This window comes from Paraburkholderia sp. J8-2 (assembly GCF_905220195.1).
Taxonomy (GTDB): domain Bacteria; phylum Pseudomonadota; class Gammaproteobacteria; order Burkholderiales; family Burkholderiaceae; genus Paraburkholderia.
The window spans coordinates 57,672-114,812 of sequence record NZ_CAJMZA010000006.1 but is presented as its reverse complement, the minus strand read 5'-3'; the positions used below and the strand labels follow the sequence as shown (position 1 = coordinate 114,812).

Annotated in this window: 56 protein-coding genes (2 of these 56 running past the window's edge); 24 read left to right on the top strand and 32 right to left on the bottom strand. The window is 59.2% G+C overall.

Going from position 1 to position 57,141, the window contains the following annotated elements; all coding sequences use genetic code 11:
• The 3 genes from U5A52_RS15805 to U5A52_RS15795 all read left to right on the top strand — a co-directional run.
• On the top strand, positions 1–150 hold the end of the coding sequence (locus U5A52_RS15805; RefSeq protein ID WP_321935275.1) for a FlhC family transcriptional regulator. The gene continues 435 nt to the left of window position 1, outside the view; the window shows 150 of its 585 coding nt (coding positions 436–585); its start codon lies beyond the left edge, outside the window; its stop codon occupies positions 148–150.
• A gap of 110 nt (positions 151–260) precedes the next feature.
• A complete protein-coding gene (locus U5A52_RS15800; protein WP_321935274.1) occupies positions 261–917 on the top strand; it encodes a hypothetical protein in 657 nt (218 codons plus the stop codon).
• A 433-nt stretch (positions 918–1,350) separates the two neighbouring features.
• Positions 1,351–1,749 carry a hypothetical protein gene (locus U5A52_RS15795; protein ID WP_321935273.1) on the top strand — a complete coding sequence of 133 codons (399 nt, stop codon included), beginning with the start codon at positions 1,351–1,353 and terminating at the stop codon, positions 1,747–1,749.
• A 41-nt stretch (positions 1,750–1,790) separates the two neighbouring features.
• On the opposite strand, the gene U5A52_RS15790 is transcribed toward U5A52_RS15795, so the two are convergent.
• Positions 1,791–2,249 (bottom strand): lytic transglycosylase domain-containing protein, encoded by a 459-nt coding sequence (locus tag U5A52_RS15790; RefSeq protein ID WP_321935631.1) that lies wholly within the window; start codon positions 2,247–2,249, stop codon positions 1,791–1,793.
• A 474-nt stretch (positions 2,250–2,723) separates the two neighbouring features.
• Between U5A52_RS15790 and U5A52_RS15785 the strand changes: the two genes are divergently transcribed.
• Entirely contained in the window at positions 2,724–3,725 is a 1,002-nt protein-coding gene (locus U5A52_RS15785) for a CAP domain-containing protein (RefSeq protein ID WP_321935272.1), read from the top strand.
• A gap of 1,995 nt (positions 3,726–5,720) precedes the next feature.
• On the opposite strand, the gene U5A52_RS15780 is transcribed toward U5A52_RS15785, so the two are convergent.
• The 15 genes from U5A52_RS15780 to U5A52_RS15710 form a co-directional block, all read right to left on the bottom strand.
• Positions 5,721–6,473, bottom strand: coding sequence for a hypothetical protein (locus U5A52_RS15780; protein ID WP_321935271.1), 753 nt, complete (start codon positions 6,471–6,473; stop codon positions 5,721–5,723).
• 122 nt (positions 6,474–6,595) lie between these two features.
• Positions 6,596–8,074, bottom strand: a complete 1,479-nt coding sequence (gene pilV / locus U5A52_RS15775; protein ID WP_321935270.1) for a shufflon system plasmid conjugative transfer pilus tip adhesin PilV — start codon at positions 8,072–8,074, stop codon at positions 6,596–6,598.
• Between the two features lie 24 nt (positions 8,075–8,098).
• Positions 8,099–8,578 (bottom strand): hypothetical protein, encoded by a 480-nt coding sequence (locus U5A52_RS15770; protein WP_321935269.1) that lies wholly within the window; start codon positions 8,576–8,578, stop codon positions 8,099–8,101.
• A 1-nt stretch (position 8,579) separates the two neighbouring features.
• Entirely contained in the window at positions 8,580–9,593 is a 1,014-nt protein-coding gene (locus U5A52_RS15765) for an ATPase, T2SS/T4P/T4SS family (RefSeq protein WP_321935268.1), read from the bottom strand.
• A 35-nt stretch (positions 9,594–9,628) separates the two neighbouring features.
• On the bottom strand, positions 9,629–10,135 hold the full coding sequence (locus tag U5A52_RS15760; RefSeq protein WP_321935267.1) for a prepilin type IV pili: 507 nt from the start codon (positions 10,133–10,135) through the stop codon (positions 9,629–9,631).
• Between the two features lie 37 nt (positions 10,136–10,172).
• On the bottom strand, positions 10,173–11,225 hold the full coding sequence (locus tag U5A52_RS15755) for a type II secretion system F family protein (RefSeq protein WP_321935266.1): 1,053 nt from the start codon (positions 11,223–11,225) through the stop codon (positions 10,173–10,175).
• Positions 11,222–13,066: an ATPase, T2SS/T4P/T4SS family gene (locus tag U5A52_RS15750; RefSeq protein WP_321935265.1), complete on the bottom strand. Its 1,845-nt coding sequence runs from the start codon at positions 13,064–13,066 to the stop codon at positions 11,222–11,224. Before U5A52_RS15750 ends, U5A52_RS15755 begins: the two co-directional genes overlap by 4 nt.
• Positions 13,063–14,826, bottom strand: a complete 1,764-nt coding sequence (gene pilO2, locus U5A52_RS15745) for a type 4b pilus protein PilO2 (RefSeq protein WP_321935264.1) — start codon at positions 14,824–14,826, stop codon at positions 13,063–13,065. Before pilO2 ends, U5A52_RS15750 begins: the two co-directional genes overlap by 4 nt.
• A gap of 1 nt (position 14,827) precedes the next feature.
• The gene (locus U5A52_RS15740; protein ID WP_321935263.1) at positions 14,828–15,460 is read right to left on the bottom strand and encodes a hypothetical protein; all 633 of its coding nucleotides are present in this window, start codon (positions 15,458–15,460) and stop codon (positions 14,828–14,830) included.
• A gap of 16 nt (positions 15,461–15,476) precedes the next feature.
• On the bottom strand, positions 15,477–17,165 hold the full coding sequence (locus tag U5A52_RS15735; protein WP_321935262.1) for a pilus assembly protein PilN: 1,689 nt from the start codon (positions 17,163–17,165) through the stop codon (positions 15,477–15,479).
• A 5-nt stretch (positions 17,166–17,170) separates the two neighbouring features.
• A complete protein-coding gene (locus U5A52_RS15730; protein WP_321935261.1) occupies positions 17,171–17,773 on the bottom strand; it encodes a TcpQ domain-containing protein in 603 nt (200 codons plus the stop codon).
• Positions 17,773–18,930, bottom strand: coding sequence for a hypothetical protein (locus tag U5A52_RS15725; RefSeq protein ID WP_321935260.1), 1,158 nt, complete (start codon positions 18,928–18,930; stop codon positions 17,773–17,775). The genes U5A52_RS15730 and U5A52_RS15725 overlap by 1 nt, the downstream gene beginning before the upstream one ends.
• Positions 18,931–18,935: 5 nt before the next feature.
• On the bottom strand, positions 18,936–20,360 hold the full coding sequence (locus U5A52_RS15720; protein ID WP_321935259.1) for a TrbI/VirB10 family protein: 1,425 nt from the start codon (positions 20,358–20,360) through the stop codon (positions 18,936–18,938).
• A gap of 7 nt (positions 20,361–20,367) precedes the next feature.
• Positions 20,368–21,318, bottom strand: a complete 951-nt coding sequence (locus U5A52_RS15715) for a TrbG/VirB9 family P-type conjugative transfer protein (protein ID WP_321935258.1) — start codon at positions 21,316–21,318, stop codon at positions 20,368–20,370.
• Positions 21,318–22,031, bottom strand: a complete 714-nt coding sequence (locus tag U5A52_RS15710; RefSeq protein ID WP_321935257.1) for a VirB8/TrbF family protein — start codon at positions 22,029–22,031, stop codon at positions 21,318–21,320. Before U5A52_RS15710 ends, U5A52_RS15715 begins: the two co-directional genes overlap by 1 nt.
• 215 nt (positions 22,032–22,246) lie before the next feature.
• Between U5A52_RS15710 and U5A52_RS15705 the strand changes: the two genes are divergently transcribed.
• Complete coding sequence (locus U5A52_RS15705; protein WP_321935256.1) at positions 22,247–22,978, top strand: hypothetical protein; 732 nt, start codon at positions 22,247–22,249, stop codon at positions 22,976–22,978.
• 60 nt (positions 22,979–23,038) lie between these two features.
• Here the strand turns inward: U5A52_RS15705 and U5A52_RS15700 are convergent, their stop codons facing one another.
• The 10 genes from U5A52_RS15700 to U5A52_RS15655 form a co-directional block, all read right to left on the bottom strand.
• Positions 23,039–24,547: a type IV secretion system protein gene (locus tag U5A52_RS15700; protein ID WP_321935255.1), complete on the bottom strand. Its 1,509-nt coding sequence runs from the start codon at positions 24,545–24,547 to the stop codon at positions 23,039–23,041.
• A 26-nt stretch (positions 24,548–24,573) separates the two neighbouring features.
• Complete coding sequence (locus U5A52_RS15695) at positions 24,574–25,344, bottom strand: hypothetical protein (protein WP_321935254.1); 771 nt, start codon at positions 25,342–25,344, stop codon at positions 24,574–24,576.
• A complete protein-coding gene (locus tag U5A52_RS15690; protein ID WP_321935252.1) occupies positions 25,328–27,886 on the bottom strand; it encodes a conjugal transfer protein TraC in 2,559 nt (852 codons plus the stop codon). Before U5A52_RS15690 ends, U5A52_RS15695 begins: the two co-directional genes overlap by 17 nt.
• A gap of 23 nt (positions 27,887–27,909) precedes the next feature.
• Positions 27,910–28,161, bottom strand: a complete 252-nt coding sequence (locus U5A52_RS15685) for a hypothetical protein (RefSeq protein ID WP_321935251.1) — start codon at positions 28,159–28,161, stop codon at positions 27,910–27,912.
• Positions 28,162–28,250: 89 nt separating this feature from the next.
• On the bottom strand, positions 28,251–28,607 hold the full coding sequence (locus tag U5A52_RS15680; protein ID WP_321935250.1) for a hypothetical protein: 357 nt from the start codon (positions 28,605–28,607) through the stop codon (positions 28,251–28,253).
• Positions 28,576–29,568 (bottom strand): CpaF family protein, encoded by a 993-nt coding sequence (locus U5A52_RS15675; RefSeq protein ID WP_321935249.1) that lies wholly within the window; start codon positions 29,566–29,568, stop codon positions 28,576–28,578. Before U5A52_RS15675 ends, U5A52_RS15680 begins: the two co-directional genes overlap by 32 nt.
• A gap of 846 nt (positions 29,569–30,414) precedes the next feature.
• Positions 30,415–31,047: a DUF4400 domain-containing protein gene (locus U5A52_RS15670; protein ID WP_321935248.1), complete on the bottom strand. Its 633-nt coding sequence runs from the start codon at positions 31,045–31,047 to the stop codon at positions 30,415–30,417.
• 3 nt (positions 31,048–31,050) lie between these two features.
• Positions 31,051–31,578, bottom strand: coding sequence for a hypothetical protein (locus U5A52_RS15665; protein WP_321935247.1), 528 nt, complete (start codon positions 31,576–31,578; stop codon positions 31,051–31,053).
• Between the two features lie 55 nt (positions 31,579–31,633).
• Positions 31,634–33,484 (bottom strand): conjugative transfer system coupling protein TraD, encoded by a 1,851-nt coding sequence (gene traD / locus U5A52_RS15660; protein WP_321935245.1) that lies wholly within the window; start codon positions 33,482–33,484, stop codon positions 31,634–31,636.
• Positions 33,485–33,486: 2 nt separating this feature from the next.
• On the bottom strand, positions 33,487–34,794 hold the full coding sequence (locus U5A52_RS15655; RefSeq protein WP_321935244.1) for a TraI domain-containing protein: 1,308 nt from the start codon (positions 34,792–34,794) through the stop codon (positions 33,487–33,489).
• Between the two features lie 1,710 nt (positions 34,795–36,504).
• On the opposite strand from U5A52_RS15655, the gene U5A52_RS15650 reads away from it, so the two are divergent.
• The 12 genes from U5A52_RS15650 to U5A52_RS15595 all read left to right on the top strand — a co-directional run bounded on the left by U5A52_RS15650 (position 36,505) and on the right by U5A52_RS15595 (position 48,104).
• Positions 36,505–37,785 carry a replication initiation protein gene (locus U5A52_RS15650; RefSeq protein WP_321935243.1) on the top strand — a complete coding sequence of 427 codons (1,281 nt, stop codon included), beginning with the start codon at positions 36,505–36,507 and terminating at the stop codon, positions 37,783–37,785.
• A 1,498-nt stretch (positions 37,786–39,283) separates the two neighbouring features.
• Positions 39,284–40,027: a ParA family protein gene (locus U5A52_RS15645; RefSeq protein WP_321935242.1), complete on the top strand. Its 744-nt coding sequence runs from the start codon at positions 39,284–39,286 to the stop codon at positions 40,025–40,027.
• A gap of 23 nt (positions 40,028–40,050) precedes the next feature.
• The gene (locus U5A52_RS15640; RefSeq protein ID WP_321935241.1) at positions 40,051–41,223 is read left to right on the top strand and encodes a ParB/RepB/Spo0J family partition protein; all 1,173 of its coding nucleotides are present in this window, start codon (positions 40,051–40,053) and stop codon (positions 41,221–41,223) included.
• Between the two features lie 18 nt (positions 41,224–41,241).
• Positions 41,242–42,387 carry a hypothetical protein gene (locus U5A52_RS15635; protein WP_321935240.1) on the top strand — a complete coding sequence of 382 codons (1,146 nt, stop codon included), beginning with the start codon at positions 41,242–41,244 and terminating at the stop codon, positions 42,385–42,387.
• A 388-nt stretch (positions 42,388–42,775) separates the two neighbouring features.
• Positions 42,776–43,627 carry a thiol:disulfide interchange protein DsbG gene (gene dsbG, locus U5A52_RS15630; RefSeq protein ID WP_321935239.1) on the top strand — a complete coding sequence of 284 codons (852 nt, stop codon included), beginning with the start codon at positions 42,776–42,778 and terminating at the stop codon, positions 43,625–43,627.
• A gap of 55 nt (positions 43,628–43,682) precedes the next feature.
• Complete coding sequence (locus tag U5A52_RS15625; RefSeq protein WP_321935238.1) at positions 43,683–44,198, top strand: 1-acyl-sn-glycerol-3-phosphate acyltransferase; 516 nt, start codon at positions 43,683–43,685, stop codon at positions 44,196–44,198.
• A gap of 43 nt (positions 44,199–44,241) precedes the next feature.
• On the top strand, positions 44,242–44,904 hold the full coding sequence (locus tag U5A52_RS15620; protein WP_321935237.1) for a phosphoribosylanthranilate isomerase: 663 nt from the start codon (positions 44,242–44,244) through the stop codon (positions 44,902–44,904).
• Between the two features lie 11 nt (positions 44,905–44,915).
• Positions 44,916–45,170 (top strand): hypothetical protein, encoded by a 255-nt coding sequence (locus tag U5A52_RS15615; protein ID WP_321935236.1) that lies wholly within the window; start codon positions 44,916–44,918, stop codon positions 45,168–45,170.
• Positions 45,171–45,242: 72 nt separating this feature from the next.
• Positions 45,243–45,677 (top strand): hypothetical protein, encoded by a 435-nt coding sequence (locus U5A52_RS15610; RefSeq protein ID WP_321935235.1) that lies wholly within the window; start codon positions 45,243–45,245, stop codon positions 45,675–45,677.
• A 217-nt stretch (positions 45,678–45,894) separates the two neighbouring features.
• Positions 45,895–47,274 carry a sensor domain-containing diguanylate cyclase gene (locus tag U5A52_RS15605; RefSeq protein ID WP_321935234.1) on the top strand — a complete coding sequence of 460 codons (1,380 nt, stop codon included), beginning with the start codon at positions 45,895–45,897 and terminating at the stop codon, positions 47,272–47,274.
• Positions 47,275–47,414: 140 nt separating this feature from the next.
• On the top strand, positions 47,415–47,774 hold the full coding sequence (locus tag U5A52_RS15600) for a hypothetical protein (protein WP_321935233.1): 360 nt from the start codon (positions 47,415–47,417) through the stop codon (positions 47,772–47,774).
• Between the two features lie 57 nt (positions 47,775–47,831).
• On the top strand, positions 47,832–48,104 hold the full coding sequence (locus U5A52_RS15595) for a hypothetical protein (RefSeq protein WP_321935232.1): 273 nt from the start codon (positions 47,832–47,834) through the stop codon (positions 48,102–48,104).
• A gap of 161 nt (positions 48,105–48,265) precedes the next feature.
• Here the strand turns inward: U5A52_RS15595 and U5A52_RS15590 are convergent, their stop codons facing one another.
• On the bottom strand, positions 48,266–48,412 hold the full coding sequence (locus tag U5A52_RS15590) for a hypothetical protein (RefSeq protein ID WP_321935231.1): 147 nt from the start codon (positions 48,410–48,412) through the stop codon (positions 48,266–48,268).
• 70 nt (positions 48,413–48,482) lie between these two features.
• Here U5A52_RS15590 and U5A52_RS15585 point away from each other — a divergent pair, with 70 nt between their 5' ends.
• The 7 genes from U5A52_RS15585 to U5A52_RS15555 all read left to right on the top strand — a co-directional run bounded on the left by U5A52_RS15585 (position 48,483) and on the right by U5A52_RS15555 (position 51,680).
• On the top strand, positions 48,483–49,247 hold the full coding sequence (locus tag U5A52_RS15585; RefSeq protein WP_321935230.1) for a hypothetical protein: 765 nt from the start codon (positions 48,483–48,485) through the stop codon (positions 49,245–49,247).
• 14 nt (positions 49,248–49,261) lie between these two features.
• On the top strand, positions 49,262–49,603 hold the full coding sequence (locus U5A52_RS15580) for a hypothetical protein (RefSeq protein ID WP_321935229.1): 342 nt from the start codon (positions 49,262–49,264) through the stop codon (positions 49,601–49,603).
• Positions 49,604–49,637: 34 nt separating this feature from the next.
• On the top strand, positions 49,638–49,814 hold the full coding sequence (locus U5A52_RS15575; RefSeq protein WP_321935228.1) for a hypothetical protein: 177 nt from the start codon (positions 49,638–49,640) through the stop codon (positions 49,812–49,814).
• Between the two features lie 87 nt (positions 49,815–49,901).
• Positions 49,902–50,117, top strand: a complete 216-nt coding sequence (locus tag U5A52_RS15570; protein ID WP_321935227.1) for a hypothetical protein — start codon at positions 49,902–49,904, stop codon at positions 50,115–50,117.
• A gap of 14 nt (positions 50,118–50,131) precedes the next feature.
• Positions 50,132–50,389, top strand: coding sequence for a hypothetical protein (locus U5A52_RS15565; RefSeq protein ID WP_321935226.1), 258 nt, complete (start codon positions 50,132–50,134; stop codon positions 50,387–50,389).
• A 25-nt stretch (positions 50,390–50,414) separates the two neighbouring features.
• Positions 50,415–50,930 (top strand): hypothetical protein, encoded by a 516-nt coding sequence (locus tag U5A52_RS15560; protein WP_321935225.1) that lies wholly within the window; start codon positions 50,415–50,417, stop codon positions 50,928–50,930.
• A gap of 312 nt (positions 50,931–51,242) precedes the next feature.
• Positions 51,243–51,680 carry a transposase gene (locus U5A52_RS15555; RefSeq protein WP_415774015.1) on the top strand — a complete coding sequence of 146 codons (438 nt, stop codon included), beginning with the start codon at positions 51,243–51,245 and terminating at the stop codon, positions 51,678–51,680.
• 261 nt (positions 51,681–51,941) lie between these two features.
• Here U5A52_RS15555 and U5A52_RS15550 read toward each other — a convergent pair whose 3' ends face one another.
• The 5 genes from U5A52_RS15550 to U5A52_RS15530 form a co-directional block, all read right to left on the bottom strand.
• Entirely contained in the window at positions 51,942–52,238 is a 297-nt protein-coding gene (locus U5A52_RS15550; RefSeq protein WP_321935224.1) for a hypothetical protein, read from the bottom strand.
• Positions 52,239–53,523: 1,285 nt separating this feature from the next.
• On the bottom strand, positions 53,524–54,210 hold the full coding sequence (locus U5A52_RS15545; protein WP_321935223.1) for a hypothetical protein: 687 nt from the start codon (positions 54,208–54,210) through the stop codon (positions 53,524–53,526).
• Positions 54,211–54,357: 147 nt separating this feature from the next.
• Complete coding sequence (locus tag U5A52_RS15540) at positions 54,358–55,146, bottom strand: hypothetical protein (RefSeq protein WP_321935222.1); 789 nt, start codon at positions 55,144–55,146, stop codon at positions 54,358–54,360.
• Between the two features lie 254 nt (positions 55,147–55,400).
• The gene (locus U5A52_RS15535) at positions 55,401–56,276 is read right to left on the bottom strand and encodes a hypothetical protein (protein WP_321935221.1); all 876 of its coding nucleotides are present in this window, start codon (positions 56,274–56,276) and stop codon (positions 55,401–55,403) included.
• 176 nt (positions 56,277–56,452) lie between these two features.
• Positions 56,453–57,141 carry the 3' portion of a hypothetical protein gene (locus U5A52_RS15530; protein WP_321935220.1) on the bottom strand. It continues 34 nt past the right edge of the window, so only the last 689 of its 723 coding nucleotides appear in the window; its start codon lies off the right edge, out of view — the gene reads right to left on this strand; its stop codon occupies positions 56,453–56,455.

The window sequence follows — 57,141 nt, the reverse complement described above, 5'->3', positions numbered from 1 at the left end:
CTCGCGATCAAACTCTCCGGCTGTAGCCTCTGCCGGGTTCCGCTGATGATTCCCCGACACCACAGCGAATATCACTGTACTGCGTGCAAGCCGCGCCTCCGCCGTGCCAGCCGTGCCAAGCCACACGACGGGGAAAAGCTGGCCGCCTGAAAACGCGAATCTACCTCATGAATGTGAGTGCAGTTCGTACGACATACGCTCCGGTTACAGCATGCGACTCCGGTATATTCCGCAGAGACGCAATCAACCGGAGCCTTGTGTTGCATTTCCCATTCACGACGACCGCCGATCTGACCGTATCCGAAGAGTCAGCAGCTGCTTCGCCTGAATCCTTCCTAGACATCCGACAACTTCGCGAGCGCGGGTGGACGCGGCAGATGGTCATCCGGTTCCTCTGCACCCCCGATTCGATGCGAGCGCCTGCCCTTGGACGGGGCGGCCGACCCGCAGAGTTGTACGACGTTCGCCGGGTCCTACAAGCTGAGCGGCGAGTCGATTTCATCCACGCGTATCGGCGCGCACCCGCGCGCTCTGCGATGGCGCGCGAGTCGCAACGTACCCGCCGAGACGCGGTGATCCGGTTTGCAAGCACCCTGGAACTCTCGCTACCCTTCCGCCCACTCGAGGTAGTACGCGCGCACGCGATAGCAGCGGCGTGCGTCGCGGAGGAGCAGAAGCCAATCGACGTCGGGGAACAGGACAAAATGCTCAAGTACCTGCTCGGCGCGATGGACGCAGACGCAAAGCGTTTGAAGATTTTCGAACGACAACCCGGAATCGACGATGCACGCACCCTGCTTCGGGACCGCCAGATTGAGTTGATTGTCTGGCACTACCCGGAACTGACGGCAGCCGCTCGCCGTTACCGCATCAAGGAGGCAATGTGCCCACCCGAACAGCGAATCGCACACGGCTGAAAGTCGCATTCCGCGCACTGAGCGATGCCGCGCAAACTAACTTTCTCGCCTGGCTTCGCCAACCGACCGCAAGGTGGTCCTGGCGGATTGACGGGCCCGCGCTCTTCGTTGTGATCGCAACGTTACTCGCCGACAGAACGCCGCTACGCCATTCACTTGTGATCGCATGGATGAATGTGGTCGCAATCTTCGCGATCGGGTTGATTCTGCACCGCAATCTGAGAAGGGACGTCAAATGGCGCGACGTCAGAAAGCAATTCGAAGAGAGGGTATCGCGTCGACAAAGCAAGTCATGGTGAGGCGCTGCTCGTAGGCTGTGAAGTCGATTTGCCTTCCATCCAGCCAGGGTTATCGTTACTCCAGATCCCGGTGATTCAATCTGCGCGAGCAAAGAGCCGCCGGTGGATACCCAACCCGTACAAGGAGAGCATCAATGGAGAAGATGAAAGGCGAGCACAAAGCACTCAAGGATCTGAGCTACAAGGAAATCGTCGCCTGCAAGCGCCCGGAGAACATGTGGCAGGTCTTCCAACCCGACGACGTACGCCCGCTCGAGCTCTACGCAACTGCAAACGTGGCTGCCATACTCATCATGATCGCGGCTGCGGCGTCGGTTGTCGGGCTGCTGGCGTTCGCGCTGTGGAGCGAGAATGCCCTCCGGGACTTCGCACTCAACGCAAGTCCCCTCTACGAGACGTCGATCAACGTGGTCGCCTGGAGCGCGAAGGTCCTGAGTGCCGGCGCCGCTGGGACTTCGCTCTGGCGCTTCTGGAAGAGCATCCCCTTCCTGGTCTCGGAAATCCGTCGCACGGTACAGGACGAGCGTCTGTGAACCGCGCCTCGCCCACGTCAAGACAAGCCCTGCATATGGGCTTATTGAGCACCGTCGTTGTATCCGCGGGCGAGCAATCGGTCAACAACGCTCTTCACCTTGGCAGCATATCGGTCCCGATAGTACGGGGTCGCTGAGTTGTATGCGCCTATCGCCGCCCAGGTATTCCCGTACCGATCGATCTCTCGCCTCAGAATCCAGGCACCGGTGTAAACACTTTTACATCCGTCATAGAGGTCCGCAGCCCCCATGCCATACCGGGCGAGCTCCGCGAGGTGAATTGAGTTGATCTGCATCTCGCCCATGTCAACCGAACCGTTGGCATTCTGGTTGGTTGCGTTCGGGTTGCCCTGGCTCTCGACGATCGCTATCGCACGCAGGATCAGCGGATTGACGTGATGAAAGCTTGCTGCGTCATCAAAGCAATCTGCGCTTGCAGAATTCGCAAACAGCGCCGTTAACAGGGTGGTGAGCGGGAAGAGAATCCGTCGAAGGCGCATGGCAGTTGATGCGAATTGGATGATCGTAGCGATGATTGATTGTCCCGTCAGGAGGGACATAAGTGATTCGGAATAGGACGCTGTTTTTGCCTGTATTCGACCATCGCGGCACGAGTCATTTGATTTTTGCTGGGCAACTGGGTGCGTTACTTACTCTAGCGGTTCTCTTGCTACGTTCTTCTTGCAAGACATGGAAATCCTTTGTTATGATGATCTCGAATCTCCGGTCGCCTTGGCGGCATAACGTTAAGCTTTCACCTGTACTTCGGTACATCTCAAACTGTAGACACGACACCACTCCTCGATTTGGAGCGGCCGCTTGTGTATCCACAGTCGCTTTGCAATATCCCTAATCAACCAGAAGCGTCCGATTTGCATAAGGCGATTGCAAGGCACTCTTGCATCGGCTTGCTTTATCAAAACGTCATGGGATATTGGGGTTCTCATTCCTTTTCTTTAAGTCGGGGGCAAAAAATGTATATCAAACGCAATCGCTTTTCGATGGCAACGGCTTCAGCCGCAATGATGTTGGCGCTCGCTGCATGCGGCGGCGGCGGTGGCGGCGGGAGCAGCAGTGGCAGTTCGTCGGGCAGTACTTCGCCGACGACGAGCAACACTCAAACGGCAACCAGCGCGAACGTCTCGACGCCGCAGTACGCAGCCGGCAGCGTGCAACTCGCTATGTTCCAGGACGTGAACACTGCGCGCCAACAATGCGGCTTCCCTGCAGTGGTCGAAAACACCACGCTGGACACGTCGTCGGCTAACCATGTCACGTACATGCTCGACAACGGCGGCATCGCGACTGATACCGAGGCGTCAGCCAACAAGGGATTCACGGGCGTGACTTACCAGGATCGCGCAGTGTCCGCAGGGTACCCATCGGGCGTTGGTGTGGGCGGTGAAAGCGCGGGTTACTACACTACCGCAACTCTTGCCAACGCGGCCTACGGGCAGGCTCTCACGGAAGGTTGGATTTACGGCGTGTATCACAGCGCGCTCGTTGCCGAACCTTTCGCGCAGATCGGCTTTGGCGAAGGGCAGTTGACCTACAACAACTTCCCGCAGGTTCTCGCGGCGAACTCGTACTCTGGCAACACGCCGTTGACCGGCAATCTCCCGCTCACGTACCCGTGTCAGGGCACTACCGGCGTCCCGTACGCTTATGGCGGTGAAGTTCCGCAGCCGCCGGGCACGACCAACGGTACGAACTGGGGGCCGAGTATCCCGGTAGCTGGCAACGTCGGCGACACGGTCACGCTCACGTCGGGGACGTTGACCGACACCTCGGGCCATGTGATCACCATGAAGCTGCTGGACTCCACCTCTGATACGAATGGTCTCCTCCCGAAGTACCGGGCGGTGGCCTACTCGCTTACCGCACTGACGCCGAATACGACGTACTCGGTGAGTATCACGGGCACGTACAACGGCGCTTCGTTCTCGCGTAACTACACCTTCTCGACCAAGAGCTAGTCTCCTGCGTCACTAAGTTCGGAAAAACAGGCCTCACCCTTCGGGGTGAGGCTTTTTTTTTCTCTACAGAACTTGATAGTGCCTTCCGCTCGTCAGACACATTTGGCAGTCTGTTCGCCTCAGGCCGAATTGCAGGAATCGGACGCTCGATCGTGGCTCTGGGATGAATGTCGGCCAACCCATGTCAATGCAATATTTGAGCTATTGGAGCCATTGGGCTCCGATGTTTACTATCGCTTTCGTAGACGTGACGTTCTGCGACGACTGCAGCCCAGAAGCTTTTCAGTAGTTTAATTAATCCACATAGCGACCGTCCGGCGTGACCATGACCAACATCCCGAGGGTCCGTGGTCTTGGATACGCACCATGTAGAGTTAGCTGTAGTCGGTAGTGGTCTGCTCGAACTCGAGCAGTTATTCCCAAGTGGGGAGCCCGAGAATAGACTGCGGCAGGCATATACATTGAAGTCACCGGCCTGCCGCTAATCGCGAGACTCAAGCGAACTCCAAATGCGGCCAATGAAGAATTCGCGCAATAAGGTGCTCCGATTGCACTAGCACAGAAAAGGGCGTGTCATGCGAACCCGAGGCTTCGCGGTCGAAGTTGAGGAGCGAGAATCCAGCGTGGCTCCGCTTCGGTTAGTCGAAATGGAACGCGCCTTACAACAAGGCGCTCCCCATCGACGACGGTCAAATCGGTCGTGCTCCCCTCGGCAGCGGGTCCCACCGAGGGGCCTTATGTCGATTAGTGGCCACCTTGGTTACAACTGCCCAGATTTACGCTCGAGCTAGAGTAGCTCGCCGTCTGCGCAGATAGCTGAGCAACGCAGACCTGGGTGGTAACCGTGCCGCACGTTGGGTTACCGTTCGAATCGGGTTGCCCCCCACCCGAAACCAGTCGATATGTGATCGTGTTCCCGGACTGTTGCGCATACGGAAGAATTTCACCATTCCATACTAGCGACTCATTCGTGGTCAACTGCGACGCGTTGCTCACGCCGTACCACGCCTGCAGACAAGCGTCCTGGGCTTGAGTTTGGGTCCATAGCGATTGCGTGCAAACCAGCCCGACCCACCCCGCACCGTTCCACGACGGCGCTGTTTGCTGTGTTTCGCCGGGAGGACACGTAGGCGGAGCCTGGTACCCACAAGTCTGCCCAACCCAGGCGGACCCATTCCACGACCAGTTCGCGGTGTTGTAGTATCCGGCGCCATCGACTTGCGTACAATTTCCAGGCGGCGCCGCATATCCACACGATTGCCCGACCCATGCTGATCCATTCCACGACCAGTTGGCCGTATTGTAGTAGCCGGCGCCATAGGACTGGGTGCAGTTTCCAGGAATCCCTACGTCCTCGCATTGAGGCGCGCTGAAGTGTGACCCTTCCCACTGCGCAGGGGTAACGGTAATTACTCCAACAGTAGCGGTACTTGCGGGGCACGTCGGGGGCGTTTGGGGCGCTGCAGCAATCGGGTTGGCACAGGAGGTGTCCTCGTACCCTGCCGAGCAACGAGCCGGTGTGGCGTAGGCGTCCGATTGAGATAAGGCGAGAGTAAGCGTGACGATAGTCAACGCGGTGTATTCGAGTTCTTTTTTCATCGAATCAGGCTTCCAGAGGCGCGGGGCAGCTCGAGATCGACTTCCGCAAGCCCGTATTTATACCAATGGGCTCTCCCCTCGCATCCTCGAAAGCATGCAATTTAGATCGCCTATTCGGATCAAGAGCGATGATCGACGTTGGAGCACGCCCGCGATTCGGTATGCGAATCGACGGCTGAAGGAATTTTGAGTGTGCGGCGGTTTCACATCCGCGCGACCAAGTAGCAATCCAAGGAAACTCAGGGCAACTCGGAGACTAGCCTTCGTCGGGATTCCGGGAAAGGTCGGCCTCACTCCGCCGAACGCATGCAGTACAGAGCGAGTCGTGCAACAGCACCCCTTTCAACGACGCTAAATGCGCGGCACTCGAGTTACCCATGAGTATGTGCTCGCCGCTTAGCGGCTACCCGCTTGGTTGCAGGACCCGAGAAACTGGTGCGTGGTAGTTTCCGTTGCAGTCTGCGCGTCGAGTTGCGCAACGCACGTGTACCAGGTCAGGTCGCCACATGTCGGCTCCCCGTTACCATCGGGCTCCCCTCCGCCTGTATCGTATCTATATGTGATCGTATCCCCCGATTGGACGGCTTCGGGAACGATGTAGTCGTTCCACAGGATCGAGTTATAAGCAACCAATTGCGAAGGGTCATTTACGCCGAACAGTTTCTCGAGGCAAGCATTTGCTGCCTCGCTCGGGGTCCAGATCGACTGCTGGCACACCTGCCCCGTCCATTCGCCCCCGTCCCATGTGGGCGCCGTTCGTTGTGTCTGGCCTGGCGGACAAGTCGGCGGGGCAGCATATGCGCAGGTCTGGCCGGTCCACGCCGATCCGTTCCAGGTCCAGTTTGCCGTGTTGTAGTAGCCTGGACCTTCGGCCTGAGTGCAATTTGGCGGAATGGCGACATCCACGCATTGCGGCAGACTGTAATACGAGCCTTGCCACTTCGCAGGTGTTTCGGTAATCACGCCAACGGTGGCGGTGCTCGCCGGGCACGTAACGGGCGTCTGAACCGGAGATGCGATCGGAGTCTCACAACTTGAATCCTGGAATCCTTCCGAGCAGCGGGTCGGAGCCGCAAGCGCAGTCGATTCGATCAAAAGCAGCGCCAACCCCGCCGCGACAATTCGCGAGTATCCCGCCATTTTTTTCATGAGATCTGCCTTTCACGAGTACAGTTCGCAAGCCTGTACTGGTAACCGGGGGCACCCCTGCTCCCCCTTGAAAATCCACACCATCGCGGTTCTAGTCGGGACCCCGCAAATGCGTTATCGCGTCAGAAACTACAATACGTCTCTGCCTGTGCCGAGACCCCTGGCGCTGGGGCAGCAACCGCAGCGCCAGTACCATCGGTGATTGCGACGGTCCAGTACGACCCGGCGGGAGGCGTCACCGCAGGGCTAACGGTGATGTTGTATGTTGCCGTGGTGTCGATATACGTTTCCTGGGGCATCACAACAATCTGTGCAATGGACCCAGCCGGACATGTGGGAACTGGAACCGTCCAACCGAACGAATTCGAAACGTTATACAGACCTTGCCGGAGAGATGGCCCCCCAACCGGCATCCACAAATACGACCCGTTGAACTTCTGGCAGGACAGCAAAATCCCCATCGTGTCAGAGTTGCTGACCGCCGTAGCTCCCGGGTTCGAGCACGCGGTCTCGACGGCCGCGCCACCGGGCATGACCCAACTGGTGAACGTGCCGGTGCCACTCGGTCCTTGTGTGGCCCCCGGGCCGACAGCAAGAGAAGTCCCGGCCGATACGGCGCTCGCCGCGCTTACATTACCTGCGACCGCCGTGATATCGCCCGTCTTCGCCGTATAGCCGCCTTGCGACGTGACCTTGCCGTTTCCGTCGACCGCCAGGAGCGTGAGGCTCCAGGCGCTATTCATTACGTCGAATTCGCCGTTATTTCCAGCAAGGTAGACAGACTGTCCGTTATTGCCGGTGAGGCCGACCGTACCGCCTACCCCCGTCTCCTTGAACGCCGTCACCGAGCTCGCGGCCAACGCTGCCGACGGGGCCGCCTGCGTCCCGGCCGCAGTGGAAGTCAACGTGCCGGTGCTAACCCAGCTTGCGCCGGTGATGCTGTGGGCCGTTCCCCCGACGTCCGTCATGCTCATGTTCGTTTGCATGGCATTGAGCTCAGGATGTCCCGCGACTTGCACTCGATAGAGGTATTCCGAATTCCCGCTATTTGCGTTGAAGCTCAGCAGTGACGCCAGATGCCCGCTGCCCGGGTTCGTGTACGCGGCCATCGGAACCTGCCACGAGCCGTACGCCCCATATGCGTTAGTCGCCTGCATGGTCGAGCCTGCCTGGTTCGCATATGGGATGAACCCACCCTGCGCCCCCACTTGCGCTGCGATCTTCACGAGCTCATTGGCAGTCGGGATGGCGTTGCCCCCCTGCGACGTCACAACGCCCTGCAGCTGACCGGAGACAGGTTGGCTCACCTGCAATTCCCAGGTCTGCTTAAACGGATTCGTACCCGTGAACCCTTGGGGCAGGTAACCCGCATTGACCAGCGTTGTCGCACTCACCGACGACGCTGCGCCGACCGTGGTCGCCACGAGTGTCGACGAGTTATCCTGGATGTACTGAGTCGCGGCGTTGTCGAACTGGAGCATCTGACCAGAGGTCGCAGCAACTTGCACGTTCTGCATTCCCTGGTCAACCCAGTTCACGAAGCCCTTCACCGAGAGCATCGAGATAATCCCTGCGATCAGGACCGCTACGATTGATTCCATGTTCCGTCCTTGTCACTATCGCCTTCAAGGCGTTGCGAGAATCGATGCGACGATCGAGCCTTTAGCAAATGTCGCCGGCACAGCGATAGACGTGCCGTCCGCAAGATTGGTGGCGATCCCAGAAGCGGTAACCTCGTACCACGCCGCGCTGTGCCCCGTGTCGTGCTCAATCGCTGCCGCGGCGCCCGGGGCACCCGGCACGACGGAGTACACGTTCCGGCTGCCGCCCCCCGCGCTACTTGTGACGCACATTGCTCCGGTGGGCAGAACGACACCCGAGGGAACAACGACTGTCAGGTTGCTGCTGATCGTCCCCGGGGAGGTAAGCGCCGCCTCAAAGCAAGCGTTCTCGAGCATTTCCGCCTGCTGCGCTCGTGTTTGTGCAAGCTGCTGTGACATACCGACGGGCCCCGCGCCTGGCACAGCGTTGGCGAATCCCATCGCCTGCATGCCGAGGCCAAGGAAGATCGCCACCATAGCCATAGGAAGGATCAGAAAGCCCATCTCAGAACCTGCTCATCTCGGCGAGGCCACTCGAAATGTTTCGTTGACGCTCAATCTCCGAGGCGAGCGCAGTGAACTTGCCAGAGCGCACGTGATTGCGCGACGATGTCTCGTTCGTCGCACCAGCGACAATCAGAGGCGAGACGCGAAGGCTCACCTTGTCCTGACCATTCGCATCTACTGCCACGTCCATCTCCTGATGAATGATCCCGCACAGTGCGTCAGCGAGCATCCCAGTGTCGATCCCGCTGTCCGAGACCATGTTGTGTAGGCGCTCGAGCGCGGCCGCTACGCTTTTGGCGTGAATGGTGATTCCAACGAGGTGCCCGCTTGCGGCGGCAAGAATCGCCTCTGCAGCGGCGTCTCGTGTTCTGATCTCGCCAAGCATCATGATGTTCGGCGCAGCGCGCAGCATGCGCACAATAAGCGGTCCAAATTGGGCATCATTCTCGGCCGGATTCTGATAGCAGGTCCCGATCACCTTGCCGTCATCCGATGAGTACTGCCCTTGCAAGCGGATCTCGATTGGGTTTTCGATCGTGCAAGCCGTTCCTCCAAACTTTCGCATTCGCGCGACAAGCCAGGAGGCCAGGCTCATCGATTTACCTTCGCTGCTGGCCCCTGCAAAAACGAGCAGACCACCCTTGGAGAATACTGGCGAGAGCAAGGCCTCCTGCAGCCTCGGGGGGTAGCCGAGAACATTGAATGCGATCGGCCGTGGAAGTAAGCGCCGACAGACAAAGACATCGCCGTCCAGCGTCTCAAGCCTCTGGACCCGGATTTCAACGTCTTCCCAATTTGCACGAAAGTCGAAGCCAGTCGGGTGACCGGACAGATTGCTTCGCAGTTCCGTCACCGACGCCAACAGGTTGACTGGAACAACATTTCGTTGCTTGTCCCGCGCGTTGCGCTTGAACCACGCGATATCGCCCGGCTCAAGGTACAGGTCCGAAAACTTCAGCGCGGATACGTCATGGCTCACGCGCGGTGCGGTCATCTCAGCGTCAACGATCATTGCCCCAACCCCACTCACCAAACCTAAACTCCGCGTTACAGGAACGTGAGCGTGATTTGCGCGGTACCGCCCGCACAGGCTTGCGCTGCGGTCTTGCCGTCCGGCACATTCGACGAAGAAAACGTCGTGCTTCCGCCCACATCGAGCGAGACGTAGTCATGCAATGTGGTCACCAATTGCGAACATTGATCCGCGGTCTCGCCATTTCCACCGCCAAAGGTGATTTGCGCCTGCGAGCCACCGGCCGTGGAATCGAGAGTCACCGCGTTACCCCACGCATCGGTGAGTGTTCCCGCTTTCATCATGTCTGACGGTAATACGCCCGCAGTCTGAAGATCGCTCGCGTTGTCGGTCGTGAAGTTGGTGTATCCATTCGCGCTTTGCGCGAACTGGCCTCGCGCATTGTTGATGACAAACTGAATATCCGAGGTCATCGTCGTGACCTTGCTCTGGTTGAAAAGTGAGCGAGACTGATAGGCCCCGTAACCCAGTGCGACCAGCGTGACAATCGTCGCGACGATTCGCGCGATAATATTTTCCATGACTACCCTCCTTGAGAATCCGAACGACTTCGACCCGTCAATGGGCCGCAGTTGAGATAAGCGTCATCAGGGCATTCGAGCCCATCTGGACAACGAAGACTGCGAAAAACATAACCCCGGTAAAGAACGCCGACGTGAGAGCAATCTTCATCAGCATCCGGCGCTCAAGACGCTTCGCGTAGTGCCTCGCGACGCCGGTGATCCGTTCGCCGAATGAAGGCGAGCCGACATACGAACCAATCTCATCAATCAGGTCTTCAGAAGGAAAGCCAAAACCCGTCAAGCGCATAGCGTCATCGATGCGTGACCCGTTCTTCAGCGCGAGCCTCAACGGCTGCAGGCGGGAGGCCAACCAGGGCGTTGCACTTCGGATCTGGGACGCAAGCGCCGCCTCATCTGGCACGCCCGACGAGTAAAGCGCCGCGTACGCCATCAACCACGTGAAGCCCTGGAGCTCGCGGTACTCAGCGAAGAGTGGGACGTACTTATCGAAGAACGCCCTCCCTTTGATCGCACCGTTTCCGGTCCAACGAGGAAGCGCCAGAAACGAGCCCGCAAGGCAAGCAACAAACGACGTAACTACAAGGGGCACCGCCCAGCCAGTAGCGACGCTCCCGAGCAGGTAGAGCACGAAGGCCCAGCCGGTCCACCGCTCGGTCGGCACGATCGCGCTGAATGCCGGAATCACCGAATCACCCACGACAAAGAGGGTGATGTAGAGGGATACGAGATAGACAAGCGGAGCAAGGAAGCTCGCGCCTATCTTGCGCATCATGTCGGAGGAGCGGTCGCGCACCTCGACGATCAGATCCATTGCCTCCGGCAACTGGCTACCGATGTGTACGCCGGTGGATAGGAGATCGCGCTCGAGCGGGGAAAGATTTCCGCGCATTGCGTCTACGAGCGTCTCCCCATTCTTAATCCGGCGCGTAATCTGCCTGACGACCTCCGCCTTCTTCTTTCGGCCACGCCGCGCGAGCCGGTTGCGAAAGCCGTCGAGGATGTCTGTCAGGTTGTTCTCATTTCGCAGCTGCTCAGCCGTCTGCTCATAGAATTGGCGACGCAGGCCCCAGGAAAGCTTTCCGCTCACATCCCCTCCGCTTTTTCAACGATACGAGCCACGTCCATGTGGAGGTCCGCAGGGTCGACCTCCCCAGCAAAGACATGCTCAAGGCCGTTGCCTAACAGCGACCGGTCCGACCCCGCCCGCATCCGATGCGCGCGCGCCGCCTTTTGAGGGCCCATCTCGCGGATGTTGTCCATCAGCTCCTCGGTTGTGAGCACGATCTCCGCTACCGCTATTTGGCCCTTGATGCCTTGACCACCACACGTCGCGCACGGCTCCTCACCCGCACGCGCCTTGTGCTTGACCTTCACAGCTGCGATCTGTGCCGGCGTTCCCCAACTCTTGAGGCGGCGCAACATGAAATCTGGCAACGCGTCTTTCACCTCTTCGAGCGGCTTCTTACAGGTGGGGCAGAGACATCCGACGAGGCGCTGCGAGACAAACCCCGCAATCAGGGAGGAGTTGCAGATAAGGTCTGGATTGAGGCGCTCGTGGTCGAGCGCGGTCATACGTGAGATGGACTCGTACCCTGAGTTCACGTGCATCGTTGCCCATACGAACTGCCCCGTCTGGGCCGCTTGCACAGCCCCCAACGCTTCTTGTGCAAAGCGAATTTCGCCGATGAGGATGATGTCCGGGTCCATACGCAGTGTGTGCCCGACCATTAGCTCCATCGGATTCTTGTTATCTGCCGCAAGCTGGATAGCCCAGTGCTGCGGATACTCCGGTGGCTGCTCAATCGTCACTTGCCGTCTGGTCGGGAAAAGACGTGCCTGGTGCTTCATCTTCGAGTACAGGCTCGTCGTCTTCCCGCTGTTGGTGGGACCGCTGACAAGCACGATGCCGCTCGGAAGTCGGAGGAGCTCGTCAGCGAGTCCATATTGCAGCGGGAAGTACCCTGGAATTTCAAACGATCCACCGGGCGCTTCCGGTACCGACAGCTTCAGCCGCGACTTAACAGCGGTGCCATCGTCCCGCTTCTTGTCCGGGTCATACTGCAGACGTGCAGAAATGAACGTACACCCATTAAACGGGTACTTCGGTCCACGAAATATACGAATACTAGACAGGCCGGAACCCGGGAACACCTTTCCGCCATGGATCTGCGCGTGTTGAAACTCGTCTTCGTTGTAGCTATCCTTCTCCGTAGAGATGCCGGTGTAAATTGCGCGTGCGAATCTTCTGCCGTCCTCGTGCTTCATCGAGAACTCGCGCACATCCATATAGCCACCGTTCACACGGATCTGAACTATCGCTTCCTTTTCGCCAACGAGAATCGAGACATCATTTGCCCCCATCTTCGCCGCCTCGATGAAGAGATCTCGCCCCTCCATCAGGGTGCCCAAGCCCTGGATATCTTCCTGATCCTCCTCGCTTCCGCCAAATCGCGCTTCGCGCAATTTCGCGATTTCTCCCGGCGTCTTTTCGGTCTGTTTAACGCTCAGGCCCAGACGGCGGATATCCTGAATCCACGTCATCAACGCAGGACTGCCCTTCAGGCGCGCGTCGAAGTTGACTTCAACCACACGCGTGGACGCGATTTTCTCGAGCTTTTCGCGATCGAGAAACCCGAGTTCGACGCACAGTTCACCAATCGCGAGTCCGCGGCCCTTCGCTTTTCTTTCAGCCTGCTCATTCAGCGCGCGCTGCAGCAACTCCTCGGAGATGAAGCCGAGATCGATCGCCGTACTGCCGAAGCGCTTTATCCGGCTCGTACAAAAGACATCGCTCGCGATCGTTGCCGGCGCAGCGGGTAAGCGCACGACGTCGTCCTCGTCCTTACTGAGCAGCGACGCTCCACCTGCTGGTGCTGATGGCGTAAGGCGAGCCGCCTTACCGGTGAACAGTCGACCGAAGTCGCTCATGACTTTCCTCCCAACCCGAGCACGGGCAATCCGGGTACCGCGATCGGCGAGACGGGCGCTGTCGCCGCGCTGTGCGTCTGAGCACTATCTGCGGAATTAACTACGGGCGTAGTCGATCGGCCGTTGTTGTCCCATGCAGCATCCAGATCAGACGCTGGCAATCTGGGCGCGAACTGCGACTCCGGCTGAGAAGTCGATTGCGTGTTAGACATGGATGCCGCAGCGGCCGCGACACGGCGATCAACTACCGCGCGCCCATCCGCAGCGTCCCATTGATCTGCGTGGGTGACAGGCGCCGCGTGAGGCGTGACCACGCTCCGCGCTCCAGCAACCGCATCGCCCCACCCACCGCGTACGCCGCTACCCGAGAGTGGTGATGTACCCGCAACGTCCGCACCACCTTCCTTTCGCGAAGCAAGCGTTGACGCAGTCGGGTTCTTGACCCCTCTGGCGTATACGCCGCTAGCGCCACCGCGATGCGCGCGGACGCCATCCGGTTCGTCCTCCGGCAACGTGGCGAGCATCGAGTAGAGAGACGCGTTCACCGTCCACGCTTCGGATTTCGAGGACCATTCGATAGACTTCAAGCGCAAACCCGGCAGCGCGCTCATCCCGCGCGAGATGCCGTACTCCCACGGAGCTGCCGGCAGATGAAAGAGCGCGGTGCTGCTGCCCCAGATCCTGGGGACCGTAACGCCGTTCTTGACGACCGGCGGGATAGCGTTGGCGGTGAGCTTCAGATCCGCACCATATAGCTGCGCGACGGTACGCACTGCCCGCTCCGCAGCGGTCGCCTCGAGCGCAAGCGGAATCGGTTCGGAAAAACCATACGCAGTCTTGATGCGCTCCGTCGACTCCTCACCGCCGGCCAGAAGCGTCCCCGGTGCATCTATCGCAAGGCCGCCCTGACGCATCCACTGCGCCTGGACTGACACGCCTGTAGCGTCGGTTTGGCACCCCCAGTTCTTGAGCACCCAACCCTTACGTGCCATGTCTTGGGTGTGCCAGGCTTCCTGACACGCCCGAAGGGTCTCCGCCATCATCGGCTCATTGGCCCACGGCAAAATCCGCGCGTCCTTCTCCGCCGATGCCCTGTGCGATGCGCGAATCTCCGCTTTGCGCAGCTGTTGCAACTGCTGCTCCTGAACCGCATCCTGGTGCTGGAAGTAGGCCCCAACAGCCACGCCGCAAAGCGACAGAGCCGCGGCCCCACCCGCCCAGAAGACAGGAACCCATGGGTTCCTCTGAAGGTCCGAAAGCGGCGGCACTTTCGCACCGCTGCGCGCCATATCTATGAGGTCCTCGATCGACGAAGTGATCGAGTTCCAGGTCAGCGACGATGCGAACTCCTCCGCGTAGCGCGAAACCTCCTCATACCCGCCGATCACGTCGCCGCCGGGGACAACAAAACCGTGGTCGCGCACGGCTATCAGCCAGAAGCGGCCGTCCCCGAGATCGAACACGTGCATCCAAGGCTGAGGCAACTGTTCGGCTATGGCCGCCGCCAAGGAGCGCACGCTCGTGGCCTTGCCCGTCAGCCCTTCGATCATGTCGCATGTACCGATGCCGACGCCGACGTCTTTGCCCTCGGTCTTCCGCTCGTTCTTCGCCTGCGCTGTTAGATGTACGACGCCCCATCTCCCAACCTGCTCGGAGAGCTTGCGCAACTCGGACCGGGTCGGCTTCTTGGGAGCATGGCGCCAGTTCAGCCCAGCGACGAACTGAGTCTTGATGCCTGGAAGCGTGACAATTGAGGCCACGTTACGGCTCCAGGTCCACGCTGGCGTGGCCGCGCGTCAGATGAACGAACGCGTCGGAGATCGATCCGACTACCCATCCACCGTTGATGCTGTCCCCAACGCCCACTTCCTGGGTTCCACCGCCAAATGCAATCACCGCGCGGTAGCCCGACGAGCCGAATCCGTTAATGGCCTGAGCGCACATCCCCATCTTCACGGTGCACTTGCGGCTCGCGACTTCCGGAGCAGCTGCCACCGGAATAGCAGGTGCCACAACCGTTGGGGCGGCACCCGTATAAGGCACCACAGCGGTTCCTGGGGTACCAGCGGCGCCGCCAGTCTGCGGATGCATAGCCTGCCAATTGGCTTGTGCGATCTGCGCTTCAAGCTGCGCCGCTTTCGCGCGCACTTCTAGGTACGGCAGCCGTGCTTGTTCAGCCGCGTACTGATCGGAGTTCGACGGCCCGAAATCGCCCATCGCGGGCTGCATTCCTTGCACTGGTGCATGCGGGATCACATGTGCTGCCGTCGGTGAAACTTGGGGCGCGCTCGCAGCCACCGGCACGCCAGCAGCGAATGCCGATGCAGACGCGAGCGACAAGCACTGGATGGACGCGATAAGGACTGCGAACCGCAGACCAATTGACTGTTTCATTCGATATCCCCCCGGATTACATCAGCTTCGCCGTGATCGCTACGGCGATGATCGTGTCGTTCTTCTGCGCATCGACCCCACCGCCGAGGATCGGCATATACGGGCTACCCACGCCGTTATTCGTCGTGTTCGTGCTTTGCTGACGCATACCCGTGAGAATCAACGTTTCACCGGGCTTCAGACTCACGATCTGCTGAAAGCGTGTGACCTGCATCGTCGGAAGCTGAACCGAGGATTGGCCCGTGCCAGAGCCTGACGTAAAGGTCTGCAACGCCAGCAGATCCGAAAGCGTCATGTCAAAGGCCATCTGGACCTTCCCGTCAACCAGTTTCGGTATAAAGCTGCTTGTGAAGCCGGGGACGAGCGTGCCAGTCTGAAGCGTCGTGGACGACCCGACGCTTGCGGTCGCCGTGCTTTGTGAGCTCTCGACGTACCCTTCCTGGCGCGCTGCCTGGAGCGCCAGAATCTTGCCGTTTTGCGTCACACCAGCACGCGAAATGACCTCGGAGACGTTGCCGAGCGTCGCCAATGCCTGAATCGTCGCGCTTGTGCCGTCAAGACTGCCACCGAGAATCGTCGCGCCGAAAGTCATCGGTGTGGACGTACTCGTAATCGTTGGGATCGATGCACCCGACAAAGTCAACCCCGTATGCCCACTCGAAGAGGTGTAGGCAAGCTTCAGGTTCGCGCCGTAGTTATGTTCCAGCGTCTCCTGAACCTGATAAACGTGCACGTCAATCGCGATCTGCTTGCCGTACAACGCACCCAGACCACGCATGAACTGGTCCACGCGATCGCATTGCGGCGGCGTACCGGTTACCGTGAGGACGCCGAGGTTCTGATCGGCATGGACAAGCGCTCCCGGTCCGCCTACAGCCTGAGCAGTGTCCTGCAGCCCCTTCCAGGGGTTCATTGCAACCTTGAGCTTGATCACCTGCCCGCCGGCGCCGGCCCCGGAGGACCCACCCACCGACATGCCAACCGACCCACCGGCACCGACCGACCCCTGCTCCACGCCGGTACTGATGCTGCCTTCCATGCTCGCTTCATCGGGAAGCGTCGGCAGAGGGAACGTGCGGGTCTCCGACCGAAGGAATGTGAGAGTATTTCCCTCGAGATGACTCCACACCCGAAAGCGCGAGTCGACTTCATTGATGAAGGCGCCGAAGTCGCCGTTGAAGACCTCAAACGGGACAGCATCGCCCGAAGAGCTTGCGCCCCCGGTGGCTTGAGCGGTGACGGGCGCCGCTGATGCAACGCGGCGCATCGTGGCGTTTCCGCCCGGCAAAGGAATCGCGCCGTCCGTCCTCGTCCCCGGGGGCAGCGGTCCACCATTCGCGGCCGTTGTCGTAGTCGAGCCGCCCGTCGCACCGTCCACCGAGCTGTCGATGACAACGTGCAGATGCGCATAGCGTGTGAGGTGGTCTGCGACTTCAGCAAGCGTCGCCGACGAACGGTTCGAGGGCGTGAACCTGATGTGCTGGGAGAAGATGGCAGGCTGAGGCGTGCTCGCCGCGATCTTCTTGCCAAGCAGCCAGGAGCCTTCGTGAACAACAACGATGGGGCGTACGTGGTTCGCGGTGTCAACTTGCGTGCGCGCCGCGGTGCCGATTGATTTCTGGGTATCGTAGACCGCGGCCATGCCGCATCCCGACAACATCTCCGCCGCCGAAAGCGCGACAATCGCCGCCGCAATGGTTTTCATCCTGGTCATTCGCTTGCCCCCGCTTTCTGAACCACCACCGTGCGATTACCGAGCCACACATCAACCCACACGTCCGCGCCGTTTTGCCCGATCTGTGTCATGGCGTCGGTTACCGCATCGACGAAGTTGCCCCCGTACGGCTTGTCGTTCGGAACCAGCCAGTCATCTGGCGTGTTCCACTCCACCTTCCAGTTCTCGCCTGCAGCCCAAGCCTTGACTTGGTCCTCGATCGATTCACCGCCGTGGAGTGTGAAAATCGCATGAGCCGGCGCTGGGGAGTCGGGCGCTTCGCCGGTCGATGCAGCGCCAGCCAGCGTAAGCGGCTTGCCCGCGAGCGCCGGCGAGGCTGCCTGCGCCACTTGAGATTGGGGCGCGTTGGATGCAGCGGCGACGGGCGGAGCGCTGGTTTCGGTCGTGACGGCAGGCCCGGTGCTGAGTGACTGCCACCCCCCGCTATCGGACATGGCTACCTGGTCGGCAGCATGGGCAACACCTGCTCCCACGAGCAGGGCGCACGCGACGAGCGCGCGAGAGGTCAGACGGACCATCGGAAGCTCCGCAAGGACTGTGCGGCAATCACGCCGCGTCGAGAAATCGTTCGAGGACATCAGGCGGCTCCACCAGGCTGGTCGACAAAGCGCACGGTATGTGTGCGTGTAACGCTCACATCGAAGCCGTCTGCATCGGCGTCGAATGAATCGACGACAGCGTTCAGGCGATAAAAGCGGCCTCTTTGGCGACCTGCGACGGCGCTACCAGGGACCTTGATCGTGATGCGCTTGGCTGCTTCCGCGAACTCGAGGTACGTCGCGCCGTCCTGATCGAATACCTTCTTCAGGCCGGCCGGGTTATCTACAGGAAACTGATAACCAGTCGACGCGATACGCCGAACGAGCACAGAGTCATGGCCATCAGTCGCGACAAACACGCTAGCCGCAGCGACCGTCATCACACTTGCGCTGTCGTCCCACGACGATTCAAGGCGTTTGCCATCGACCGTCGAGAAATGCAGGGCGATCGAGGGACGCTTGCTAAAGTGGATCTGCACCTTGCCTCCAGCGCCGTCGCGGATGCCGTCCGCGCCGAACGTCTGTGCAAGCTGCGAAGCGGGTGTGACCACCGGTTGCGGAGAGGTTGAAGGCACAACAGCGCCAGCAGGCGGAATGGCCGCCGCCACCACCGATGAGACAGCTACCGGGCCGCCAATGATCGGCGGCAGTGCTCCGCTCGCGGACATCGAGGGCTTCGCCGGCAGATCGCCTGAGGCCACAGACACCGAGATCATCGACGGCGCTGCGACCGGTGTGTGCTGCGCCATGACCCGCGGTGCCATCGGCGCGGCGGGCTGGCCATTTCCCGCTGATGCGACCAGTCGCTCCCCGCTTCCAATCGAACCAGACGGCGCCACGGCTGCATAGTAGTCAGACGGTGAAACGCGGTGCGGTGCCGACGGCAGCGCGGTGTGCGTCACCCTGATGCTTGCACTACCCGCGTGTACCGAGAAGGAGTCCGGCATCCCAGGAAGGCGCAGGTAGGGTCCGTCCGGCACGGCTCCGGTAACTGACGTCCGGATGCCTTGCGCGGGTTGGATATAGGTGTCTTCGCCATCGTTAAAGACCAGCGTCGGGCGCACGGATCCCGGACCGTCGACGCGGTATCCAAAATCCATGCCCTCAGCGGCGTGTGACGCGCCTGCCGACAGCACGAGACCAAGGGGCACACTCGCGAGCACGGCGCGCAGAAGCAGGGTTCGTTTCTGTGTCATGGGTTTCAGCTCCCGCGATACGGCGTCAGCGCGAGGTCATGACGCAACATGAAGATGAACTGCGTGCCGCCATCACGCGTGATCGTCGGCGGAATATTCTGGTTACGCGCGAGCAGATTGCTCACCACTTGCTGCAACGTCTGGGCGAAGATCGTTCCGCCCATCTGGGTCGTACCCAAACCCTGATTGACCGTAATCGTCTGCTGGGTCTTGTCGAGCAATAGCGTGGCCGCGCCGATGACGAGTGCACTCCCAAAGATCTTGAAGAAGTGATTGTTGACGTCGCCGATCACGCCGCTCGTGCCGTCGTCTTCGGAGCCGGTCGCATTCGAGAGATCAACCCAGGACAGGTCCGGACGGATGAGTCGCGTCATCGCCATGAGAACGCGGTCCTGCCCAACCTTCACGTCGTGGTTATAGACACCGGTAAGCTTTGAGCCCTTCGGGATGAGGAGAATCGTGCCGGTCTCGCTGTCGTACACGTCCGAGGTCACCATCGCGCTGATGGTTCCCGGGTTGTCCGTGTCGAGGCCCGTAAGCAAGATCGCGCGGACTGGCGTGCCTTCGCTGATGATCGGGCCCGCGGGTGCGTCGTGCATACGCACGATTTCCCCGCCGTCAGACTTCACCGAGGACAACCAGCGATCCTGCTGCCCCGCCGATGTCGTAGTCGCACTGGAAGATGAACCCGTTCCGCCCTGACCGCCATATGCACTCGAGAGTTGGGCCACCTTGTCAAGTTGCTGAGACATGGCATCCTGATTCTTCGCAGCCTGGGCGCGAAGATCGCTCGCCAGATCATTCATGGGCGAGGCCGCAGTAGGGGCACTGTCCTGGGCTGTCTTCATGAGGGAGACGTCGGTCGCCTGAATCGGCGCCGCGTCAATCGCCGCCTGGCGCTCGGCCTCCTCCTTGGCCGCCTTCAGAGCTTCCTCTCGTTCGGCCTTCGCCTGCGCGGCGAGCTGCTGGGCATCGCTTGACTGGCCACCGCCTACCGCACCACCCGTTGTACCGATGGCCTGATTTGCGCTTGCGTTCGGGTCATACTTGCCCGGGGGCGCGCTCGCAGCGGCGGCCCGCTCGGCCTTCTGCTTCATCTCATAGCTTTTGCCTGCGTTCGCTGCGGCGTTGACTAACCCCTGGCCCGCGTCGGCCGAAGGCGCTGCATACTGGTCGTAGGTTTCCTTTGCCGGCCCTTTGTGTTTGGTCGGCATAAAGAACTGCACGTATCCAAGCCCACCCAGTGCAACAACCACAGCGAGCGCACCCAATGCCTTTCCTCGGCTTGGCTTGCCACGCGTTAGGTCCTCGACGGTCTCGTGGTCGGGAGATTGCATGGAGGGCGGCGGTTCAAACGCCGCCGAGCGCGAGCGCGCGGGATTGTCGCTGTCGAATGGGTTGGACACAGCAACTTCGTCGTGTTCTGACATGCTGGCCTCAGTTGCTGTACGGGGACGCACTGCCGCGGAACGCTCTGTTCCACCAGTGCTTCACGCGGTCGGATTCGACGGTCACCACCTGATCGTCACTCTTGATCACGAACTTGTCCGCGATCCGATCCGCGACAACGAACTCGCCTTTGGGACGCGTGACAATTAACGACAGGCGCCCCTGGCTATCTGGGATGAAGACTGCAGGCAGGTCCTGAACGTTGGGCAAGCGGAAGAAGGTCTGACGGCCGTCGTCGAAAACCGCCACCGGCTTGAATGGGGCATCACCGGAGATCGTGTAGCCGTAGTGATACGAAGTCGGGTCGAGCGGCGGAGTGAGCGTCTCAGACTCGAGGTGACGCTTCTGCGCGATGAATTGCGTCGCATCCTGCTCGGCGGCAAGCCTCACCTGCGCATCATCATCCGGATAGTCAAAACTGACCTGCTGGTAGAACTTGCCCCCGGGTGCCGATGAGACGAGCAGAAACTCGTAGGTACGCTTGTTAGTGACGAGCGTCAGGCTGGTCGAGATTCCTGCTCGGACCGGCTTGACGTAGAGGTTCCTCGGGCCGCCGCTCACGCGCCATTGCATCGTGTCTCCGAGCGCCGGCTTTTCGACGACGCCCTCGCCCTTCTCGAGCTGGATGTGGGTGTCCTGGTTGAGCTCTGCGAGCAACGGGAAAACAGCGTCTGCGCTGTAAGTGAAGCGCACAATCCGATCGTCGAGCGGCGAAGGAACAGGCACTTCGGCCGTGCTGCTTACAACGACCTGTGGGCCTAGTGCTGCCGGCACAGCCGCGAACACGTGAGGCGTCGCCGCGCAGCAGGCAACCGAGCCGAACAAAAATGACCATGCAAGAGCGCGGGCCTGAGTCTTCATTGACGAAAAACCTCTGGGGGTACACTGGGCGGCGGCGAAGTTGCGGTCTGCCGCATGCAACGGATTCACGCGCACCATCACGACTCCTGGTTGACGTTAAAGCTCGTCACGTAGATGCCAGCTGGGTTGCGTTTGACCTGATCGGGTGTGGTCGATTTGATGTGCGTGTAGGTGATCGTCATCGCCCAGGTCTGAACCTGCGGAGCCGCGCCTTCCGCCAGACGCTTGGTGAGCGTGTAGCGGACGATCACCGTGTCCTCGTTGACCCAGTTGACCGTCAGGCGATTGAAGTACTGACGCAACTGCGGATCGTCGTGCAGTTGGCCGTAGGGGTTCTCTTTGGCAATCAGGTCTTGCAATTGGTCGTGCGCATTACCAACCGCCGTTTCACCCGCCTTCGCAAGCTTGGCTTGAATCGTCGAGGCGTTGATGTCGTAGACGTTATCGAGCCACTCGCTCAGGTAATACGCAATTGCATCGTGGTCCGCCACCGAGGCCGACGGCCCAGCCTGCTCCAACGTCAGACGCCCACCCCCGTTTTCGTGCAGAAAGATTATCTCTACGGACTTGAGTGGGAACAGCATGGCGTTCGAGACGCCCTGCACCGCGTTCAAGCCCATCGAGATCATGAACGCCAGAAACCACCGATTGCCGGTGATGCGTTGCATCTCGCCGCGGGCGAAATATTTCCGCACTGCGGACTCCCGGATCGGGCCAGGCGTAAACGGAGGCACGGCCGGTCCGGCGATTGCTTTCGCGGCATTCGTGGGTTTTTTGGCGGGCTTGTTCATGCCACACATTCTGGCGAGCGAGGACCCGCTCTTTCCTTTGAATGCGAGGGCAGTTTGGGGGGGAATTCCCCATTCGCCATTCGCGCGGAGCAATCGACATCCATTGAGGGACGCCGAAATCGGACCTCGATTTGCTATCGCGCCTCCTACCGATATGATGGCTACATGGCGCTAGGCAAAGCGCAAAAGTCAACGGACTTCAGGAGATTCGCCTTATGGCCTTCCTCACGCTTGAACCGAAAGACCCGGCTCGTTTCGACATTTACGGGCAACTCATCGGCGCGATGCGCGCGCTTGCAAAGCCGGATGGACTATCGTTTGGATTTTTCGGAATTGGGTCGGAGATTGCGGCACTGGAGGACGTCAACAACGTCCTCACGGTCAAATATCCGAGTGCCGCGGCAATGGTCGAATATTCCAGCCTGTTCGTGCGCGCATGGAAGCTGATCGCAACGCCCGACGTCCACAGGTTCGTTCGCCACGAGTGCCCTGGCGCCCAGGGGTCGATCGTTGTGGTCGGCAACCCCTTTGCGAACGAGGCCGAAATCGCCTGGCGCGGCGAACAGTTTCGCTACTCCGTCTTTCCGTCCGATGACCGCGCGCGGTACCAGTCGCTTCTGATGGTCATTGGCGCGATGAAGGTTCCGGGCTACCCGGCTCCGCTCGCGGCTGGTTCGCCGCTGTTGCTCGGCCGACATATCGTCAGAATGTCGTGGGAAAGCGGCATCGTGGCGATCGAGTGGGCGTCGACCGACGCTTTCCTCGCTTGGGGGAATATCGCGATGTACGCGTGGCGGGTCTCTTCCAACAACCCGGTGGCAGGCACAATTCGCCACGTCCTGCCCGGCAGCATCAATGTTGACGTCAACCTCTGGGAATTGGATCCTTGGGAACAGAAGGTGAACGGCTACCTGAAGCGCGCCGTCGTCACCTATCAGCCCAAGTAATGCACGGGGACATGGTTCGCGGTTGCCGAACCATGTCCCCGTCTTCCATCCCATTCCTCCTCAATCAACTACGTCCCAGGTTGAGCCGTCCGAAGCTTGTACCGACGCTATAGGGGCTGCCCCGCCACCACCGCCGGCTGGCGATGGCCCTTCTGGTCCCGAGAGCATAGGCGCTCCTTGCGGCCCCCCGAAATCGCTACCGCCCCCACCTGACGACCCGAGCATTGCCTGGGGAGTCGGCGGTGGCAGTTCGTTACCAGCTGCGAACGCACCCGCGGTCTCGCTGGCAACGGATGCCCCACCTGCTGTGCCGCCGCCAGATTCGGCGCCTGCGGCGGCACCGCCGCCACCCTCCGACGCCGACATCATCTTGGCCACCTGCTCGCCAAGAACGAAGGCGGCCCCGGCCATCGCAGCCGTCGCGGCGGTCATGGCTTTCGACGCCTCTGAGCCGAAGCTCGGAGGTCTGCCGGCCGCGCCCCCGTGGCCAATCAGCGCCGACGCAATAGCCGGGACACTGCTAAAGACATTCTTCAGCACCCACATCAGCCCAACGAATCCGAGTGCCGCCCCAACATGCAAGCCTGATCCACTCGACGAAGATCCAGCAACCGTGCCGCCCTGCGATTGCATGGTCGACGCCATGCTTTCCATCGTGCTGCTCAACAGAGAAAGGATGACCGACACGATCATCGTGTATGACATCCCGCCTAGCAAAAACTTGAGCCACGTGTGCATGAAATTCTTCGACCAATCGCACACGCCGCAAGCAACAAACACGGGCCCAATTCCGGTGCCGATTCCCACGAGAATAATCCCCGTCAGCATCACCCCGACGACCTCGGCCAGCGCTATGAACGCAAGAATAACGGCCGCAACCATCAACAAAAGCGTGAAGAACGCATCCATGAAGTCCATCAGCGAGGACCCCATGAAACTGAGACATGACAGCCCAGTGGCGGCCGCGTTAAATGCCGTCCCGAGAGAAGTAAACAGATTTTGCGCAAAAGTGACCAATGCAGTGGAGAGTGTCCCTCCTCCAGTCAGGGCGCTCACTATCGCCGAAAAGAGCTGTTGAAAGCCGCTGATCAAGGTGTTGTAGGACGCAAGCACCGCCCCAACGATCCCCGCTGGAATAAACGACTCCACAACGATCACAGAAATCGGCTCGCCCCCACCAGCAGCAGACTGGATGGCCTTCCAGAACACATACGAAATGGCAAGCACGCCCCCAAGTGCGGAAGCGACGCCAGTCACCTTCCCGGCCATCGAGCTCGCGGCGGAATTGATATTGGTCTGCGCGCTCGTGATCGGTGTCATGAGCGCATTGACTACCGCATTCAAACCGGACCATTTCGACGTAACCGCACTCGAGTTCTGCGCGCAACTGGTCGAGGCGGTGACTGCGTTCGCGGAACTGGTCGCCGCGGCGGCAGAATCACTGCCCCCGTTGCTCAACGCCGAATCAAGCGGAGACGTGGTGTCTGCGGCGAACGCCAATCCACCAACCAGCATGCTCACCACGAGGACGAACATGCCGAGTTTGAAAAGGTGCCGTAGCCTAAGCATAGGCAGTTCTCCTGTGACCGTCCGTATCAGTATCCGAGGATGCTGGTTGCCTGTTGCAACTTGTTTGCGTTAGTGACCGACTGCTGTGTGGCCGCTTGATAGGCCGCCGCCGCGTCCGACGCATTGCTCACAGTGGCCGCCCTTCTCGACTCGTCGTAACCCGCTTGCCGCACGAGAGTCTGCAGCCCCTGCAGTGACGCCTGATTGATCTCAGCAAGGTTATCGAGCGATGCGTTCGTCACCTGGATCTGATCGTTTGTGCCGAGGGCCCCGCTGTTTTGAGCAGCGATGCTCGCACGCGTCTGTATCGTCTTTTGCATCTCATTCGACATGTTCGTGTAGTTCGAGATCAGAGATGTCGCGTTCTGCTGGTGTGCCGCTGCCTGATTGGCAAGCATCTGGATGTATGAGGTCGCGGAGCCATTCGATGAATCCGCAGCGTATTGATTCATGACTCCGCCGACGAAATTCGACATCCCGCCGAGTTGACTTATCAGTGACTGGTCGACATTGAACTGCGCCTTCAAGGAAGTCACATCACCGATAGAGCCAATCCCGGTCAACCCGGCGACCGAATTCACTGTGTTTTTGAGCGTGTTCTGCATCACGCTCGCAGTCTGGATTACCTGTTGCAGGTCGTAGGACTCCGACTGCAGCGTTTGCGCCGCAGTCATACAGTTTTCGATGAAATTCGTCGGGTCGAAGACGATCGACCCGCCTCCACCGCCGCCCGCATAGGCGAGGTCCGCTGTGAGCAGCGACGCTGCGACGAAAATAGCTTTATGCAGGCTGCGCATCAGTTTCCTCCTCGGGCTCGCGGGAATAATCCACGGGCTTGATTGTTGCGACCTCGGCGACGTAGTCGTCGAGCCAGTTTGGGTTTGTGCCTTCGGTGGCCTGGTGTTTCAGGAATACGTTCTGCAAGTGCTTCTCTGACCGCAGATACGGAAGCACTTCGTCCGTGAATACGGTCTGGACCACACGCGTGAAGTTGTCCTGAACGAACATGTACTCCTTCTTCGGCACTAGGCGACCGATACGATCGATCTGCGCGTCGGTCAGGGAGAAATTCTCCTTGTAGAACCGGCGATGCGCGTTGACGCGTTTGTTGTACATGAGGATCGTCGTTTTGATGTTGTCGATCAGATCCGCACGTATCGAGCCGCTGATTGCATCCGGGCTCTGAACGGTGAGCCACACGAAAGCGTTCTTTTTCCGGAAAGTTTTGAGCCAGTCCACGATCTTTTTCGCGAACCCTTCGATCTGCAAGAGAAAGGACGCCTCCTCCAGATAGATGAACGTTGGCCGACCGTCGAGCGAGAGATCAATCGTACGGAACGCGTACTCCATGAAGAGCTCGAACAGGCGCGGGATAGCCGTGAGTTCCTTCATCTCGATGCATGTCCAGCTCTCGAGCGTGAAGTTGTTCTCTTCATTGTCGAAAATCCCATACGGCCGGCCGTTGAGCCACTCACCGAGGGCCGTCGAAATCTTCGGCGAGACGAGCCCAGCGAATGTCGACAGAGTGCGAGGGTTGCGGAAGCTTTCTTCGTACATCCGGGCGAGCACCTTATCGATCTGCTCGGTGTCCTCCGGTTCCGTCTGATATCCCGACTCCTTGAGCATCCGGATAATGAATTCGCGGACCCACGTGCGCCCAAACTCGGTGCCGCCGTCCAGCTTGAACGGGTTCAAAAGCATCGTGCCCGACTTGTAGTCGAGATGCTTACCCTTATGAAGGAGGGTCGTGATCTTGACTGACTCGTCACGGTCGAAGATAAAAGTATTTACCCCCCCGCCCTCGTAGCCCACGTACTTCTGGAACTGCGACAAGCAGAAGTTCACGAACGTGGTCTTACCCGATTCGGTCGGTGCGATCAGGATTGCGTGGCCCACCTGTCCCACGTGCGGAACCCAGCGGAACTGGCAGCCATAGGCGTCGACGAACATCGCGTGCGCGGGCACGCGCCGCTTGAGCACTTCTGAGAAGTGCACATGCACGGCGGGACCCGGGTTCATCGTATAGATTGGTGCGAGGTCCGCAACGTTGTCGTTCGCAACAAGGATGTATCGCGACTGGAACGCCCACTGCCCCGGAAGCATACCGACGTAGCTCGGACCGAGGTTTTCGCGTTCGCGCAGCGCGATAAGCCGTTTGTCTGCAAGGATGCGCTCTATGCGAGCGCAACGGCGCTCGAGCACCTCCCGATTGTGGTCAAAGACCATGATCGAGAGGTTGTAATACGCAGAGTTTGGCCCGCCTTTCGTTAGGCGCTTCAAGGCACTTTCTGCGTCCTTCACCAAATCGGCCTTTCCGGGTGCTGGCTCCGGCTTCCTACCTGTCGCCTTTGCCATGAGCGTAGAGAAGACCGTGTATTGGGTCATCTTCAGGAAGTTGCGCACCTCCGTCAGTTCCTTCTCACTTCGCTCCTTACCCATGCAGCGAACAATCTGGGAAACGACCAGTTCGTTGTCGGACTTGAACAGCCCCTCGAGAATCATCGGGTGACTCGCCGTCGGCCACTGCTTTGCGCCGTAGACAGCCGCATAGCGATCGCCGCGGTTTCCGGTGAAACGAATGACATCCCGTCCGACGACTACCGAGTTCGCGGGCATCCAGCCGTCAAGCATGACGTCCTTCGGACGCTCAACTACGTCGTTCTCGCTCGCTGGGTTGAGAATCTGGAAGAGCGCATTGTCCAGGTCCCGCTCCGCGAGGGGACGCAGCGACAGCGCCGGCGTCGTCCCAACGAAGGCCCCGAGGATCTGCTCGAAGGCCTTAACGTTGAGTTCGAGCTGGTTCCGGTCCCGCAGTAAGCCCTCATTGGTCGACATCGAGCTAACCGAGGCTTTCATGTATGCCGCGGGCATTGACATGTTCTCCTCGGACGACAGGTGCCGCGCGCGGTCCATCACACCGTCAACGCCGGTGTTGCCCGTGTAGAGCACGAAAAGCCAATGGTGCATCCTGAAGTAGTACCCACCGCGGAAGCGCTTGGAGTAAGCGGCGTCTAACCGCGCCGACACCTCGTTGGTGAACGATTGCCGTAGATAGCTGTACGTACGCTTTCTCTTCGTGTTCCACCACAACGTAATGCGCTCGTCGAAATTTGCGTTTATCGCGCGCTCGAGCTCATCAACCGCGCGATCGACAGTCTCGTCGTCGATGTTGTCGGGGTCGAGGGCGGAATATTCGAAGCCGGCGAGCAGAGATCCGTCCTTGTTGAGGAGGATGTAGTCCGTGACATAGGTCATCCACGGCACAATCTCCTGGAGCGGCCGCTCTTTTTCATCCGAGTTCAAATAGAGTGGGGTGTAACCCTCCCCTGTCGTGGCCATTTCCTGACTCCCTCTCTAACGTCCTAGCACCGCAGACCGCGACCGTAGCCACGGGGACGGCGACCGCTGCCCTTCAGCGACTCCCGCTGCCACGGGTGATAGGCGTCGGCCATCTTGTTGTAGACCTTGCGGATCTCGAAGACGTACACGTCCTGCCGGTACAGGTACTTGTAGTATCGAATGGCAACCCATGCTCCGATTGCGGGGAAGATCGCCGCCCACGGATGCCAGTTGAACAGGACATATCCGAAAATGAATGCGCCTCCGTAGACCATTCCGGTTACGGAGCCGCTCAGCCCCCCCGACATCTTCGGGGTGGCGATTGAGCGATTGATCGGACTGCTTCGCATCGGACAGGCTCCGGTCAGAGACCGCTGCAGGTCGTCGAGCTGTTGGTCAGAAGCTGCGCAATGATCGTCACGGCCGCCCCACCCAGCACACAGGGCACGCCGATCTTCATCGTCAGGTCGGCAAGTTCGTTTTTGCTATTCATGTGCGCGATGGCCCAGATGAAGACCCCGGCAATTGCCGCGATGAAGAGTACCCCCTTGAGAATCGTGGGAATAATGCACAGACCGCTCAGATTCACCGAGCTCGAGCTCTGTGCCATCGCTGCCTGGCTAACGAGCAGCACTGCACAAAAGACTGCAGCCTGCACGACAGGGGCCTTACCGACACGAGCGACACTTTCAGCAAAGCGGTTCGAGGACGTATTCACCATTTTTGACTCCTTTTACACGAATGATTTCGTTAACTTTCCGGACATACACATACTCGTTGGGCGACTCCTGCCGCACTGTGCGCGTCACGTGCACACACAAATGAATGCCGCGGCCGATGAAGCCTCTGACGGCCTCGGGAGAGAGGCTCGCGTCCGCCGGCAGACTCATCTGGAACAACATCTCGGTCGCGTACAGCATGTCCTCCCCGCTACTCGCGTGAATCGTGCTAAGCGACCCATCGTGGCCCGAGTTAAAGGCCCGGATAAGGTCGAAGGTCTCGTGCCCCCGCGTCTCACCGAGAATCAAGCGATCGGGGCGCGCCCGAAGCGTGTGTTGAACGGTCAGCGCTGCCGTAACACCTTTGTTCGGGTTCGTCAGCAGACGAACGTGGTGCTTGAGGTTCGGCTCCAGCTCGAGGGAGTCTTCGACCGAGATGACCCGCTCGAACGGATGAATCTTCATGCATAGCGCGTTGGCCAGCGTCGTCTTTCCGCTACCCGTCGGCCCGCCGACCATCACGTTTCTCTTACTCTCCACAAACTCACTGACGAGCACCTTGGCCTGGTCCTCGGTAAGCATGTTTCGTTCAACCAACTGTTCGAGAGTGGGACGGGTTCCGCTCTGCTGGTGCTTTCGAATACATAGCGATGGACCACCGTGGGACGCTGGATCGAGCGCCCCGGCGATCCGAAGATTCTCGATGGTCGCGGAGATGAACGTGTCTTTCGTGTCCGGTTGAGGCCAAGAGCCAACAAATTTCCCGAGCGAAGTTATGGCGTCACGGATCTCACCGTCACTCAGGTCAGCATCCTCGATGAAGATCATCTTGCCCGCGCGTTCGATGAACACGGACCCGCCAGGATTGACCATCACCTCCGTGACCGCCACGTCTTCAAAATGCTCCTGGAGCGGGCGCAGACTCTCCTTAAGGATGCCAAGCGCAGTCTGCTTCACTGACATGCGTCATCCCCTTTGACAGCCTCGTGCAACAGCGAGGTGAACGGGCAAAAATTGACCATTGACTCGCTGAATGCGGAGACGTTGAAGTACTCCTGTAGCCCCAAAAGGGCAGTTTGAAGAGGGTGCGACATGGTCTAGCTCGTTTCGATATCTACAGCTGATGCCCACACGGCACCGCTTTCACGAGCATTCTGTCGATCGCAATCCCTCTACCGACCACGAAAGCCGCGCTGAGATTGGCGATATTTATTTTTGGTGGTGCGCCGCGACGAGGTCCAGCGCGACCACCGTACGGGGCGACACATTGCGCGTCGCTCCTTTCAAAGGATTAGGTGGCACGCGTCTCGTCCGGATGGAACGCACCCCGCTCCAAGCCATTGACGGGTGCATCGTGCGTCCGCGTGCGGACCGCGGTATCGCAAACCGAGTGTCAGCGGCTGACAGCGATGGGTCACCTATGTCCTTGATTTCAATAGACCTCGTCGCTTGCGAGTTCTGCTATTTACGACCTGGGGAGTGCTCGCGGCAAGTCTTCCCTGGCGACATGACGGTCCTGGTGTGGCGATTCAGAGAACGATTCGGGTGGCAGGTTTCGGTGGAGCTTTCCGGTCGGCGGTCAGACCCGTGCAGTTGTTTTACCAAATACACAGTTTGCTCGAGCAAACTCGAGGCCCCATCGGCGGGTCGTGCCACTGTTGTGCTGCACTGGAATCTACGTGATCCGGCGAAGTGCTCCCGCTCCAGCCTACCTTTCGATCGGGCGCAACGCGTGAAAGCGGCAACGCCACGCTACGAGTGCATCGTGGCGTGGCGTCGCGTTGATCGAGTTCGACGGATGCGCTGAGTTCAGGTCCGGCTCTGGAAGGAGCCAACCGTCAAGTAGGTCATTAGGCCAAGACCCATGAAGAACCCGAACAGCATCAGGCTACTTAGAGGCCAGGGAACGAGCGGGAGGTAAAAGAGCCATCCGATGAAAATCGCAGATCCCGTACCGCTGATGTTGAAGGAAATCGGGTTGTAGAGCCCAAACTCGCTCCTGCGTTTGGCGCGCACCACCAACCCGTCGGTCAAGAACGGCAGGAAGATGCCAAAAAAGCCGACAAGGCAGAGCGGCCAGAGAGCGTCGAGCCTCCACATCGCACGAAAGACCATGAGCCACATCCGCGTCATATACGCGTGCATGTATGTCCCGATCCGGGCATATCCCCTGTAGTCCGAGTCCTCTGCCCTTTCGTACTGACCTACGGTCATTGCGACGACCTGCGTTTCGACAAATGCCGACCGGAAGGCCGCAGTCGCGGACGCGGTAACGCTCTCCACGTTCCGGCCGCAGTCGCGTACGAACTCAATTTCGTCTGGCGCAATCCGGAAGGTCGAGTCTTGCAGGAGGAGCGGAAACAGAACAAAGCTGATCACGGGCGCAATGATCCACCAGAAGTAGATCTTGCTGATAAACGGGTTGTCGCGCGCGCGTGCCATGCATTACCTCTGCCCTGCTACGTGGCGTACGAGAAATCGTCCGACAGATTCAGGCATCAACCGCGCTGCCAGCAACAACATAGATTCGTCGGGGATCTCTTCTAACGCTGCGCGCTTCTCCCGCCGCGATACGCTCACGTCTACTCCGCCGTTTGCCGCAACGAATTCCGAGAGCGACTGCGCGAGCGGATCCCAGCACACAATCCCATCCACCACTTCGGCCTGAACGGACAAATCGAATACGTCCGTCGCCCGACGAAGCAACGCAACGAGGTAGGCAACGAAGGCTGCCCGCGCCCCTTCCCCTTCCGCCGAGCGATACGCTGAGATCGCGTCGACCAGACACGCCTGGAGCAGTGGTCCATTGCGTCCCGGCAGTGAAGAGCCGAAATGCAATGAGAGCTTGTCAGATGCGAGCTCGAGCATCGCGTGATCGACCCAGATGTCACGTGCCTTGTTGAACAGCATGCCATCCCGCGCGACACGCGACATCGCGATAGGCGCCGCCATGCTTTCCGTAATTCTCTCCATGCCCGCTATCCCTACAATTCGTTAGTGCTGCTTAGCCCGGCTGCCGGTCGCAACGTCACTGCTTGATGATCGGCACGCGCCCTTTGTACAGCCGGCTCCCGCCGATGAAGGCGAAATAGTTCATGGGAGGCAAGCGCAGGAGCAGATCCTCCTTCACGAACGGTACGTCCTTCACACTCATCGATCGCGATCCCGAACCCGAGAAGTCTGTGGGGTTAGCGGTACTCGATCGACCCGAACTCACTGAGCGGGACTCGTCCCGGAACCCGGTTGACCCAAACGAGGCCGAGATCCACTTTGCGGTATCGACATCCTTCAGGCGCAACGAGATGATGTTGTTCAGGTTGCCGAGCGCCTGCATCGCTTTTGGATTGGACTCCATGCGTGCGACGAAGTCGGAGATGGTCTGGGTGGCAATGTAGCACTTCATACCCGCACCGCCGCCCTTGTTCAGGATCTGGATCAACTGGTTGTTGATAGCTTCAGCTGCCTCATCGACAAACAGGTGGACATCGTTCTTGCCTTCGAAGTTGTAGATGCGGCCGCAGACGCTGGCGATGTCGGCCAGAATGATTGAGCCGATCGCGGACCCAATCGTCGCGTTCGAGAGCGAATCAAGACCGACATACAGCACGGCTCCCTCGGCAATGATCTTGCCCGTGTCGTAGATCTCCCGCTCATCGAATACGTCCGTCGCGTCCGGCGAGAGCATGCGGCCCACTTCTTCCGACCCAAGCATCTCGAGCAGGGGCTCAAGCACTTGAATCATCTTCGAATAGTGCTCCTTCGAGTGCTTGACCATCGCCGTCAGCGCATCGATCGTTTCGTCAAACTGGATGCCCTTTTCCTGTCCGACCTTCTGATACAGCGCAATCATCGGAATGACAGGATCCGCGTCCTTTGGTGCTCCGAGCGCCTTGGCGTCCACCTCCCATGTTGTGATGCCGTGCTCGATAAACCACTTCTTGAGGATACTGGAGAGCAGCCCCTCCACCCCGACCTGCGTCCAACGCTTAATCGAGCGGATTGTCGGTTGCCGGCCGTCCTTGAGTTCACCCCGAATGATCCCGTACAGCGTCTTCCAGGCAAACGCCTCGAATGAGCCCGTAGCATCGAGTTGTTCGGACACGCGCGACGCGAGATCCGACATGTTGTTCCAGTTGGCGAGGATCGAGAGCCGAATGGATTTCGTCGGGTGGGCCGGGTGGAAAAAGAGGAACTTTCGGCCAAGCTTCTTGCATTCGTTGCGCAGTCGATTTTCGATGTCCTTGTCGCCCTTCGGATCGATGAAGATGATCGTCTTGCGCATGTACACCAAAACGGTGAGCAGCATCTCGTAGAACTTGGTTTTCCCTGCGCGGGTCGTGCCAGCGACCAAGGTATGACCTTCGAGCGTGCCAAAGCCTGCGCCGAGCGTCGTCTCCTCCGGTTCGATGCCATGGATCCACGGCACCCCGATCATGTCGACCTCTTCCGGCGACTTCCATCCTTTCGGCTTCATGCGCTCGACTAAGCGCTTCGGAATCCAACCCGGGACCTCAGGGATGTCGCTTTGGTCGCGACGCATTAGGTGAATGGCGACTTCCGTTTGCCTTTGCCCCCACTCGAATCCGTTGCCGATGTAAAGCTTCCTTTCGTCGAACATGAGCTTCGCGCGCTGGAGCAGCGTCGCCACCGAGATTTCCTCGATGCGATACCCGCTCAGCGACAGCCGGAAGCGGAACAGCCCTTCTGCCTGCCGAGCACGCAGAAATGCAAAGACGAGAAAGGGTATGGCGAGCAGCCCCCACAAAAGCGGTACCGGGCCAACCGTCGCGGCACCAATGACTACTAGTGCACCAAGCGTCCAACCCACCGCGGCGGGGGCCTCATAGGCCGGACGGAACATGTCGTGATAGGTACGCATGGTCAACCAAACAGAAGGGAGTGGGTGCGCATGTCGAGGATCACGTGGGTGCGGTTTCGCGGCGTTTCGACGATGAGACCGTGCTCGCGGAGGATGTTCATCACGGAGGCGGTCGGCAGCCCGAGGCGACTAAACGTGCCATTTGGTACAGAGATCCCCTGCTCGACGATCTGCCAGGACTTCTTCGCTTCCTCATGGTCCGCGCGTTTGCAGATCGTCTGGAAGATTTCAAGGACGATGTCCGGTAGCTTGGGAGCGGCGGGCACGCTTGGCGCAGGCTCTGGCTCTGGCGCGTGGATGCCGATCGCGGCCAGTGCGGCTTGCTCGCTGTCTTTGATCGTCACCGACACAGCAGGTGTTGCTGGTGCTTCCGCGGACGGCGCCGACGGTGTCGGCGAAGGCCTTGTTGCAGCGCTAGGTCCGCCGGCGTGCGGCTTGACTTCAGACGGCGCTTCCGGTTTCGGCTGTGGCCTTTCCTCTGCCTGTTTCTGCGCACTCTTTTCTGTCGCCGGCGGCGAAGGAGGATTCGCGACAGCCTGACTTGCCTGTATCGCGGCACCGGCTTCTTCGATGAGCGCGGGTGTAATGCCCTCGGGAACTTCCTTCGCGACGTACTGGCCATTCATATGCTTGAGCTCGAACTCGCGTGCGATGCGCGTCGCTGTTCGAACACAAGTGATCACCGTCGCCTCGCCTGTCTTCGGCTCGATCTGGTAGATGGCATCGTGCGCAACGAGCGCTACCTCCTCATCGAATTCCTGCCAGGTGCCGATGCCCATCAGATCAGCAGACCAGGCCACAGCGTTCGAGGCCGAGATCTTGAGCTGCGTTTGCCGCAGCTCAACCGAATAGCGCCCCGTCGCGTCCTGCTGACGGGCCCATTGACCGATAGCGGGAAAAGCATGAAACGGCGTCCACGTCTTCGCGGCTGCGCGGATGATTAATCGCGCGTGCAGCGTCGCGGGTATTCCCGCGAGCGTGGCGACGAAGACGGCAAAGCGGTATTGCGGTACCAGGGTCCGGCGCTTCTCCGCCCCATGACTACCGGTGAAGAAGCGCCCGCTCGCCACCTGCAGCGCGTAGTACGCGGACATGAGCGCATATCGGAGCATTCCACCATGCTCGGCATAGCACCCCTGCTCGTAGGGGACCTCCTGAACGTAGTCGGCGACGGCGAGAATCTTCGGCAACCAGAATTTGTCGAACGCACCCGGGTTCATCTCGGACGCGCTGCGGATCCGCGCGAGCAGGCCTGTGCGCTCGTCGACGGCGCGCAACAGGTCCTGCGGCTGTTTTACTGTTAGCTCCATGTGGGCGATGGTACGGAGCGAGCACGTGAAGCGACCTCCGAATATCCGTCTGTAAAGCACCGCTTTCAGGGGGTACCACTTCGAATCGCCCGACGTGGCAATAGCTCACGCAGGTCGCCTGGCTCTGGCGACGTCCGCGCGGATGGAAAGCGGTTTGCTCAAGTGGGGTTGGCGGGCGTTGGCTTGCCCGAGCGGTTGGCAAGAGAAATCGTCTCTCTAGAAAACAACAACAGGTTGTTGTTGTTCCTTTAAAAACAACATCTTTAAAAACGTATACGCCTTGGAAACGTATGCCTGGCACGGGATTCCGCGTGCTTAGGTAGTCGTCTATGGGGCGTAAGGTGAGGGTTTGTGGGGCGGCGTTCTTACTTAGGATAGGCTTTATGGGGAAAGTGAGGTTTTATGGGGCACCTCATGTCGGGCCCTGGAAGCCAGTCCTAGGATATTGATTTTAAATATTATTTATGGCCCTAGGGTATGTGGATAACTTTCGGAGGTTAGTCTTTATGGGCAAAGGTTGTTGCGCATGGGGCGATGGACAAAATGCATCCCGCCATGGGGTCGTGCAGCATCAAAGGTTAGATTCTATGGGGGCGTTTCGAATCCGACGTGAGTGCCCACTATCACAATAAATGCTTTGTTTTCAGTAGGATACAGTTGGCAGCACGAAAAGTGAGTGTTTATGGGGCGTTTGCAGGGAGACGAGCATCGACCCGTTCGCCATCCAAAGGTTAGGTTTTATGGGGTAGCCGCGAAAAGAGCCTATATCAGACGTTCTTTCTCCGCCCCTCGTTGGCCAGGTTGTGCAGGGTCCCCGATGGAGGTTTCTCCAAAGGTTATGGTTTATGGGGCGGATCGGAGCAGTAATCTAGACTCGTTTCAGGACGCCGGAACACGAAAGGTGAGTGTTTATGGGGCCGCCCGAACGATTTAAAAGTTAGTTTCTATGGGGTGGAGTGCGGGACCGGACGAAAGGTGAGGGTCTATGGGGTGGATCCCCCGGCATCTTTGAAAGGTAAGAGTTTGTGGGGTGTGGCCTAAGCCCAGAAAGGTGAGTGTTTGTGGGGCGGAGTCGTTGCCTGCGATAGGTAAGATTTTTTGGGGCCGCCGCTCATTTGGTTGGTTAGAGTCTGTGGGGGGGCGTGAGGTAACGCACTATGGGGATGCGTCGCGCATACGCGTGCAATTTTCACCCACAAATGGGCACCATTGAGGGCTCGGCGCAACGGTATCAGTGCCTGCTGTCCAAAGGTGAGCGTTTATGGGGCGTTGGCTTTGCTGGAAAGGTTAGTCTTTGTGGGGCGAAACACCGGGGAAGCGCGCGGGGCGGGGCTCACGATTTGCTGCGCGTTGCATCCTGAGGAGGAGAAGGATCGTGATCCACAAAGGTAAGTGTTTGTGGGGGGGGCGCGTCGGCTAGCGCTCTAAACAGAGGCTTTCTGACAGCGATCCTCGCAGAGCCCTAGGGCGTCGGTTGCTCCCGTCTCGTGCCGTGGTCGTCGCCCGCAAACACATCACTCACTAGCGCGCCGCGCATCGCGAGAGAGCCAAAGTTTTGGCGTGGCGAATAGACTCGCGGCTTCCATTCGCTTCGGATATCTGCTGTGACCGACCTTCGGGTCGAATTGTCTCGTTTACGTCAAAGGTAATAGTCGAAATTTGCCACACTAACTTTTGCGGCCTAGAATCCTTGCAAGCAATGGAGGGTCAATGTCGCGAAAGAATGATCAAAAGGCGCTTCCGGCTAGTAGTGCCGCCGAGAAGAGGAAGAGGATTGTTGTCCCGCAGGAGTTGCGAAAGCACGTTGCCGCAATTCATATGGCCGGAGGGCTGTCTTTCGTCGAGCGCAAGATTTTTAACGTGCTCCTCGCCAATGCCTACGACGGTCTGCTCGAGAAGCCGCAGCACTCGATCCCGTTAGCCATCCTCTCCGAAATCATCGGTTTCGACAGCAAGAATATCAAGGCGCTGAAAGAGGCTGTTCTCAAGGTCATGTCCACAAAACTGGAGTTTGACCTCCTGAAGCAGAGCAAGGATGACTGGGAAGCAGCTCCCCTACTCGCATACGCAGGTTTCAAGGCCGGCGTGTGTCACTACGAGTTCAGTAACTTCCTCGCGCAGAAGTTCGCCAACCCGGAAGTCTATACACTCATCAATCTCAACCTGCAACGCAACTTCGATAGTGGTTACGCGCTTTCGCTCTATGAGAATTGCCTGCGTTTTACCGGGACTGGTTCCACAGGATTTATCGAAGTAGCCACATGGCGACGGCTGCTGGGGGCCGAGGCGAGCACGTACGATGAGTTCAAGTTTTTCAACGCTCAAGTGCTTCAAAAGGCTATTGCGATGGTCAATCGGATCTCGGACATCTACATCGAGCCCGAATTCAATCGCAAGAACCGACGCGTTGTGGAGATTCGGTTCTCAGTAAAGGTGGTCGAAGATCGACAGAATGCCGGGCCGACATGGGTCAAGGACTCTGACACGGCCAACAAGATCCGTGAGTCCGATACTTTCAAGCGATTGGCGGCGATCGGGATTGGTGAGTCGCTCGCAATATCGTGGATTGCGCAAGACCCGGAGCGTGCGGCGAAAGCCGCCCTGTACGTGGAAGATCGAATCAGCAAGAACATGGTTCGCACCAATGCGGCAGGCTACGCGCGAACGGTCTTCGAATCACAGGCGAGCCTGGATCTTGGTGACGGCGATGTCGCGCCTCAACGAAAACCTCCTAGCGAGGCCGAGCAGAAACGTGCCGCTCAAGAGCAGGCAGCTGAGCTCAAAGGCGCTCAGACGCGGATGGCGATTAAGGCACTTAGTGATGAGGACCGAAAGCAATATGCCCAGTTGTATGTGACGGGCGGCGGAGCGGCGACCAGTTACAACCCGGACACCGGAGCTTTCCGGAAGGTCGCCGAGCGCACCGCGTTTACTTCGTGGTTGACGGTCGAGATCACTCGCCAGATGAAAGCCGCGGCCGTCGAGCAGTAACGCGAGGCTAAGGTTGCGCGAGCAACAGTCTATGCTCATGCAATTCACACATTGGGCTTGATCCTCGCGGGCCCACCCTACTCTGGCTTCACCAAGAGCACAGCGCACACGGGGGTTTGCTTGAGCAAACCGCCGTGTGCCTAACGTCCGGCGCGTCTTCACGAAATAACTCACGCTAATAGCGTCGATCACGACCGCGAGCCGTTCGATTCTATTTCAGCGGCTAACCCCTCTACCCTGATGTCTCGCATTCATTCGTCGTGTCAGAATTAAATAGGGCGCGACCCTATAAATAAATCTGACGAGTGGCCTGGTCGAGCCTGAGTCCGACGTGCTTGCGTGTGCCACGACCAGCGCGGTTTGCTGGAGCAAACTACGGCGTGTCGCTCTGTTAGGCGGAAGCGCGTCCGCGCGTACTTGCAGTCGAGCGAAGCCGCGTTTGCACGAGCAAACTAGATCGCCCGGTCGCGTTAAGTCTTAACGCCCGCGCTAGATATGTGAGATGGGCGGCGGCGTACCCCGCGATCGACGAGGCAGCGGGCGACGTTCCTGGTCATACATCGCGCCCGATCGGGATACCCGCGGGGTTCATGGTTTGCTCGAGCAAACCCCCTCGCTGCCACTTGGTCCGCAAGTCAATCAACCGAACATCACGGACAACTCGCACTACGGATCGGGGTGCAGCGTGTATGACCTAACATCCGCGCAGAGCGAGATTTGCCCTTCGGTTTGCTTGGGCAAACTCAATCGCTGTTTCGCTCGCCGACAAAGCCTTCGAACTCCAACGTCAACAGTAGATATCGCGCGGTATGAAACCTCGCGCCGAGGCCGGGTTGTTGTCAGGGATTGCAGCGAGGGTTTGCTTGAGCAAACCGCACAGCGCTTGAGAATGCGCCGACAGGGTGGCGACAAAGGGTATGGAACCCTCAAGTCATCACCACTGGCAGTAACAGCGAGGGGGTGCTGCTAACTACAGTTTCGGGAAATCTCTCCAGCTTTAGTTTGCTCGAGCAAACCGAACCCGTATGTCGGTCAGGGGCGCATTGTGTTCCGCGTGCAACGGGAAGCTGATGTTCATCGCTACGGGGTCACTTGCGCCCATCCCGTTGATGTGTAGAAGCGCCCTTGGATTTGCTTGAGCAAACTCAAGGGCGTCTCCTTTCTTCTAGGTTCCTTCGAAGATGCTCGCCGAGGGTCTGCAGGTGCAGCGGGCGGCAGCATCGAGGGGTGCCGAGGGCGATCAGTCATCGTTGGAATTTGCACGAGCAAACTAATTTCGTTGGCCTCGTGCAACGAAGCCGAAAAGAAGGGGGCTCTAGTCCTGAATTCTGTTTGTGTTTTATTCAAATACAGATATGCTTTCCGAAATGTCTTTTTCAGACTTCCAATCGCGAAGATTGTGTTTTCGTGAGGTTGTCAGCGGGCCGAATTCAGCGGGAATCCGGCTTTTCTGAGAGATCCGGTTTGCTCAAGCAAACTCAATCAAGAGGGGAGTGCCATGTCACTGGCAGCCGAACAGGCCATCGAACAAACTGTCGCAAAGATCCTTTACGTCTACAACCAGAAGGGCGGTAGCGGAAAAACGACAACGACGATGAATCTCGCAGCTGGTTTGCATGAGCAAGGCTATCGGGTGCTTGTCGTCGACATCGACCCACAAAACAGCGTGGCCAAATGGTTTAGCAACGGCGATGGGAGTATTCCGTATCCGTACACCAATCTCGCGCGCGCAGGGCATACGATCGCCAACGAGCTTGAAAAGCAGATCGACAATTACGACTTCATCGTCATCGACGGCCGCCCGCAGGTCGAACTCAAGACTTCCAAGCTGCTTCTCGTCAGCGACCTTGTGATCATCCCAATGCGGCTAACGACCATGGATTTCGACGCGACAGCAGATCTGCTCACGGAAATTCGCACAGCGCAGCTTGACAACCCGGATTTGCGCTACGCGTATCTCTTTAATCAGGTCGTCGACGAAGAGCGCGTACTCGCCAAGACGTGTATTGCCATCATCGAGCAGGAAGGGCACAAGACCTTCGATACGCGGATCCGCTCGCGGGAATGCCACCCGAATGCCTATGAGCGCGGGCAGACGGTCTATCAGCGCCGTGATTCCTCCTCCCAGCATGCGGCAGGGGAGGTTACCGCCCTGTCCAACGAAGTGCTGGCGATGTTTCCCGATGTCGTGAAGCCCCAATCGAAGACGAAAGCCGGTCGCCGCGCGACGGCAAGCCGATAAGGAGTAGTCACATGGCAAGTCGTATGTCTCAAACCGACGACCTTCTCGCTCGACGTCAGGCGCGAGCGAACACCCTGAGCTCGAACCCTTCTCCCGAAGCCGATGCGACAGGCCCGCTCGCTAGCGCACGCGAGTCAAAGCTGGCGCAATTTCGACTTGCGGAATCGATCCGCGATCCAGAGCGCGCTGTCGATCTGGCGGCGCACACACAACCGGCCGCCGCTATTGAATTCCCCGAGGGCGTCGAGCTGACCGAGCGCTACAAGCAGTGGTGCCGTGAATATCATTACACGCCGCGCCAAAACGTCACGATTCCGCTCGATCGACTGACGGTTTCGCAGTACAACCCGCGGCACTTCTACAACGCAGCGAAGATTCGCAGCCTTGTGACAAGTATTCTGCAGTCGGAGCAGCAACAGCCAATCGTCGTGTCGCCCGACTACGCCAAGCCCGGTCACTACATCGTGCATGACGGAGGCTCGCGCGTGCGCGCGCTCCGGGAGGCGCGCAAGTCAAAGGCGCTGGCGATTGTCATCGACATGGAGCCCGGCATTGAGAGCTACAAGCTTGGTCATGATCTCAACACGCAACGTTCCGAGCAGACACCCTTCGACGATGCGGTTAGCTGGAAACGCTATCTGGATAGCGGCGAGTTTTCGTCGCAGAAGGATCTCGCAGAGGCCCTCGGGAAGAGCGAGGCGACGATTACACAAGTCCTGAAGCTGAACACGCTGCCTTACGCCGTCATGGAGATCATGGTGGGAGAGCCGGATCATTTCAACACGCGGATGTCGTATGAGGTAGCGAGGTTTCACGAGCAGAGTAGCGGAGACGAGGAAGCGACGCGCAAACTGATCGACGAGATCGTGCGCCGGAAGATGACGACGAAGCACGTTCAGGAATACCGGTCACGGTTTGCGAGCGCGCACAGCCTCCCAGTCTCTAATCCGCGTGGGGGACGTCGCCGCTCGGCCGCAAGCCGGGTCAACGCGGCGCCGCACGTCACCGTGCCAGAGGCGGATCTGGCAGGGGCGCGCGTCGTGGAGATTCGGCACCAGCATGGGGTCGCGCAAGGGCGCCTTGCAATGCGCGGCAACGACGGGCTGATGCTGGAATTCGGCGGACTGCCGCCTACGCTGCGGGAAAAACTCTACCAGGATATCGAGCAGTTGCTCGAGCAGGCCCATCAGGCGTAGGCGTTTTCTGGGGTGCTCATGTCAATACCTGCATTTGCCGCATCCACTCCGGCTCGCCAGCCTGCCCTGGGCTGGCGCATTGCCTGCGTGCTGCTGGGCGTTTTGGCTACCGGTACGTCGTTGCTCATTACCGTGATTGCCGGCATCGAGCGCGGCGCGACGCTCGCGGAGCGGGCAGCGTGGATTGCAACAGGGGTGGTGCTTCTGCTCGCCGCGCACCTGCTACCGGCGCTGGGTCGGCGCGCGACGCTGATCCCGAAGTTGGCCGGCCTTGTGTTGTGGGTGGCCGCGTTCCTAGCTGTCGGCTACACGCACACGACGTTCTTCCTGAACGCCCAGCGTGGGACCGGGGAGCAGCGCGCAGAGAGGATCCAATCGGCCTCTCCAGCGCAGGTGGCCCAAAAGACGCGCTCGCGCACGGCGATTGCGGCCGACATTGCGACGGCAACGCGTACGTTCGAACTGCTCAAGGTTCAGGCGTGCGATGCTCGCTGCGAGGGCCTGCATGCGCGCAAGATGGCGACACAGGCCCGTCTTGCAGCCTTGCGGATCGAGGATCAGGAGGCTCAGCGCGCGGAGCGGATTGAGGACGCGGGCGCGGCCGCGGCGGCGACGCTCGCGCAGGATCGGGCACTGGCCCGTACTGACCCATTCGTTGGAGTGATCGCGGGTTTCACGGGGCTGAGCCTGCCGGTGGCGGGTGTCGTGATCGCGGCGTGTCTGGGGTGGATGTTAGATGGTGTTGCGGCCGTCGCTTGGCTATACGCTACGACCGCTTTCACGGTGCCGTCCGATGAGCGGATTTTGCAAGAATCGGTGAGGCATGCGGGACGCGCAGAGGTTCGGCCGGTCGTGGCCAATCCGTCAATCGAGCCGGCGAATGATGTGTTCTGTGCCGCTGAGCCAGTTGGCACGCCCGGCGTTGAGGACACACTTGCTGCATCGGTGGTGCGGACAACGTGCGACCAGATACACACTCAGCCGGTGCGTGATGAAGCGTCGGAGGTGGAGCGTCTGACGAGCGCTATCGAAGCCGGATGCTTGCTTCCGACCGTCGGCGCAATCGTTGGTTATATTGGCTGCTCTCAGGGGAGGGCGCTTGCTCTCCGTCAGCGTCTTGCTGAAAGCCGTCCAGAACTCTTCGCAATAGCGGCACGAGCGTAAAGCCCTTGGGAAGGCGGCGTCAGCCCGCCTTCCGTGAAACATCCTCTCAAAATAGAATATTCCGGTGAAAGCTCTGTCCAGTGGGCATTTCCCCAGGACCCACTGAAAATGTTTCACGAAATTGCGCCGCTTCGCGTGATTTGAAATGAGATTTTTGAGCGAGTCGGAGCGTGATTGCGTTCGAGAGGAGCAGGCGCACGCAAAGTGTATCTTTTAATACGTGTTATGTAGTTTTACGTGAAAAAGCGTTCACCTCTCTTTCGAACTCCGGGAAGCGCCTTTTTTCACGTAACCCCTAAAACTTCAGGGCGGAACGCCGTACAGGCTCTCAGTCTTCCCTTGGGCGAGATACCCCAGCGGGACGTCATCCTTTCCACACGAGAGCCTTATGTCATTCATTCGACGTACCTCTGGCGCGCTTTTCCTGTTCACGCTTTCATTGACCATACTCTCGGCGCAAGGCGCGCAAGCGGTCGCCTCCGAGTCTCTCGTACCGGAGGCCTCGGTTCCGCCGCTGCCAGAAGTCGTCACACGTGTTGCCGGCGCCGGGACTCACGCAACGCAGGCCTTCGATACTCCGACCGGCCTTAAAGGCTGGGTGATTGAAAAAGGCGAGCTGCCTCCGGCTTTGATTTACACCACGTCCGACGGCAAGTACGCGTTTTTGGGCAATATCGTTGACGCTGCGGGCAGGAACCTGACCGCTTCGTACGTCGAGACATACATCCAGGACCCGATGTGGCCGCAGTTTGAACGGTCCACCTTCATCACCGAAGGGGCGACAAAGCCCACGCAGGTTGTGTACGCCGTGATGGATCCGAACTGCATCTACTGTCACATCCTCTGGCAGGCACTGCAGCCGTATGAAAAGGAGGGGCTCCAGGTACGATGGGTCCCGGTCGGCATCATTAAGCCCGATTCGGCGGGAAAGGCTGCGGCGATTCTTCAGGCCTCTGACCCGGCCGCTGCGCTCAAGGCCGCGCATGCAGGGTATGTCGAGCAAGAGGAAAGCGCGGGCATCGAGCCGGTCAAGTTGTCTCCTGAAACGCAGGCTGAGCTTCTCTCGAACCTTCATCTGGCTCAGAGATTCGGAATGCGAGGCACGCCCATGATCGTGTTCAGGGATCATCGGACCGACAAGCTCGTTACGCTCTCGGGTCTTCCCAAGCTTCGATCACTCGGTGACACGTTGGGGCTCCCTCAGGTGCCGAGCGATCCTGCGCTGAAGAGCAGCTGGTAATCGACACCTCCGACCTGGATCGCGTCCCGTGCGTGTACTCAATCGGCCTTTGCGAATGGCCTTCTTCGTGCTTCGTCGCGCGCTGCTGCTCGCGCTGCGCGTACGCGTCGTATATTCCCCGGACACGCTAGATGCCCTTCACAGCGAGGCTTGCATCGTTACCTGCAACCACGTCTCGCTTGTTGATGGGATTATCGTCGCGCTCGCGGCGCCCCTGCCGATGGCATTTGCAGTCGATACCGACTGGGCAAGACGGGCGACCGTCGCGGCCACCGGACTGCGCGTTCTGTCGTGGCTCGGCCTGGGACGTGTCGTGCCACTCGACGCGCGCGCGCCGTACGGCATGCGTTCGTTGATGCGCGAGCTCCTCGCTGGACACAGCGTCATGGTATTTCCGGAAGGAGAAATTTCCTTCAACGGACAGCGCGGCAGCGATCGTCCAGGCGTCACGTGGTTACAAGATAGAACCGGCGCCACGAACGTAACGCTCCGTATTGAGGGTGCCGAGCGCAGTCGGCTCTTCGCGAAGAGTGGGCGGGAGTGGTGGCCGCCGATCCGACTGGAATTCTAGATATTCCTTACGACAAGGGCATTAGCCAGAAGGCAGAGATCGAATGGATTCATTTATCAAGGTGTGCGGCATTCAGTCAGTGGACGAAGCGCTTGGCGCGACTCGCGCGGGCGCGAACACGATTGGTCTGCTCATGGGCATTACACACGTCGCCGAGGACAAGATCACGCCGGCTACCGGGCGCGAGATCGTTCGCGCTCTTCCCCGGTCGATTCGTACGGTCATGGTCACACACCTGCTGGACGTAGATGAGATTGCGGCCGTTGCCTCGAGCACGGGCGTGTCGGCGATCCAGATTCACGATGAATTGCCGGTAGAAGGGATCGCCGCGCTGCGCACGCGTATGCCGGCTATCAAACTGATCAAGGCCGTGCACGTACAGGGCGAAGACGCGATCGCGCACGCGCGTACGTTGTCCGGGTTTGCAGACATGCTGATCCTCGACTCCAGAACGAAAGATCGTCTGGGCGGTACTGGGCTCACTCACGACTGGAATTTGAGCCGCCAGATTGTTGCATCGGTCGATGTCCCCGTAATCCTGGCTGGGGGGCTCACCCCAGACAATGTGGAGTCTGCAATCCGCCACGTCAACCCTGCGGGAATCGACGCGAACAGCGGCCTCGAGCATCCGGATGGCAGCAAGGACTTCCAAAAGATCGAGCGCTTTGCGGCCGCAGGCCGAACGCATCTCAAGAACTTCGAGTAGGACACTCGCCCATGATCGCACCCATGCAGCTGACATTCGACGCGCTGTGCGCCGCGCATCCGGATCAACGCCGTGTTGCTCACGTCGGAGGGGAGGGCGGAGTCACCTTGACGTTCGGCGTGACAGTGGTCGAGTTGCCCTCGGACTGGCCACAATCGGGAATCGATCGGGATTTCTTTGAATCGCGCGGGTTCGTGATGTTCCGCGTTTTCGAGCCATGGCACGGCTCGCTCGTATTTCCGGGGCAGGCGGCGGGGAGTATCTAAATCGATCGTTGGGGGGGTGCGGAGCCCCGGCGCCGGGATTTGCCGGCATATCGCTAACTCACAGGTACCGACATGAACGCTTTAGTCCCTCACAGGAAACGTGAGACGCCGGTGCAGCCATCGAAGGCTGAGCGGATCTTCTCGTGGGCAGTCACTGTTACGCTCGGGCTCGCCGGCGCGCTGGAAGCGATCGGTGCGGTGCCCGCTCACGCGCTACGTGATGTTCTTCGTGGGACCGGGATGTGGTGGCTTGAGGTAGGTGGTGAGGCGATTGACAGCGTCTTTGCATTTATCCACTCATCTGCAATCGAGGCTGCGCCTGAGATCGGGAAATGGGGCACAGAGTTACCGAAAGAGATCGCATTGGGCATGTATTACGCAGCGATGTCCCTTCTCTTCATTTCGTTCGTTGCTGCCGTTTGGCTGGCTATGGGGCGGGAACGACAAAATCTCCTGCGCGAGATCGGTGGGGGGACCAGTTCTTGGGGATCAGAAAAGCGCCCATGAACGCAGCGAAGAGCCCTCGATCGGGTTGCGGAACTCGTCGCGAGAATTTGTCCGTTTCTCGAAGGCGGGGTACCTGTCGCTGCAATGACCTTCAGGCACGCGGGTGTGGGTGCGTGAGTATCGCGCCGCTCGTCGCGCGGCATCGTGAGCCGAGAATAATTCGTCATGCGGTATCGCCCACGCACTAACTCAACTACAAAAGCGGTTCGAAAATCTCATGAAGGCACTCGTCGTAGGTTCTGCGCACCTTGATATCCTCGGACGGCCGCATGTCGATTCTGCGCATGTCGATCAACCTGGCTATGTGGCGCTCGAAACAGGTGGCACGGCGTGTAACCTTGCCTTCAATCTTCGCCATATCGAGCAAGAGGTGCGGCTGCTCACCGCGTGGGGGACCGGGCCCCTCGAAGCCTTGATCAGCGGGCACATCCGGTCCACGGGCGTTGAGGTCATGGCCGACGAAAGCGCGGACTTGCCTCTCGCTGCGTTCGTTGCACACCTGACGGCGGACGGGGACCTCGACCGCGCCGTGTCCGACATGCCGGTCGAGCGTCATGTCTTTGCCGAAACGCGTATCGCTGAAGCCCTTGAAGGGGTGGGCTACGTCTTTCTCGAGGCGAATCTGAGTACCGAGACGATCCTTCAGATAGCGCGGGCTGCCGCAGCAAGGCGGGTTCCGGTTTTCGCGCTCGCAGTCTCTGAGGCGAAGGTGCTTCGTCTCCAGCCCGCGCTTTCGCTCTTCAGAGCGGTCTTCATGAACGGTTCTGAAAACAACGCGCTAATGGAATCGATGAATGTCGCCGACGCATCGGAGATCGCGCAGGAACAGCACACTATCGTAGTCGTGACTCGCGGTGGGCAGGGCGCCGCGATCTACCGGCCGGACGGTTCGCGCATCCGGGTGCACGCGCCAATACTGAAAGATGCGAAGACGCTGCTTGGTGTTGGCGACGCATTCTCCGCCGGATTCGTCGACGGTTTGATGCGTCAGAATCTCTCGATCGATCTGGCAGCGGCGTACGCGAATGAGCTGGTTGTTGAAATCGCGAATCAGAACGCCTGTAACGCATTCTCGATGCATTCGCTCGACACAATGGCGAGATCTCTTCTAGTGAGCGCTCGCAACGACAAGCTAACCGGGCTGCTGCGACGTGCACCGTTCGAAGACGAATATGAGCGATTTCGGAGCAGTTGGCGCAACGCAGTGCTCCTCATCGATTGCGACAATTTCAAGAACGTCAACGACACTATGGGCCACTCGGAAGGCGACCGGGTGCTACAGGCGATTGGCCATGCGATTGTGCGCCATACCCGGCCGAGCGACCTTTCTTGTCGTTGGGGCGGCGACGAGTTTGTCGTGCTGCTGCCCCGAACGAAGGAAGAGGATGCTGCAGCCGTCGCGGAGCGGATACGGGCGTCGGTTGAAGCGATGCCGCTGCACGGCGTGACGCTTTCGATCGGGGTGTCGGGCGCGACGCCTGGACAAATGCTTGAAGCAGTCATCGGACAAGCTGATACCGCGCTCTATGACGCCAAGCGCCGCGGACGTAACAAGGTGGCCCTGACGGAGGCACACGCTTCCGCTGATGCGGTCTGAGACCCGTGAGCAACGCTTGCCCAGAATCGCAATGGACCTGACTAAGTTCGCCCGCATAGCGGACACGATTGAGTGCAAATTGCGGAGTCCGCAACCCGGCCACATTCGCGTGTAGTTGCTTACGCCCGAGGCGGGCGCGTATGCGAACGATCTTTTGTTGGATGCGGCCAACGGTTGGACTCTGGTTCGGCATCGAAACTGAAACGGAAAACGAGATGTCACTGAACAATATCAGTTTCGGTTATAGCGAGTTGACTCGACACGTCGAACTTCAGGTCGGCGTGTTCATGGCGCAGGCCAAGGCGACCAAGAACAGACGCGAGCGTGAGGCTTTCGAGAATCGTGCCAAAGGCGTGCTGATGGCATGGGCGACGCTGGTGTACAAGCCGCTAGTCGCGCACGGCGAAGCAGCCCACGAAGCGCACAGGGATGATTACGCGCGAATGCTCGAACTCATGGGCGATTCCGATTTGGCGTCGTCGCTGCGTAACCCGGTCTGATCGGAAAACGCTCACGCTCTATGCGTGGGCAACTCAGGAAAATAGGAGAACGAAAGCATGGTGAGTCGATTCAGGAACGGTCTTATTTTGATGCCGTTGAGCCTCATCGGAATCGGGTATTTCGTTCCGCAACTCGGCGCGGTGCTGTGCGGCGAGGCCTGGTCTGATTGGATGACTTACGGCTTTATGGGTGTCGGCGTCTTTGGTTTCGGCCTCGGCGCGTACCGAGCTTGCGATGCCATGTCGATCCAGAAAGGCAAGGGGTCACTCGCTGAACGCTGGTCGAAGTGGTCCACCCGGAACATGCCGCCCGCGAAAGCCAAAGACTAACCACCGGAAAACTATGAACAATTATCGGTGTGGGCGGCACAATCGAGCAGCATTTTCGCGACGGCGAGGTGAGGTATCGAAGCACGACTTTGACGCTACTAACTACCGCGCTTGCGGCGCGTCGAAGGTATAGGAAAACAAGCCAGATGAAACTAAACGAACTACATCAGCGCAAGCTCGATTGTGAGCACGACGTAGAGTGCCTGAAAGCGGTTGTCGCGAGCATTCAGCGTAAGCTGGATGGCGGCTCTCATGCAGTCACTGTCGAGGACCTTGCCGCTCGACAGCGCGAGTTGGTTCAAGCTCAAGACGCGCTCGCAGCCGTGAAGGAAGAAATTGCGGTGCACGTCCATTGACCGAGGAAAACGGGAAAACACGATGGATGACGGCAACATTGATTGCGAAGTGGACGAACAAAGCGATCTTGAGGTGTGGCTTACGCAGGCATCGCGGGACGAACTCGTACAGCGAATTCGAGAAAACGAAGCCCGAGAGCAACTACGCTACGACACGTTTGCTCCCGCTCTGAAGTGGCTCGCAACTCGATTTGGTCGTGGGGCGAGTCAGGGGGCAGAGGTGCGCGGGGTCAAGAGCAACTTCAACCCATTTGACCCGTATTCGGTCGTCGCCGTACTTTTGGAACTAGCACAGCAAAGCGAGCGTGTCGCGAATGCGGACCATGATGTTATCCGTTTCTTGAGTGACTATCGACCAGATCTTGTTGCGCAGATCATCGCATTGCGACGAAATAACCTTACGCGCATGACGAATGATTGGCCGAAGGCCGCACTCGCTGATTATTTTCGCAACGTGTTGGTTGACAGGATCAATTGCCCGGTTCGAACTGGCTACGCGCATCTACCCACTCTCCAATATTGGGCGGGTGTTCTTGAGCGATATAGCCCGCAGAGCTTCGATATTTTGTCCGACCATGAATCTGTTGACCGCGACACGGGAGAAGTGGAATTTGCCGAAGGGCGCGAGTCCGCCCTAAGCGGCGAGATTCATCCGAACTGCCAGTACGACCGGAGCCAGCAGCCGTTCAAGGCTGCGATGTGGTGGCAAGGTTGGGCGAACGGGCGCAACGAACGGCAGTGGCAGGCGCTCACCGGACGGGTGCAAAGCGCGCCAGAGAACTCGTAGTTACAACGGAAAACATGTGCGCCGAACGATCAAATGTCAAAGCCTTCACGATCCACGCCGGAACGTATCAAGAAACCGTAGTTGGACTCACCGAGGCGGAATATCGGCGGCACCAGGCACTGTCTAGGCGAGCACTTGTGCCTGCGGACATTCCTGGATCGATATGGGAAGATCGCTACGGGGTGTTGCTCTTGCGCGAGGACGGCGTGATCGTGCCGCCCGAAGGGGACATAGAGCTTGGGATGATCCAGCCTGAAGGACACGTGTTTTGGACACTGAGCTACTTGGTGTACCACGAGCATAAAGCCGCGTGGACCTACGCGTTGGACGCGATCGAACGAGCGAAAGATAGATAGATAGATAGATAGGACGGAAAACAGGGGTCACAGCTTGAAGGTCGATAAGACATTCGTGCGCGGTGCCGTTATCGGCCTGTTGGTCGGAGCGCTACCCGCGTTCGCGGTGACGAAAAGCGCAATGGCGAGCAAGCAGATTGATACGCTGAGCGCAGGCGTGTTTTGGGGTTGTCGCAACGCGCCAGATGGGAAGGTTCTCACCGACGAATAGCGATGCCTGGAGCTTGCCGAAGATATGCGAGGGATGGCTACGGCCCACGCATACGAAATGGCACGCCCGGTACTTTGGTAGGAAAACATGAGCCAAGATAACGACGCGGGCCGTCTGCCCGGATGGATATTGCTGCTGTCACTGGCCGGGGGTTTTGCCGCTCTAGCCATCTTGTGGGGGTGCCGAGACGCTGGCTTGTCGTGGTGGATCGGTGTACCGGCAGCTATCGTGGTTGTGGTCGGCGTCGTCTTTTTGGAGCGCGCCATCGAGGGCAAATATCTGCCCGCACGGCGTAGCAACTGACAACGGAAAGCATCGTGCGCAACGGCTACCACGCCACCGTCAAGTATCTGCTGAGTCCGGTGCTACCCGAAGGCTACGCCGGGTTCATCAAGGCGCACTTGGGTCAGTGCGGGACGTGCAGCAAGCGGCGTGTGATGGAATTACCGTTTGGGAACGGCACGCGCGGTGAAGTGCATCTGCGCGAGGCGAAGCGAAAAGAGCTTGGCCTCGAGGACGAACGCTGCGCAACAACGCGTCGATGCCGCAGCTACGAACCCGGCGACGGGAACTGAGAGAACGGAAAAAGAAAAGGTAGGCATGAAGAAAATCACACTGCTCGCCGTGCTTCTGGCAGCAATTGCACAAGCTGCTACGGCGGGCGAGAAAAAGGCTGCTGACGCACTCTACGGCGGTTCAAAGCCGCTTGCGCCACCGTACTCGGTCGCTGACGTGCTTTGTGACAAAGTGGACGATGCTCGCGTCGTCGGATGCCAGAAGATGGTTGCCGAGGCTAAGGAGGCTCGCACCTACAGTCTCACGGTCAGAATTGACGGTCAGGAACGCCCCGTCGAACTGAAAAGCAATGAAGCTCCACCGCAGCAGGCGGTTGATGTGAGCGGCGTGAAGGTAGCCTTTGATCTCCTTCACCAAAGCCCCGACCGACCCGGCATATTGCACGTAGCAATACACGTCAGCGAGGCAGGTAAGCCCACGTTCAACGATGACTCGCTCTGGCTCCCGCGTGACCGGTTGGTGTTCGTTGAAACCAACTCGGGGAAGCGCATCATCGTGAGCCTGAACCGTGAGACACCAACGCACCCTGAACTGAATTGATCGGAAAACGATAATGAACAATTCCATCCATCAGCGTCGCATCTTCGATATTGCTGAAACGCTCGTTGTGAGCGCATTCCCTGCGGCGATGATCGCTGGCATTTTCAAGTGGGGTTAGGTGCTGCGATTTTGGGCGCGGGCGGTTGTGTGCTGATTACGCACGCTTAACTGACCGCTTCGGGTCGACGCCGGTAGTTCGTAGCCGGCGGCCGCGGTGTTTGCTGCGGCCGCTCCTCAGCGCCATCCGGTTGGCAACGGGGTCGGGTGCCCCGTGCGTGGTGACACAATTATCGTCGCAACGGTGTCACTTTTATTACGGTCTACGACGGTCATTTCGAGCGGCTGACCAAGGCATGCCAGAACTGGATGTCGGAGATTCTGGCCTACTTCGATCACCCCATCACCAAAGCCTACACGGAGTCGCTCAACAACCTGATCCGCGTGATGAACCGGCTCGGGCGCGGCTACAGCTTCGAGGCGCTGCGCGCGACGATCCTGTTCGCCGAGGGCGCGTTCAAGAACACGAACAGCCGACCCAAGTTCGAGAGGCGAGTCAGGCCGCGCGAGGTTGAGGATATGTTGAGACATGGCGTGCCGGACGACGCAGCGGGCACGGGCCTGGCAGACCTGCAGGTGGTCGATAAGCCCCCGAGGGCACCGCGAGAGCGGACGCCATCAACACACGAGCCGAAAAATTACGGTGTAGACATATCAACACTGGCGCAGTTGATCGAGTGGGGCCAAATCTGACTCATTTCAACCGCGAAATACGGATACCCCTAAAGAATAGTGCGGGAAGAAGACAGCGTCCCGTACCATTTCCCACCGCGTAAGGCGCAGAGGATGAGGCGGGTAGTGACCCGCGTATGCATGGTCTAAAGCAGAGAGGCCAAAGCGAAGGAGCCCGCCGACCGCCTTCGGCGGTCGACGGGCCTGCTTTCGGTTGATAAGGACTGTTTGCTCAGAGTGTTGGTGGGCCTCCTGGGAGACAGACTGGCGTCGCTCGCAGGGCTAGGTAGCGACCGCAGCTTTTGCGCCACACTTGCCGTCGAGCGCGTTCAGCTGAGCGCGAAGTTTGCCCATGAAAGTTCGACCGGAATCAGTCATCGTATAGACGTCGTGCTGCAATTCGAGGAATTTCCGGCGCACCAGTGGCTCCATCAAGCTCTGATATTGCGAAAGACTCGCGCCTTTCGCCTGCAGTGCGGCATAAAGCACGCCAGAGGGTGCCCCCTGTTCGCCCGTATCGTCGATCGTCTCAAGAACAGCCAGGCCGATTTTCTGTGCTGCAATGATTTGCGCATTCATAAGGATTCCCTTGTATTGCCCAAAGTGGGCGGTTAATAAGGGGGCTCTCGTATTAGTGCTCAGCGAGCGCTAACAGGAAATCGGATGGGATGAGGTGGAGTTCGCTAGTCAATGAATGGGCGCCGAGGTCGAATGTGGTAGCAGGAGCCGACGCTCTCGAAGGGCTCCCCATCCAGGACATTGGGCACTGTGGATCGCTGGACGTCAGCGAGAGTTGGACATGCTGATCGGTTCGCAGGTATTTCAACAGCGACAGGTGGGGTAGGGTTTACGCCTAGTCGATTTGCTTGAGCAAACTGTCTTCTTGTTCTTCAGTGTTTCGAGTGTTGCCGAGTGGCAGGCCGTGGAGGGCTTGCGCGCGGTCTCGGAAGTGCGCTTGACCTCGGATTGAGAGGCCCGTCACCATTCCTCCGTACGAGGTGAGCGGTGGGCGGGCCTTGTTGCGCGTTGACAATTACATGCGGCTTGGCCCCGAATGGGGAGTCCCGCCGTAGGTATGAGGGAGGGTCAATCGGGCTGTATGACCGGCCCGATAACCCTTGTCCCGATTACCACCCCGGGAAATGGAACGCGAGCGAAAGAGCACTTACGACCGTTCCCGCAATTCCACCTACCACGAGGGCGCCCCGACCTTGATTGAGATAGTAAGAGACACTTTCAGGAAAGGACGGTTTTTCGTTGATATTGCGATTCATAGATTCTCTCCATTCTTGCCCGGGTGGGCTTAGGTAAGTCGGAGAGCAGGCAACCTCTGGCGAGCGCATCGAGAGCGCTGGACGGAAGGTGACAGGGGCGTTGCGGTTCGCCAAGCGGCGAATGATGACGGTGAGTGATGCCGATCGAACGGCTATGAGGAGGATACCACGATCAGTTTGACGGCGTGGCGCGCCGGGGCAGTCGGCGACAGGCCCGTCACCCAGAGCGACCCACCATCCCCAAATGAGGAGTGGTGGGTCAAGGGGCGGTCCAGCCAGCACTACTCCTGACCCTCTTGCTTACGATGGGGCGGCCCGGCTTCCGATCATCTTTCCGAAATTCGGCTGAGTCACGTGGGGCCCGACGGCTTCCTCCCTTGGGCCCGTTGCGTTCGGCTGCGACCCTTCACTGTTGCTGTTCACGGTTGCTCCTTTGTACCGCTTCGGCGGTGTTGAAAAGGAGCGAGCACTGAAAGCTCTGATGAGATCTGGTCTCATCACAGCCTTCCCGAAGGGTACTTACAAAGCTCCGAACGGAGGAGTGCTGGCGCACGGTTGTCGAAGACAACGCGCGCGCCAGGATATTTCAATCAAAAGCCAAAAGCGAATTGCCCGCCTGGCTCCTTGAACACTGCACTTCTGCTGACAGACGCCAGCGAAGCATCAAGCCAGGGAGCGTGCTCAGTCATAGTGCTCTCGCGCGCCTCAGGGAGAAGCATCTTCCGTCCACCCTCGGTGAGGATGGTGGTGAACGTTGCGATAGCAGCTTCCTCGACGGAGCGCCCGAAATCAAAGCGCTCGAATTTGCTCCGGTAGCCGGTCTCGCTAATAAACGGCCCGTCCGGATCGACCGCCTGGAAGATGAAGCAGGTCGAGAAGCGGGAAATACCGTCCTCCACTTCAACCACTGCGGTGATGCCCGAGACCTCTATTAGAAATTCTCCGCACTGGCCCCACATCGGCGAAGCGCCCGGTGTGGCTCTGCAATGATTTTCTGCGAGGATCCCGCCTGCCTCCGGGTTTGAAGGTTGCTTGTATCCGAAGAACGTTCCGTTGTTCAGCTTCCATGCCGCAGCTTCATAGTGATCTACTGCGACATTGGCCGCGCCCACATCAGAGGCGAGCACCGCTGCATTGAGCGCGTCAACAGATTGCTTTGCGACGTCTAGCAGGCCCGCGCGCTCGCCGGGCATGTTCGCGGCGAGTTCGATGATTGCCGCATCTGGGTCCTTATACGAATTGACGGACCGAGATCGCTTCTTCTGTTGCAGGTTCATTGGTTCTCTCCATTTGCGCTGTGAAGCGCGTTGATCAATTGGAGAGGTGTGGCCTCGGGCAAGCGTGTGCCATCAGGTAGCACGACGCTTGCCGGAAGACTCCGGGCCGCTGTTCTCGCCCCTCTCAGAGGCGGGGCCAGCAACGTTTCAAAGGGGAGGGTTTACATAGCCGCCGGCATAGCCGCGTGCCGGAGCACCATACACGTCCTGTAGGCCGCAGTCGCGCATCCATGCGGACACGACGTCAGGCGAAGCGCCGAACATCATAACGTTCGTTCTTTTGCCCACGGCCATACTGCCCATGAACGGGATACCGTACCGGGCACCGGCCTCGCCGTATTCCTGATCGCAGTTTCCCACCCAGGCAATGGAGGTACCCGCGACGTCGACTGTCTCAGCCGCCAGCAGGCGCCGATGTGCCTCAGCCACCCGCTGCTCGAACGCCTCAATAGAGATCCCCTGAAACGCAGCACGCGTGTCCGCGCGCCACGCCGCAAGCTCGAGCGGCGAGACATCGGGGCATTGGTTCGCGTAGGCCTGAGTCAGACAATGGTCCGCGGCACACACGATGCGCTGCTCGGCCGTCGGCTCCAACTGGAGCATGGTGAGCAGCTGTCCAAGGGAGGAGCCTTCCATGTACCGCGCGGCAGGCATGTCGTACCCCGGGTCTCCCGGCTGATGGTGATCGATCAGGTCGTTGTACGCTAGCCCAAACACATTGCACTCGATGAAGATGATCGAGGTAGTCTCTTTCGGCAATGGCTTCGAAACGCCATTAGCGCGGTATGCCGTACTTGGGATGGTCCGTTTGCCGTCAAACGTCGCGGCCACGAAATGCTCCCCCTGCTCGCTTAGCAACGCCTCGATCGCGCGCATTTCCGGATCAAGAGCACCCAGTACGAACACTCGCTTCTTGCCGTTGATCTTGCTGTTCATTGGTTGGCCCTTTCTACCGCGTAGCGGTGATTGAAAAGGTGCGAGCGAATAACACTCGGGTGAGCGGGACTCACCTCAGTGTTCGCGGTTTAGGAAGCTTGCGAAGCGCTTCCGTCTGGAGGCTGGGGCGGCGCGTGGCCGGGGTGGAGGTCTTATGCCGATCTAACGGCTGATCGAAGCGTACCACAACCAACGACAAAGACCCGCCATCCGGGAAGGATGGCAGGGCATGTCGCAAAACTATGAGAATGGTGTCACCTGGTCACGAGGAGCTCCAGTCCATGTTGAACCGGGTCCAGTTGCTTTGGGTAGGGCTTCGCCGGGGCGAATGACTTTTCAAGTCGGCGTTTCTCGTTCGGGCGCCCCAGTGCCCAGCAGAAGGTATGATTGCCGGGGTGACGTACGCGGATGAAAATGTTGCTTGCCAACACTCGCGCAACCCATTCGGCTGGATCCTCTCCGAACGCGCGCGAAGGAGCACCGAGCCTCACAAGGTTTCTCTCTGCGCCGTCCGCTCCCTGCTCCTGGAGGCGGATCTTTGAAATCGAGCGGGGGCTGAGCACGATGCCGTCGCGTGTCAAATGCAGCGTGCGTGCCGCTGAGCGTCCTACATAGCGCGCGTTGGCGGCCGTGTAGGCAGTACCCAGGTGACCAGGCATTACGGTTTCACCGTGTTCAGTCGTGCGAGGCATCGGATCCGCGTATGCGATCACAGCTTTTACGGAAGGTCTTACCTGCCTCAACAGCTTGAACGCTGACTGGGAAAGACTCGACTCGCCACAGTATGGCACGGTGTCCACCAAGAGGAACCTTCCGAGCTCGAGACCTTCATTAGCGGTGAGACCCGAGTACTTCGGGATGGCCGCGTTATTCATAGGTACTGAGAACACGGCGACACCAACCAGTTCGGTCCCCTTGAAGAACCCAACCCGCTCCACCGCGGCTGGATAGCTGTGGGAGTAGTGGTTGTCGACCACGAACTTCCTTGCCTCGCGATCGGTGATGATGTCGACCGCATAGTCAGCCTTGCGAAATCCCTCGTCGCGATCGATGTACGTGCGCCAGTACTGCCGACCGTACTTCCAGCGCTGAGCGGGGCACGTAGCCGTCGTCATGATTTCCTGGCTCATTTGCTCTCCTTTTTGCCTTTAGAGGCGTGAAAAATCTGAAGAGCTGTGACGCTTGAGTGAACCCCGAAAGGGCTCACCCAAACGGGCCCCGGAGGGCACCAGTTTGAGAAGAAAATCTGCGTGAGCAGGTTCCCTGGCAACGTACATTAAAGAAAGTGGCTTCGACGCCTGCAACGCTATGCGCGCGCAGAACCGAACCACGCCGCGGTCGCGAACAGGTGGCGCGCAGCCGGATCATGTTCGTCGAACGCGACCATGGTGCCGCCGTAGCCTTCATCGACGGCACACGCCAAGGCGACTTCATAATGCTCGCCTTCGGCTCCGTCCACGTTGTCATGGCGCATAGCGTACGTTCGCAGTTCTCTCTCGCCCTGCGCGTTGTCGCAGAGGACCGCGACTTTTATCACCCCCGCATCGATCACGTTCTCATCAAGGCCGAGGAGGCGCTGCAAGTTGGCTTCCGCTTGTTTGCATTCCGCGTGGAGGACATCCCAGTCCTCTTCGGTGTCGTGGGCTGAGTCGTACTCCCCACACGCAAACTCCGCGTCGCCATATGCGGCAATTGCAGCCTTTACGCGTGCGGCTAGAGCCGGCGCACGCTCCGCTTCGCCGCACTCGTCTCCCCATGGCAATTCATTCCCGTTGGGCAACACGACAGAGGTGAGGTCGATCTGGGACGAGGCGCCGCGCGCCTTCGCATCCACTTCGGCTTCGTCCTTGGTCTGGCCTGGCTTGACGAATGGGTAGTCGACCAGGACAAGCCCGTTTTCGTACATCAGGCCGGACGCCTCGAACGGTTGCGGAAAGCACGCGTCGACTGCCTTGACAGTGACTCTGTAGGGGAAGAACTGGCCTGCAATGACAG

Excerpts from the sequence above, each read along its gene's own strand:
- U5A52_RS15795 (WP_321935273.1), top strand. The coding sequence starts at position 1,351 with ATGGAGAAGATGAAAGGCGAGCACAAAGCACTCAAGGATCTGAGCTAC.
- U5A52_RS15790 (WP_321935631.1), bottom strand. The coding sequence starts at position 2,249 with ATGCGCCTTCGACGGATTCTCTTCCCGCTCACCACCCTGTTAACGGCG.
- U5A52_RS15785 (WP_321935272.1), top strand. The coding sequence starts at position 2,724 with ATGTATATCAAACGCAATCGCTTTTCGATGGCAACGGCTTCAGCCGCA.
- U5A52_RS15780 (WP_321935271.1), bottom strand. The coding sequence starts at position 6,473 with ATGAAAAAAATGGCGGGATACTCGCGAATTGTCGCGGCGGGGTTGGCG.
- pilV (WP_321935270.1), bottom strand. The coding sequence starts at position 8,074 with ATGGAATCAATCGTAGCGGTCCTGATCGCAGGGATTATCTCGATGCTC.
- U5A52_RS15770 (WP_321935269.1), bottom strand. The coding sequence starts at position 8,578 with ATGGGCTTTCTGATCCTTCCTATGGCTATGGTGGCGATCTTCCTTGGC.
- U5A52_RS15765 (WP_321935268.1), bottom strand. The coding sequence starts at position 9,593 with ATGATCGTTGACGCTGAGATGACCGCACCGCGCGTGAGCCATGACGTA.
- U5A52_RS15760 (WP_321935267.1), bottom strand. The coding sequence starts at position 10,135 with ATGGAAAATATTATCGCGCGAATCGTCGCGACGATTGTCACGCTGGTC.
- U5A52_RS15750 (WP_321935265.1), bottom strand. The coding sequence starts at position 13,066 with ATGAGCGACTTCGGTCGACTGTTCACCGGTAAGGCGGCTCGCCTTACG.
- U5A52_RS15740 (WP_321935263.1), bottom strand. The coding sequence starts at position 15,460 with ATGAAACAGTCAATTGGTCTGCGGTTCGCAGTCCTTATCGCGTCCATC.
- U5A52_RS15735 (WP_321935262.1), bottom strand. The coding sequence starts at position 17,165 with ATGAAAACCATTGCGGCGGCGATTGTCGCGCTTTCGGCGGCGGAGATG.
- U5A52_RS15730 (WP_321935261.1), bottom strand. The coding sequence starts at position 17,773 with ATGTCCTCGAACGATTTCTCGACGCGGCGTGATTGCCGCACAGTCCTT.
- U5A52_RS15725 (WP_321935260.1), bottom strand. The coding sequence starts at position 18,930 with ATGACACAGAAACGAACCCTGCTTCTGCGCGCCGTGCTCGCGAGTGTG.
- U5A52_RS15720 (WP_321935259.1), bottom strand. The coding sequence starts at position 20,360 with ATGTCAGAACACGACGAAGTTGCTGTGTCCAACCCATTCGACAGCGAC.
- U5A52_RS15715 (WP_321935258.1), bottom strand. The coding sequence starts at position 21,318 with ATGGTGCGCGTGAATCCGTTGCATGCGGCAGACCGCAACTTCGCCGCC.
- U5A52_RS15710 (WP_321935257.1), bottom strand. The coding sequence starts at position 22,031 with ATGAACAAGCCCGCCAAAAAACCCACGAATGCCGCGAAAGCAATCGCC.
- U5A52_RS15705 (WP_321935256.1), top strand. The coding sequence starts at position 22,247 with ATGGCCTTCCTCACGCTTGAACCGAAAGACCCGGCTCGTTTCGACATT.
- U5A52_RS15700 (WP_321935255.1), bottom strand. The coding sequence starts at position 24,547 with ATGCTTAGGCTACGGCACCTTTTCAAACTCGGCATGTTCGTCCTCGTG.
- U5A52_RS15695 (WP_321935254.1), bottom strand. The coding sequence starts at position 25,344 with ATGCGCAGCCTGCATAAAGCTATTTTCGTCGCAGCGTCGCTGCTCACA.
- U5A52_RS15690 (WP_321935252.1), bottom strand. The coding sequence starts at position 27,886 with ATGGCCACGACAGGGGAGGGTTACACCCCACTCTATTTGAACTCGGAT.
- U5A52_RS15685 (WP_321935251.1), bottom strand. The coding sequence starts at position 28,161 with ATGGTCTACGGAGGCGCATTCATTTTCGGATATGTCCTGTTCAACTGG.
- U5A52_RS15680 (WP_321935250.1), bottom strand. The coding sequence starts at position 28,607 with ATGGTGAATACGTCCTCGAACCGCTTTGCTGAAAGTGTCGCTCGTGTC.
- U5A52_RS15675 (WP_321935249.1), bottom strand. The coding sequence starts at position 29,568 with ATGTCAGTGAAGCAGACTGCGCTTGGCATCCTTAAGGAGAGTCTGCGC.
- U5A52_RS15670 (WP_321935248.1), bottom strand. The coding sequence starts at position 31,047 with ATGGCACGCGCGCGCGACAACCCGTTTATCAGCAAGATCTACTTCTGG.
- U5A52_RS15665 (WP_321935247.1), bottom strand. The coding sequence starts at position 31,578 with ATGGAGAGAATTACGGAAAGCATGGCGGCGCCTATCGCGATGTCGCGT.
- traD (WP_321935245.1), bottom strand. The coding sequence starts at position 33,484 with ATGCGTACCTATCACGACATGTTCCGTCCGGCCTATGAGGCCCCCGCC.
- U5A52_RS15655 (WP_321935244.1), bottom strand. The coding sequence starts at position 34,794 with ATGGAGCTAACAGTAAAACAGCCGCAGGACCTGTTGCGCGCCGTCGAC.
- U5A52_RS15650 (WP_321935243.1), top strand. The coding sequence starts at position 36,505 with ATGTCGCGAAAGAATGATCAAAAGGCGCTTCCGGCTAGTAGTGCCGCC.
- U5A52_RS15645 (WP_321935242.1), top strand. The coding sequence starts at position 39,284 with ATGTCACTGGCAGCCGAACAGGCCATCGAACAAACTGTCGCAAAGATC.
- U5A52_RS15640 (WP_321935241.1), top strand. The coding sequence starts at position 40,051 with ATGTCTCAAACCGACGACCTTCTCGCTCGACGTCAGGCGCGAGCGAAC.
- U5A52_RS15635 (WP_321935240.1), top strand. The coding sequence starts at position 41,242 with ATGTCAATACCTGCATTTGCCGCATCCACTCCGGCTCGCCAGCCTGCC.
- dsbG (WP_321935239.1), top strand. The coding sequence starts at position 42,776 with ATGTCATTCATTCGACGTACCTCTGGCGCGCTTTTCCTGTTCACGCTT.
- U5A52_RS15625 (WP_321935238.1), top strand. The coding sequence starts at position 43,683 with ATGGCCTTCTTCGTGCTTCGTCGCGCGCTGCTGCTCGCGCTGCGCGTA.
- U5A52_RS15620 (WP_321935237.1), top strand. The coding sequence starts at position 44,242 with ATGGATTCATTTATCAAGGTGTGCGGCATTCAGTCAGTGGACGAAGCG.
- U5A52_RS15615 (WP_321935236.1), top strand. The coding sequence starts at position 44,916 with ATGATCGCACCCATGCAGCTGACATTCGACGCGCTGTGCGCCGCGCAT.
- U5A52_RS15610 (WP_321935235.1), top strand. The coding sequence starts at position 45,243 with ATGAACGCTTTAGTCCCTCACAGGAAACGTGAGACGCCGGTGCAGCCA.
- U5A52_RS15605 (WP_321935234.1), top strand. The coding sequence starts at position 45,895 with ATGAAGGCACTCGTCGTAGGTTCTGCGCACCTTGATATCCTCGGACGG.
- U5A52_RS15600 (WP_321935233.1), top strand. The coding sequence starts at position 47,415 with ATGCGAACGATCTTTTGTTGGATGCGGCCAACGGTTGGACTCTGGTTC.
- U5A52_RS15595 (WP_321935232.1), top strand. The coding sequence starts at position 47,832 with ATGGTGAGTCGATTCAGGAACGGTCTTATTTTGATGCCGTTGAGCCTC.
- U5A52_RS15585 (WP_321935230.1), top strand. The coding sequence starts at position 48,483 with ATGGATGACGGCAACATTGATTGCGAAGTGGACGAACAAAGCGATCTT.
- U5A52_RS15580 (WP_321935229.1), top strand. The coding sequence starts at position 49,262 with ATGTGCGCCGAACGATCAAATGTCAAAGCCTTCACGATCCACGCCGGA.
- U5A52_RS15570 (WP_321935227.1), top strand. The coding sequence starts at position 49,902 with ATGAGCCAAGATAACGACGCGGGCCGTCTGCCCGGATGGATATTGCTG.
- U5A52_RS15560 (WP_321935225.1), top strand. The coding sequence starts at position 50,415 with ATGAAGAAAATCACACTGCTCGCCGTGCTTCTGGCAGCAATTGCACAA.
- U5A52_RS15550 (WP_321935224.1), bottom strand. The coding sequence starts at position 52,238 with ATGAATGCGCAAATCATTGCAGCACAGAAAATCGGCCTGGCTGTTCTT.
- U5A52_RS15545 (WP_321935223.1), bottom strand. The coding sequence starts at position 54,210 with ATGAACCTGCAACAGAAGAAGCGATCTCGGTCCGTCAATTCGTATAAG.
- U5A52_RS15540 (WP_321935222.1), bottom strand. The coding sequence starts at position 55,146 with ATGAACAGCAAGATCAACGGCAAGAAGCGAGTGTTCGTACTGGGTGCT.
- U5A52_RS15535 (WP_321935221.1), bottom strand. The coding sequence starts at position 56,276 with ATGAGCCAGGAAATCATGACGACGGCTACGTGCCCCGCTCAGCGCTGG.